Raw genomic sequence first — 54631 nt, forward strand, 5'->3', positions numbered from 1 at the left:
GGCGGATCTTCCGCAGGTCCCGCTGCAGCCCCAACCGCATGACGTCAATCGCCAAGGCCGTCCTCACCCTGGAGTTGCAACGCTGAAGAAGCTCAGTGGAGTCCAGCGAGTCGAAGCAGCAACGACTTCACATCGGTGGCCGCGAGATGGCCCGATACGGCGCGGGGGGTGGAGCACACGATGAGCGGACCTGTGTCCTCGCTCTCGGGGAGGCGGCCATGGCTGCCGCGAATAGGCGAGGGGTCGAGCGGTACGACCGCGAGCCGGTAGCGCATGCCGAGCTTCTTGCGTGCGACCGCCGTGGCCGCCTTCACCCGGACATAGGGATCGAGGGGGTCCATGAACAGCTCGGCGGGGTCGTAGCCGGGCTTCCGGTGGATCTCCACGAGCTGCGCGAAGTCGGGGGCGCGTGCGTCGTCCAGCCAGTAGTAGTACGTGAACCATGCCTCCGGCTCCGCGATGGCGACGAGCTCGCCCGAGCGGGGATGGTCGAGGCCGTGCGCCTTCTTGCCCTCGTCGTCCAGCAGCCTTTCGACGCCGGGGAGCGCGGCGAGGACGTCACGGGTGACCGCGAGGTCCTCGGGCCGGCGGACGTAGACGTGGGCGAGCTGGTGGTCGGCGACGGCGAAGGCCCGGGAGGCCATGGGATCCAGGTACTCCATGCCGTCCTGGACGTGGACGTCGAGCAGACCGGCGCGGCGCAGGGCCCGGTTGATGTCGACGGGCCGGGTGACGGGGGTGATGCCGTACTCGGAGAGGGCGACGACGGTGCGCCCCTCCGACCGGGCGTCCTCCAGCAGCGGCGCCATGGTCGCGTCGAGGTCGCGGGCGGCTCGGTGGGCACGCGGATCGTCGGGGCCGTAGCGCTGGAGGTCGTAGTCGAGGTGCGGGAGGTAGCAGAGGGCGAGGTCGGGGTGGCGGGTGTCGATGATGTGGCGGGTGGCGTCCACGATCCACCGGCTCGACACGAGGTCGGCGCCCGGGCCCCAGAAGTGGAAGAGGGGGAAGGTGCCGCATTTCTCGGTGAGTTCGTCGTGGAGGGCGGGTGGGCGTGTGTAGCAGTCGGGTTCCTTGCGGCCGTCGGCGTAGTAGACGGGGCGGGGTGTGACGGTGATGTCGGTGTCGGCGCCCATGGCGTACCACCAGCAGACGTTGGCGACGGTGTAGCCGGGGTGGACGCGGCGTGCAGCGTCCCAGAGCCTGTCGCCGGAGACGAGTCCGTTGTTCTGGCGCCACAGCAGGACGTCGCCGAGTTCGCGGAAGTACCAGCCGTTGCCGACGACGCCGTGTTCGGAGGGGAGGGTTCCGGTGAGGAAGGTGGACTGGGCGGCACAGGTCACGGCCGGCAGGACGGTGCCGAGCGGGGCGTGTGAGCCGGTGCGGGCGAGGTTCCCCAGGTGCGGCATGTGGGCGAGCAGACGGGGGGTGAGACCGACGACATCGATGACGAGGAGCGGAGTCGGTCGCACAGGTGTCGGTCGCAGGGGAGTGGGTGGTACGGGGGCGCTCATGGCAGTTCCTTGAGGCCGAGGTCGGTGAGGAGGTCGCGGGCGAGGCCGAGTTCCGCGGCGATGCCGTCGGCGAGCCGGGCGCGGGTCCGGGGACGCAGCTCGGGCGGGAGCGCCTGCCAGGTGTAGGTCTCGACTTCGAGGTGGTGGGTGCGCGGGGCCGGGCCGCCGACGAGCAGGGCCAGGGTGTCCTTCAGGACCGGAAGGGTCGAGGTGAGGGGTGGTGCCGGGGGCGCGTGCAGGGGGACGTGGAAGTGGGAGCGCCAGGGCGCGGTGTCGGGGAGGGCGTTGCCGTGGAGGGCTTCGGTGAGATCGTCGGTGCCGCGCAGCCCGGCCGGGGTGCGGGTGCGGGTCTGGTGGAGGAAGCGGGGTTCGGCGAAGGCGGCGAGGGCTGCTCGGACCTCCGGAAGGTGCGGATGTTCGGCGTGGAGCGCGGCGGACAGCTGGGCCTTGGGCACGGTCACACCGGCCGCGTCCAGTGCGTCCAGCGCTGTTCGTGGATCTTCGAAGGAGGTGGCGAGGTGGCAGGTGTCCAGGCAGAGGCCGATACGTGGACTCGACACGGCGGTGAGCGGGGCGATCGCGTCGGTGGTCGTCTCGATGACGCAGCCGGGTTCCGGTTCGAGGGCGACCCGTAGGGACTTGCCGGTGAGTTCCCGCAGGGCGTCCAGGCGCTCGGCGAGGGCGACGAGCGCGGTGTGCGCGGAGTCGGCGGCGGGGGTCCGGAAGGCGGTACGCCAGGCGAGCGGCAGCGTGGAGACGGAGCCGTCGATGACGTCGTCGGGGAGGAGTGCGGCGAGGAGACGCGCCAGTTCGGTGGTGTGGTCGAGCCGTTCCGGCCGGGTCCAGTCGGGCTGGTACACGCGGTACTTGACCTCGTCGGCGCCGAAGCCCTCGTAGGGGAAGCCGTTGAGGGTGACCACTTCGAGGCCGCGCCGGTCGAGTTCGCCGCGCAGGGTGCGCAGCGCGGCCGGGTCGGCGGTCAGGGACTGTGCGGCGGCCCGTGCGAGCCAGAGCCCGATGCCGAGACGGTCGCGACCGAGGCGCCTGCGGACGGGTTCGCAGTGGTCGCGGAGCTGGGCGAGGACGCCGTCGAGGGTCTCCGCGGGGTGGACGTTGGTGCAGTAGGCGAGGTGGACGGTGGAGCCGTCGGGGTGGCGGAAGCGCATGGCCGGGCTCCTCTCATTCCCCGCCGCGCAGGATGGAGTTGCCCTCGTGGAGGGCGCCTGGGGAGAGGAGGTCGAGCTGGAGGCGGCCGCTGAGGCCGTAGAAGGCGACGGGGTTGCGCCACAGGACCTGGTCGACGTCGTCGTCGGTGAACCCGGCGGCGAGCATGGCGTCGCCCACCCCGCGTGTCTTGAGGGGGTCGCTGCGGCCCCAGTCCGCGGCCGAGTTGACGAGGATCCTCTCGGTGCCGTGGGCCCTGAGGATCGCGACCATGCGTTCCTCGTCCATCTTCGTGTCGGGGTAGACGGAGAAGCCGAGCCAGGCGCCGCTGTCGGCGGCCTCCTTCACGGTCGTCTCGTTGAGGTGGTCGAGCAGGACGCGTTCCAGCGGCAGGGCTGACGCGCGGACCACGTCGACGGTGCGGCGCAGGCCGGCGAGCTTGTCGCGGTGCGGGGTGTGGACGAGGGCGGGCAGGCCGTGATCGGCGGCCAGCTGGAGTTGTGCGGCGAGTGCGGTGTCCTCGGCGGGCGTCATGGAGTCGTAGCCGATCTCACCGACGGCGACGACGGAGTCCTTGACGAGATAGCGGGGCAGGGCGTCCAGAACGGGGGTGCAGCGGGGGTCGTTCGCCTCCTTGGGGTTGAGGGCGATCGCGCAGTGGTGGGCGATGCCGTGCTGGGCGGCCCGGAAGGGCTCCCAGCCGAGCAGCGCGTCGAAGTAGTCGAAGAAGGAGCCGGGCGACGTGCGGGGCTGGCCGAGCCAGAAGGACGGTTCGACCAGCGCGCGGACACCGGACCGGTACATCGCCTCGTAGTCGTCCGTGGTCCGGGAGGTCATATGGATGTGCGGGTCGAAGATGCGCATCAGGACTCCTCCAGGGGGACGGTGTACGCCAGAGCGCGGTGGAGGTCGGCGGGTACGGGCCGGCCGGCGGCGGCCCGCTCGTCGGCGTGGTCCACGAGCATCCTGGCCAGCTCGGCGTCGGCACGGGCGCGGCGGGGCAGCTCGGCGACGGCGTCGAGGGGCACACCGGTGAACAGGCACTTGAGGACGGCGTGGCGCCAGGCATGGGGAGGGAGATGGGTGGCGGCATACGGTCCGACGGCCGCCGCGAGCAGCCGGGCGTCGTGGGTGCGCAGGGCGTCCTCGACCAGGGGCAGCGCGTCCGGGCCCGGTACGAGGGAGGGGAGGGCGAGGAGTACGGCGCGGCGCTCGGCGGCGGCGCCCTGCCGGTAGAGGCGGTGGAGCGTGCCCGTGTCGGCGCGGGCGGTACGGAGCAGGAGGACGCGTACGGCATCGGCGTGCTCGTGGCCGCAGTGGCGGCCGGCCGAGGCGAACCGCAGCTCCCATGGGGCCGGTGTCGCGGCGGAGGAGGAGGCGCCGGTGGCGGCGGTCGTGGCGGCGGAGGAGGCGCCGGTCGTGGCGGTCGTGGCGGTGGCTGGACCGGCGTGGTCGGCCTCGGCGAGCGCCCGGTGGAGCCAGCCACGGGCGGTCGCGTCGAGGTCCTCTTCGAGTCGGGCAAGGGAGGTCAGCATGCGGAAGCCCCGTCCGTGGCGGGACGGTGAGCGGGGAGGTGGGTGCGGAGGAAGTCGAGTGAGCGGCGGGCCAGTTCGGGTCCCGCGTGGGAATGGCGGGGCAGCTCGACCACCGTCAGCCCCTGGTAGCCGGTGGCGGCGAGGGCCTGGAGCACCGGCGGGAAGTCGACCTCACCGTCGCCGAACGGAAGGTGTTCATGGACGCCTCGGCGCATGTCCTCGATCTGGACATGGCGCAGCCACGGCGCGGCGTCCCGTACACAGTCGGCGGGCGGTGCCGGTTCGAGGCACTGGCAGTGGCCGATGTCGAGGGTGAGCCCGAGTGGTTCGGGGTCGCCGAGGAGTCGGCGGAGGTGGTGGAAGTCGTCGAGGGTGGCGAGGAGATGACCGGGTTCGGGTTCGACGGCGAGGGGGACGCCCATGGCGGCGGCCGCCTCCAGAACGGGGGTGAGTGAGGCTTCGAGCCGCTTCCAGGCGGTGTCCGTGTCGGGCTGGCTCTGCCACCCGGTGCCGGTGCCGGGCCCGTGGCCGGGTCCGTGGCCGGGTCCGGTGGTGGTGGCGATCGGGCCGGTGCTGCGGGGCCCAGCCCCGGGGTCTGTGCCGGTGCCGATCAGGCCGGCGGTACCGGGTCCTGTGCCCGTGCCGCGTACGACGGTGGGCGGCGGGCCGTCGGGGTGCCGGCCGGTGAAGCAGTGCACCGCGTGGGCGCCGAGGTCGGCGGCGATCCGAACGGCACGGACGAGGAAGCGGGTGCGGACGGCCCGCGCGTCCGGGTCCGGGTCGAGCAGGGACGGACCGTGCTTGCGGCGCGGGTCGAGGACATAGCGGGCGCCGGTCTCGACGGTGACGGCGAGGCCCAGCTCGTCCAGGCGTCGGGCGACCCGGCCGGTGCGCGCGGCCAGGTCGGGGGCGAGCGGGTCCAGGTGCATGTGGTCGAGGGTGAGCCCGACACCGTCGTAACCGAGGTCGGCGAGGAGAGCGAGAGCGTCGTCGAGACGGAGGTCGGTCAGGCCGTTGGTGCCATAGCCGAGCCGGAGAGCGGAGCGGGAGGAGGAGGTTGTCGGGCCGGTCGGCCGCGCGGGTGTGCCGTGCTCCGTGCTCATGTGGGGCTGACCTTCCGGGCGAGGGTGCGGGCGAGCGGGGCGAGGGCCAGGACGGCCAGCCCGGTGCCGGGTGCGCCGCTGCGGGCGGCGAGGGTGGCCTGGAGCGGGATCAGGGCGCGGATACCGCCGCCGACGGCGCGCTGCGTGAGGGGAGGTGACGGGTTGAGCGCGGCGTGCAGGAGGGGGACGGCAGCGGTGCGGACGTAGCTCGCGGCGAGGGCGACGGTGGTGAGGCGGGCCGGGCTCGCGGCGGACGCCGGCGCCGGTCGGCGGGCGGTGGGGGTGGCGGCGAGGGCGGCGAGGGCCGCTGTGGCCGCCAGCGCGGCGAGCGGTGCTGCCCAGGAGCCGCCCCGGGCCTCGTGCCGCGACACCGCGGTGACCGCGTAGGTGTGCGCGCCGAGCAGGACCGCCGACGGCACGGCCGCCAGCCGTGTCCGCCCCGTGGCAGGGCTCGGCGTCCTCCTGCCGCCCGGTGGGACGTGCCGCCCGGTGGCCGCGGCGCCGAGCAGGAGGTTCAGGGCGCGGGCCGTGGCCATCGTGGCGGGGGCCGCTCGGGTGTGTTTCAGGCCCAGGTCGTAGGCCCAGACCGCAGTGGCCAGGGCTCCGGCGACGGTGAGGGGCGCGCGGCCGGCGCGGGCCGCCAGGGCGAGGCCCGTGGCGGTGAGCGCCGCCGACGCGGTGAGGGCGGCGCGGGGTGTGATCCGGCCGGAGGGCAGGGGGCGGTGCGGGCGGTCGGCGGCGTCCTCGTCGCGGTCGGCCCAGTCGTTGAGGGCCATGCCCGCCTCGTACAGGCAGAGCGAGGCGCCGATGGCGAGCGCGGTGTTCCGGTCGGGCCGCAGTCCGGCGGCCGTCGCGCCCGCGAGTGCGTCGCCGGGCACGGTGAGCGCGGCGGAGACGCGGAGGAGTTCGGCCCAGGCGCGCGGCCCGCGCCCCGCGCTCGTGGCGTTCATCGGTGGTCCCGCAGCCGGGCAGCGAGGGTGAGCAGCGCGGCGTACTGCTCCGGGAGGGCGGCCGGGGCGCCGTCGTCGGGGTCCTTGAAGTAGAAGCCGAGTTGGGGCAGCGGCCCGGTGAGGCCGGCTTCGTGGGCGCGGGCGACGAGCCGGGCCAGGTCGAGGACCAGGGGTGCGGCGAGGGCCGAGTCGCAGCCCTGCCAGATGGTCTGGAGGATCATGCGGGAGCCGAGGAAGCCGTCGAAGGCGATGTGGTCCCAGGCGGTCTTCCAGTCGCCGAGCGCGGGGACGTCGTCGATGTGGACCTCGCCCTCGGGGAGGTGTCCCAGGGTGTCGGCGAGGACGCGTTCCTTGCCCGCGTTCTTCGCCGCGGCCGCCGCGGGGTCGGCGAGGGCGGCCCCGTCCCCGCCGCCCAGCAGGTTGGTTCCGGACCAGGCCCTGACGGGCAGGGCGCGTTGGACGAACATCGGGGCGAGTACGGAGCGGAGCAGGGTCTGTCCGGTCTTGCCGTCCCGGCCGGCGTGGGGCAGCCGGCAGGCGGCGACGGTGTCGGCGAGGGCGGCGGCGCGCAGCCCGGTGGAGGGGGTGAAGTTGACGTAGGGGCAGCCCGCCCGGAGTGCGGCGGCGGCATACAGCGAGCTGGGCGGGAGCCGGTCCCCCGCCGGTGGCGTCGGTTCGGTGGAGGCGACGTTCACGACGACGGCTCGGTCGAGGCGGTTTCTCGCCAGGAAGTCGCGGAGGTCGGAGGTGTGGGCGGAGATCAGTTCCTCGTCCGTGCGGGTGTCGTCGGGGAGGGGGCCGCCGGTGCGGATCTCCTTGTCGACGGCGGCGAGCTCCTCCCGGACGGCGGCGGCCAGGCCGTGCGGGATGACGCCGGCGGCCGTGAGCTGTTCGGCGCGTTTGGGGAGCGGGCACGTCGCCGTGTCGTGCCCGCCGAAGACCAGTGACGGCAGGGGCGTGAGCCTGCAGTCGGCGAAGGGCGGTGTCTCGGTGACCATGCCCGTCGGCGGGTGCAGTCCGGCTGCGACGGCCGCCCAGCCGGTGACCGTGGTGGTGGCGACGGAGCCACGTGCTCCGATCAGCCAGACCCCGACAGGACGTTCAGCGCGCATGGTCGGCCTCCCTGGTGGTGGGTCGTCGTGGGACGGCGGGCGGGGGTACGGCGCCTCCCCGCCCGCCGCCGTCCTGGGGGGCGCCGCCCGGCCGGAGTCGGCGCGGCGGCCCGGTACGGGCCCCGGCGGCCCGCGCCCCCGCCGCGGCGGCACCGGCGGCACTCGCGGTCACCGTGGCGGCAGCGGCGCGGTTGCCGGTGTTACGTGGGCAGTTCCTTGAGCCGGATGTCGCGGAACGAGACCTGGTCGTCGGGTCCGTGGTTCTGGATGCCGATGTGGCCGTTCCTGAGGCTGCGGGCCGGGTCCGTGTTGGTGAAGTCGTTGATCCGTACGCCGTTGAGGTAGACCCGTACGCGTTCTCCCTCGACCTTGATCTCGAAGGTGTTCCACTGGCCCGGCGGCCGCAGGGCCCGGTCGCGTGCGGCGATGTCGGCGGACCGGAAGCCGTAGACGGCTCCCGTCGTACGGTCGGGGGTGTCGGTCGCGTCGATCTGGATCTCGTAGCCGTTGTGCACCGCCGACCAGGGGTCGTCGGACGGGGGGAAACCGATGAAGACGCCGGAGTTGTCGTCGCCCCTCAGCTTCCAGTCGAGTGTGAGGGAGTACGACGACAGTTCCTCGGCCTGGTACCAGAGGAGTCCCATGCCACCCTCCGAGCGGAGTTCGCCGTCGACGACGTCGAATCTGCCCGGCCCGGCCTGCTTCCAGCCCTCCAGGGTCTCGCCGTTGAAGATCTGGCGGTATCCGGTGCGCGGGGAGCAGTCGGCCGTTACCTGTCCGGTGGCGTAACGCAGTCCGCCGAGGAGGTGCTGCCGGAACGCGGGCTCGGCGTAGGACTGCGCGGTGTGGCCGCCGCCGGTGTAGAAGGCGCGGCCGCCCCGGTAGGTCTGGCACCAGGCGATGGGGTGGTCGCCGTTCATCGTGCCGCCCTGGTAGGTGGTCTCGTCCAGGGTGGCGAGGACGCGGGCCTGGCGGCGCGGGTTGGTGCGGTAGTTGTACCACTCGTCGGTGCGGGTCCAGGCCGCGTCGAGGTGGGCGGTGGCCGGATGCGTGTGGTCCTCGACGCGTACCGTGGCCGGCTGGATCTGCGGGTGCGAGGCGAAGTAGGCGCCGACGAGTCCGCCGTAGAACTCCCAGTCGTATTCGGTGTCGGCGGCCGCGTGGACGCCGGCGTATCCGCCGCCCGCGGCGACGTAGTCCTCGAAGGCGCGCTGTTGTTCGGCGTTGAGGACGTCACCCGTGGTGGAGAGGAAGACGACGGCGTCGTAGCGGGCGAGGTTGGCCGCGGTGAACTGGCCGGCGTCCTCGGTGGCGTCGACGGTGATGGCGCTGCTCGCGCCGAGTTCCCTCAGCGCGGCGATGCCGGCCGGGATGGAGTCGTGGCGGTATCCGGCGGTCTTCGAGAAGACGAGGACCCGTCTGGCGTCCCGGTCGGCCGGGGTGTCGGTGATCTCGAAGTCGTCCACGTCGTACAGCGCTCCCGTTCCGCCCTTGAAGACCAGGAAGAGCGCGGTGGTCCTCCGGGGTGCCGAGGTCAGGGGTACGTCGACGTGCTGGAAGGTCTCCCAGCCGCCGGTCACGGGTACGGGGGTGGATCCGAGGAGTGTGCCGTTCGGGGCCCCGGTCCGTACCTCCAGTGTGCCTCCGGCGCCGGCGGAGGAGATCCGGGCGGTGAGGGTGCGGGCGCCGGTGAGGCGGTACGGGGTGAAGGAGATCCAGTCGCCGTCGTGGATGTCGCCGACGGTCTTGCCGCCGTGTGCGGTGGCCTTGTCGTAGAGGGTGATCCCGGACGAGGCGGTGAAGTGTTCGGCCTGCCGGTGGCGCGGCTGGAGCTGTGCCTGGTCGTGGCCGGTGAGCGGGGCCTGGCCGCCGCCTCCGCCGTCGGTGTACTCGGCGTCGAGGACGCCGAAGATGTCGGCGTTGGGGTCGTGGCCCCCGTCGGCGGACGTCTTGATGGTGCCGGTGCAGCCGGTGGCGGAGGTGATCGGGTGGCCGTGGCTGTCATGGCCGAGGATGTAGGTGACGCGGACCTTGGCGCAGTCGATCGTGCGGTCCTCGGGGTCGGTGACGGTGACCTTGAAGGGGATGTCGTCGCCGAAGGTGAAGAGGGTGCCGTCGGCGGGGAGGTCGAGGGTCACCTTGGGCGCGGTGTTCCCGACGACGACGCGGACACTGGCGGAGCCGGTGCGGCCGGTGGGGTCGGTGGCGGTGACGGTGGCCGTGTAGGTGCCGTTGGTGCGGTAGGTGTGCGTGGGGTTGGCGGTGGTGGAGCGGGTGCCGTCGCCGAAGTCCCAGCTGTACGTGAGGGGGTCGCCGTCGCCGTCGGTGGTGCCGGCGGAGGAGAAGGCGACGCGCAGGGGTGCCTGTCCGGAGGTGCGGTTCGCGGCCGCTTCGGCGACCGGTGAGCGGCCGCCGGTGGCGTTCTCGATGCGGTAGAGGCCGGAGTTGTGGTCGCCGCCGAACCAGGCCGTGCCGTAGTCGAGGACGTACAGGGCCCCGTCGGGTCCGAACGCCATGTCCATCACCTGGGTGCCGGTCCAGGGCACGGGGTTGATGGAGCGGACGGCTCCGGTGCCTTCCGTGTCGTGGTCGATCCGCTTGATCCAGCGGCGGCCGAACTCACCGGCGAAGAAGTCGCCGTCGTATGCCTCGGGGAACTTCAGCGGGGACGGGTTGGCGGCGTCGTACCGGTAGACCGGGCCCCCCATGGGCGACTCGGAGCCGGTGCCGAACTCCGGCAGGGATCCGCCGTCGTAGGGGATCCAGGCCGGTTCGGCGGGCGGCAGGTCGACCAGTCCGGTGTTGTGCGGTGATTCGTTCCTGGGTGCCGCGCAGTCGAAGGCGGATCCCGACACCTTGGTGGCGAAGTCGTAGTCGACGTACGGGGCGTTGTCGCCGACGCAGAACGGCCAGCCGAAGTTGCCGGGCTTGGTCACGCGGGCGAACTCGACCTGTCCGGCCGGGCCGCGCCCGGGGTCGGCCGCACCGGCGTCGGGCCCGTAGTCGCCGACGTACAGCACGCCCGTTGTCCGGTCGACGCTGAAGCGGAAGGGGTTTCGGAAGCCCATGGCGTAGATCTCGGGCCGGGTCTTCGGGGTGCCGGGCGCGAAGAGGTTGCCTTCGGGGACCGTGTAGGAGCCGTCGGCGGCGACCTTGATGCGGAGGATCTTGCCGCGCAGGTCGTTGGTGTTGCCTGAGGTGCGGCGGGCGTCGTACGCGGGGTTGCGGCCGGGGCGCTCGTCGATCGGGGTGAAGCCGTCGGAGGCGAACGGGTTGGAGTCGTCGCCGGTCGACAGGTACAGGTTGCCCTGGGCGTCGAAGTCGATGTCGCCGCCGACGTGACAGCAGATGCCCCGGGTGGCGGGGATGTCGATGACCTTCTTCTCGCTGGTGTCGTCGAGGGTGAAGTCGGCACGGAGGACGAACCGGGAGAGCCGGTTGACCCCGTCGTACGGGGCGAAGTCGGCGGCGGTGCCGTCGCTGGGCGCGTCGCCTGGCGGGGTGTCGAGCGGGGGCGCGTAGTAGAGGTAGACGGCCCGGTTGTCGGCGAAGTCCGGGTCCAGGGCGATGCCTTGGAGCCCTTCCTCGTCGTGGGAGTAGACCGGGACGGTGCCGACGACGGCGGTGTTGCCGGCCGCGTCGGTACGGCGGAGTTCGCCGTTGCGGGAGGTGTGCAGGACGCTGCGGTCGGGCAGCACGGCCAGCGACATGGGTTCGCCGACCTCCTCGGCGCCCTTCGCGAGGGTGACCTGCTGGAACTCCTCGGCGGTGGTGTCGGTGGCGGTCCGGGCCCCGTTCTCGGGTGCCGGTGCGGCCGTGCCCTGCGGGGCGCCGATGCCGAGGGTGGTGAGGGCGAGCATGCCGCCGGTGAGGAGGGCGAGTGTTCTGCGGGACCGTGGCCGGTGTCTGGGACGTGGTGTGTGCACGGGTGTCCTCCGGAGGTGGCCGGTGGGCCGGTTGTACGGGCGGGGTTGCCGTAGGCGGGCGGCCGCGGGGCCGCGCCGGGTTGTCCGGGGACCGGCGTGCGCCGTCACGCTGGTCGTGGTGCGGGGGTGCGGTGGGGGGTGGTGCGCGGAGGTGCGTGTGTGCGGTGGTGCGGATGCGCGAGGGGCGCGGGAGTGCCGGTCCGGAACCGCGGGAGCACTCAGGTCCAGACCTGTGTCCTGTACACCTCAAAGACGGTAGCGAGGTTCGTCCTGTCCGGAAACCCCTTGCGCGGCAGTGGAGTCGAACTTCTTCCCCACGCAGGACAAAGCGGTGCGCGGGCAGGCCGGACCGCCGGGTGGCGTCGGCCACCCGGTCGTACGGACGGCCTACTCGGCGCCCCCGAACGCGGCGTCGAACGACGCGGCCGGCGGATCGAAGTCGTACCGCCTCAGCGTGGCGAGGGCCTCCGGCGCGCCCGTCAGCCGGTCCATCCCGGCGTCCTCCCACTCCACCGAGACGGGCCCGTCGTAGCCGATGGACCGCAGCATCCGGAACACGTCCTCCCACGGCACGTCGCCGTGCCCTGCCGACACGAAGTCCCATCCGCGCCTGGGGTCGCCCCAGGGCAGGTGCGAGCCCAGCCGGCCGTTGCGGCCGTCGAGCCGCTTGCGCGCCTCCTTGCAGTCCACGTGGTAGATCCGGTCCCGGAAGTCGTAGAGGAATCCGACCGGATCGAGGTCCTGCCACACGAAGTGGGACGGGTCGAAGTTCAGCCCGAAGGCGGGCCGCCGGTCCACGGCCTCCAGCGCCCGCGCGGTCGTCCAGTAGTCGTAGGCGATCTCGCTCGGGTGCACCTCGTGGGCGAAGCGCACGCCCTCCGCGTCGAAGACGTCCAGGATCGGGTTCCAGCGCTCGGCGAAGTCCTCGTAGCCGCGCGCGATCATCCGCTCCGGGACCGGCGGGAACATCGCCACCAGATGCCAGATGGACGAACCGGTGAAGCCGACGACGGTCCGTACGCCGAAGGCGGCGGCCGCCCGCGCGGTGTCCGCCAGTTCGCGCGCCGCCCGCCGCCGTACGCCCTCGGGGTCGCCGTCGCCCCAGATCCTGGCGGGCACGATGGCCCGGTGGCGTTCGTCGATGGGATGGTCGCAGACGGCCTGGCCGACGAGATGGTTGGAGACGGCCCAGCACCGCAGGCCGTACCTGTCGAGCAACGCCCGGCGCCGGTCCAGGTACGACGGGTCGGCCAGCGCCTTGTCCACCTCGAAGTGGTCGCCCCAGCAGGCGAGTTCCAGGCCGTCGTAACCGAAGTCGCGGGCGAGCCGGCAGACCTCCTCCAGCGGCAGGTCCGCCCACTGTCCGGTGAAGAGGGTGAAGGGTCGTGACATCAGGGGCCTCCTACCGGGGTACGGGGGTGTAGACGGCGTTCTTCTCCGCGCTCTCGGCGACCGCCGCCAGCACCCGCTGCACCTGGAGCCCGTCCGCGAACGACGGGGCGGGGTCGGTGCCCGACGCGATCGCGTGCACCAGGTCGCGAGCCTGGTGGGCGAAGGTGTGCTCGTAGCCGAGGGCGTGACCGGGCGGCCACCATGCCTCCAGGTACGGATGCTCCGGCTCGGTCACGAGGATCCGCCGGAACCCGGCCGACGCGGCGGGTTCGGTGTGGTCGTGGAACGACAGCTCGTTGAGCCGTTCGAGGTCGAAGGCGAGCGAACCGCGCTCGCCGTTGATCTCGAGGCGCAGCGCGTTCTTGCGGCCCGCCGCCATGCGGGTCGCCTCGAACGAGGCGAGCGCGCCCGAGGCGAGGCGCCCGGTGAACACGGTCGCGTCGTCCACGGTCACCTGCCCGCGCCCGGTGCCTCCGGCCGCCGACAGCCCGGCGGACGCACCGGCGAGCAGCGGCCGCTCCCGTACGAAGGTCTCGGCGAGTGCCGACACGCCCACCAGCGGCTCCCCCGCCAGGTACTGCGCGAGGTCCACGATGTGCGCGCCGAGGTCGCCGAGGGCACCGGATCCCGCGTGTTCCCGCTCCAGCCGCCAGGTCAGCGGGAAGTCGGGGTCGACCAGCCAGTCCTGGAGGTAGGTCACGCGTACGTGGCGCAGCGCGCCGAGCCGCCCGTCGGCGACGAGCCGCCGTGCGTACGCCACGGCGGGCACGCGCCGGTAGTTGAAGCCCACCATGGCGATCTGGCCGCGTCCGCGTGCCCTGGCAGCCGCGTCGGCCATCGCCTCGGCCTCGGTGACGCTGTTGGCGAGGGGTTTCTCGCACAGGACGTGTTTGCCCGCCTCCAGCGCGGCGACGGCGATCTCCGCATGGCTGTCGCCCGGGGTGCAGATGTCCACCAGCCGCACGTCGTCGCGGGCCACGAGGTCCCGCCAGTCGGTCTCGGCGGCGGCCCAGCCGTGCCGGTCGGCGGCGGCCCGCACGGCGTCGGCGTCGCGGCCGCAGATCGCGGCGAGCTCGGGCCGCAGCGGCAGGTCGAAGACCCGGCCGGCGGTGCGCCAGCCCTGCGAGTGGGCGGCGCCCATGAACGCGTATCCGATCATGCCGATGCCGATGGTGGGCGGCGATGCCTGGGTGTCCGTCCGTTCCTTCCGGGCCATACGGGTTCCTCCTCGTCGGTTGCTCGGTGGGGGCGGGCGGCCCGGGTCAGCTGAAGCCCGTCGGCAGGTAGTCGTCGACGTTGTCCTTGGTCACCACGGCCGAGTACAAGGTGATCGATGCCGGGATCTCCAGCTCCGACATCCCGCTGACGCCCTTCTTCTGGCCGAGGGCCCGCGCCAGGTCGATCGCGGAGGCGGCCATGGTCGGCGGGTACAGCACGGTGGCCTTCAGCACGCTGTCGTCGGCCTTGATGGCCTCCATGGCCGACTTGGCGCCCGCGCCGCCCACCATCAGGAAGTCGTCGCGCCCGGCCTGCCGGATCGCGCGGAGCGCGCCGACCCCCTGGTCGTCGTCGTGGTTCCAGAGCGCGTCGAATCGCTGCTGGGCCTGGAGCAGCTGGGCCGTCTTCGCCTGCCCCGACTCGACGGTGAACTCGGCCGCCTGCCGCGCCACCTTCCTGATGTTGGGGTAGTTCTCGAGGGCGTCGTCGAAACCCTGGGTGCGCTGCCTGGTCAGCTCAAGGTTGTCGAGTCCGGCGAGTTCCACGACGGTCGCGTCCGGCTTGTCCTTGAGCTGTTCGCCGATGTACCGGCCCGCGTTGAGGCCCATGCCGTAGTTGTCGCCGCCGATCCAGCAGCGGTACGCCTGCGGGGAGGCGAAGATCCGGTCCAGGTTGACGACGGGGATGCCCGCTCTCATCGCCTGGAGGCCGACCTGGGTCAGCGCCTTGCCGTCGGCGGGCAGGATCACCAGGACGTCGACCTTCTTGTTGATCAGGGTCTGGATCTGGCCGATCTGGGCGGCGGTGTCATTGGAGCCCTCGGTGATCTCCAGGGTGACGTCGCCGTACTTCTTCGCGCGTTCCTCGGCGTTCTGGTTGATGGCGTTCAGCCAGCCGTGGTCGGCCTGCGGTCCGGCGAAGCCGATGGTGACGGGTTTCCCGGGCTTGTCGTCGGCGGCGGGGGCCCGGTCCGTCGCGACGGCGGAGTTCTGGGGTTCGTTGCTGGTGCAGGCGGTGAGCAGGGCGCCCGCGGAGACGGCTGCGGTGCCGAACAGCAGCCCTCTGCGGCTGGTTTCTGGCATGGCGGTGATGCCCCCTTCGGTGTGAGGCGGATCGGGGAGGGGCGGATCGGACGGGGTGGTGAGGATCAGGTGCCTGTGGTGGCATCGCGGGCGGTGCGGCGCTGGACGAGCACGGCGGCGACGATGATCGCGCCCTTGGCGATCTGCTGGACGTCGCTCTGGAGGTTGTTGAGGGCGAAGATGTTGGTGATGGTGCTGAAGACCAGCACCCCGAGTACCGAACCGACGATCGTGCCGCGTCCGCCGCTCAGCAGCGTCCCGCCGATGATGGCCGCGGCGATCGCGTCGAGTTCGTACAGGTTGCCGTTGGTGTTCTGACCGGAGCCGGCCAGCACGATCAGCAGGAACGCCGCGATGCCGCAGCACAGACCGGACAGCAGATACAGGTAGAGGCGCTGGCGGCGGACGTCGATCCCGGCGAGCCGCGCCGCCTCCGCGTTGCCGCCGACGGCGACGGTCCGGCGGCCGAAGGTCGTACGGTTCAGCAGCAGCCAGCCGACGACCGTGACGGCGGCGAACACCAGCACGAGCGGCGGCACACCGAGGACGTACGCCTCGGGCACGCCCAGGTCGAGCACCGACGGCACCGTCACGATCTGGGTGCGGCCGTCGGTGATCTGGAGGGCGAGTCCCCGCGCCGACGCGAGCATGGCGAGGGTGGCGATGAACGGCACCATCCCGCCGTACGCGATGAGGAGGCCGTTGACGAGGCCGCAGCCCAGGCCGACGACGACCGCGGTGAAGAGGATGCCGGTGAAGCCGTACTCCTGTGTGGCGACGGTCGTCGCCCACACCGACGCCAGGGCGACGATCGCCCCGACCGACAGGTCGATGCCCCCGCTGGTGATGACGAAGGTCATCCCGACGGTGACGACTCCGATGACCGACGCCTGTGTCAGGACGAGTTGGAGGTTGGCGGTGTCGAGGAACTGGTCCGGCCTGGTGATGCCGCCGACGACGATCAGGACGGCGAGGACCCCGAGGAGGGACAGATTGCGGACGTCGGCCAGGAAGCCGAGCCGCGGGCCGGGGGCCCTTCGTCGTGGTGTGGCGCTGACCGGCGTCATGGCGTCGGGCTCCCTTCCATCACGAGGTCGAGTACGCGGTGCTCGTCCAGCTCTGCGGCGGGCGCCGTGTGCACGACGGTCCCCTCCCGGAGCACCAGCACCCGGTCGGCGAGGCCCAGCACTTCGGGAACCTCGCTGGAGACGAGCAGGACGGCGAGCCCGCCGTCGGCGAGCCGCCGGATCACGGCGTACAGCTCGGCGCGGGCGCCGACGTCGACGCCGCGGGTCGGCTCGTCCAGGAGCAGGACCCGGCAGCCGCGCAGCAGCCAGCGGGCCAGGACGGCCTTCTGCTGGTTGCCGCCGGAGAGGGTGCGGACGGCGGCGTCGGGTTCGTCGGGGCGCAGGGACAGTGCGCGGGTGGCCCGGCGGGCGGCGTCCCGCTCGGCGGAGCGGTCCAGCCAGCCGGCGCGCGAGAACCGGGCCAGGGACGACACGGAGACGTTGCGGGTGACCGATTCGAGCAGGAGCAGGCCCTGTGCCTTGCGCTCTTCCGGTGCCAGGCCGAGCCCGGCGCGGACGGCGGACCGGACGCTGCCCGGCCGCAGCGGTGTCCCGTCGACGAGGACGCGGCCCGCCGTCGGTCTGCGGGCCCCGAAGACGGTCTCCAGGATCTCCGAGCGGCCGGAGCCGACGAGACCGGCGAGTCCGACGATCTCGCCGGGCCGGACCTCCAGGTCGAAGGGCGCGAACTCGCCCGCGCGCGTGAGCCCTTCCACCGTCAGCACGGGCGGCACAGCGCCCTGTCCGTCCCGCACCGGGCGTTCCGGGAAGGCGTACGCGACGTTCCGGCCGGTCATCATGGCGACGATGTCGCTCGTCGGGGTGGCCTTCGCGGGCAGCCCCCGGGCGACGGCCCGCCCGTCCTTCAGTACGGTCACTCGGTCGCCGATGCGCCGGATCTCCTCCAGCCGGTGGGAGATGTGGATGACGGCGACGCCGTCGGCGGTGAGGCCGGAGACGATCCGGAAGAGGTTGTCGACCTCGTCGGGGTCGAGCGCGGCGGACGGCTCGTCCATGACGATGAGGCGTACGTCGTGGGAGAGCGCTCGGGCCATGGAGACGATCTGCCGCTGGGCGGCGGAGAGTGCGCCGACCGTCCGGGCCGGGTCGATCTCCGGGTGTCCCAGCCGGTGGAGCAGCGCGGCGGTCGCGGTACGCGCGGCCCCGCCGCGGACGACGAAGCCGGCCGTGGTCGGCTCGTGGCCGAGGAAGACGTTCTCGGCGACCGACAGGCCCTCCACCAGGTCGAGTTCCTGGTAGATGGTGGCGATGCCCAGGCGCATGGCGGCGCTCGGTGAGGTGAGGGAGACCCGCTGGCCCCGCCAGGTGATCTCGCCGCCGTCGGGCTGGTGGGCGCCCGCGAGCACCTTGATGAGGGTGGATTTCCCGGCGCCGTTCTGGCCGAGGAGGCAGTGCACCTCGCCGGGGCGTACCTCCAGGTCGACGCCGTCGAGGGCGCGTACGCCAGGGAACGACTTGGTGATGCCGGTCATGGTGAGGAGCGGCGGCGCGAGTGGTGGTGGTGCGGGGGGTGGTGGTGCGGGGGGTGGTGCCATGACGGACTCCCTCGGCGCATGGGTCTCCCCCGCTCCGGCGAGGCGGAGAACGGGGAAGGCCGGGTGAGCGGGCAGGGCGGAACGACGGGTGAGCGGGCGCGGCCGACCGATGGTGGCGGTACGGGGGTGCACACGCGGGTGCGACCGGGCCTGCGCGGGGGTTGCGTGCGGGGGCGTGCGGGCGGGCGGCGCTGTTCGGTCGGAGGTCGGGCCGTCGGCCGTCGGTCAGGCCGGCGAGAACAGGTGGTCGCTGATCAGGCGGGCGGCGCCGATGACCCCGGCGGCCGCCCCCAGCTCGCCGAGCACGATGGGCAGGTTGCCCGTCGCGAGCGGCAGGGACTTCCGGTAGACCTGGGTCCGGACGCTGGCGAGGAGGTTGTGGCCGAGGCCGGTCACACCGCCCCCGATCACCACCAGGCCCGGGTTGAAGAAGCTGACGAGACCCGCGATGACCTGGCCGACGTGGTTGCCGCCGGCCCGGATCAGTTCGAGCGACGTCGGGTCGCCGGCCGCCGCGCCCGCGGCGACATCGACGGCGGTGAGCCGGCCGGCCGCGTCCAGCCGCCGGGCCAGCTCCTCCGAGCGGCCGCCGCGTGCCGCGTCCTCGGCGTCGCGGGCGAGCGCGGCACCGCTGAAGTGTGCTTCCAGGCAGCCGCTGTTGCCGCAGGGGCAGGGGCGGCCGTCCGGGACGACCTGGATGTGGCCGATGTCGCCGGCGCTGCCCGTCGTCCCGCGGTAGACCTCGCCGCCGACGACGATGCCGCAGCCGATGCCGGTGCCGATCTTGACGCAGAGGAAGTCGCTCGCGGAGCGGGCCACGCCCGCGTGCTGCTCCCCCATCGCCATCAGGTTCACGTCGTTGTCGACCATGACGGGGCAGCCGAGTTCCTGGCTGAGCGCCTCGCGGACGGGGAAACCGTCCCAGCCCGGCATGATCGGCGGCGCGACCGGTACGCCTTCGGGGAAGCGGACGGGTCCGGGGACGCCGATGCCGGCGCCGTCGAAGCCCTCCGCGAGTCCGGAGGCGCGCAGCTTCGCCGCCATGGACAGCACCTGCTCGAAGACCGCGACGGGCCCTTCACGTACGTCCATGGGGTGGTTGAGGTGGCCGAGTACCTCCAACTCGGCGTTGGTGACGGCGACGTCGACCGAGGTGGCGCCGATGTCGACGCCGAGGAGGCGGAGTTCGGGCGCGAGGCGGATGTTGTGCGAGCGGCGCCCGCCGCGTGAGGCGGCGAGCCCGTCCGCGACGACGAGCCCCGTCTCCAGGAGCCGGTCCACCTCGACCGCGAGTTTGGAGCGGGAGAGGTCGACGCGGTCGCCGAGTTCGGCCCGGGAGTACGGTCCGCCGTCACGCAGCAGCCGCAGGAGCCGCGCCTGGTGCGCGTTGGCGGGTCGAGCCGTCATACGTCTCACGCGCCCCTCCCCGCCTTCGTGGCCGTGTCCGTCCGGCGGGCGTGCACCCGTCGGCTTTCGAGGGGAACGTAGCAGCGCTTTACCGCGGGGGGAAGAAGTTGCGCGGCAATCCATGCCGACTTTCTCCACACCCAGGACAAAGGGAGTTGGGCACGTCCGGTGGTGGAGGTGTGGGTGGGAGGTGTGAACCGGGATGTGGGGTGGGGGTGGGGGTGGGAGGTGTGGGTGCGGGGGTGTTGCTCAGGGGCAGCGGACGATCTGGCCCGCGTACGACAGGTTGCCGCCGAAGCCGAAGAGCAGTGCGGGCGCGCCCGGGGCGACGTCTCCTCGTTCCACCAGTTTGGACAGCGCCATCGGGATCGAGGCTGCGGAGGTGTTGCCCGACTCGGTCACATCGCGGGCGATCACCGCGTTGACGGCACCGATGCGTTGGGCGACCGGCTCGATGATGCGCAGGTTGGCCTGGTGCAGGACGACCGCGGCGAGGTCCTCGGGGGCGAGTCCCGCCCGCTCGCAGATTCGCCGCGCGATCGGCGGGAGCTGCGTGGTGGCCCAGCGGTAGACGGCCTGGCCCTCCTGGGCGAAGCGCGGCGGGGTGCCCTCGATCCGTACGGCGTGGCCCATCTCGGGGACGGAACCCCACAGGACGGGGCCGATGCCGGGGGTGTCGCCGGGTGCGGTGGCCTCCACGACGGCGGCACCGGCGCCGTCACCCACGAGGACGCAGGTGGTGCGGTCGGTCCAGTCGGTGATCTCGGTCATCTTGTCGGCGCCGATGACCAGCGCCCGGGTCGCCGAGCCGGCCCGTACGGTGTGGTCGGCGGTGGCCAGCGCGTGGGTGAAGCCCGCGCAGACCACGTTGAGGTCCATGGTGGCCGGTGCCCTCATGCCGAGTCGGGCGGCCACGCGGGCGGCGGTGTTCGGGGACCGGTCGATCGCGGTGGAGGTGGCCACGAGGACGAGGTCGATGTCGGTGGGGTCGAGTCCGGCCGAGGCGAGGGCCTTGGCTCCGGCGCGGGCGGCCATGTCGTCCACGGTCTCGTCCGGGCCCGCCACGTGCCGGGTCCTGATGCCGACCCGGCTGCGGATCCACTCGTCGCTGGTGTCGACCAGGGCCGCGAGGTCGTCGTTGGTCAGCACCTTGGCGGGCTGGTAGTGCCCGAGCGCGGCGATACGAGTGCCCGTCATGCCCGGGACCCCCCTTGATTCGGCTTGGTTCGGCTTGGTTCGGCGTGATTCAGCGTGATTCGACTGGATACGGCTGAGTACTGCCGGCTTGCTGTGTCGTGCGGTGTGCAGGAGCTGTCCAGTCTCGTCAGCGACTGGCGGGTAACCGGTCACGTGATCCGACAGGATTAGTCGCCGCCGCTTGGAGAGTCCGCAACATCGTCCGGTGGGGCAAGGGCTCCACGGGCGGACGTCCCGTGCAGGACAATGGGATCTCGAGGTCGTCGGCCGGAACCCCGGTGGACCGTCTTCGCCTCCAGCACGTTCCAGCCGTTCACAACCGGGACTGGTGAGACATGGGTCGGGTCACCGAGCGCCGCCGCGTCATCCGCATCCGGGACGGGGCCGTCGTCGCCCGCCCCGACACGCTCGTCGCCGAGGAGCCGCTGGAGATCCGGCTGAACGGCCGCCCCCTCGCGATCACGATGCGTACGCCTGGGGACGACTTCGCGCTCGCGGCGGGCTTCCTCGTCAGCGAGGGCGTCCTCGGATCGGCGGCCGACGTGCGGAACATCGTGTACTGCGCCGGGGCGGAGGACGACGGCACGAACACGTACAACGTGGTGGACGTCCAGCTCGCGGCCGGTGTGCCCGTCCCGGACATCACCCTGGAGCGGAACGTGTACACGACGTCGTCGTGCGGGCTGTGCGGCAAGGCCAGCCTGGACGCCGTGCGGACGACCGCCCGTTTCCCGCTCGCGGACACTCCCCCGCTGCGCGTCGACCCGGCGGTGCTGGCCGGACTGCCGGACCGGCTGCGGGCGTCGCAGCGGGTGTTCGACCGCACGGGCGGCCTGCACGCGGCCGCGCTGTTCTCGGAGGCCGGCGACCTGCTGGACGTACGGGAGGACGTGGGCCGCCACAATGCCGTGGACAAGTTGGTGGGGCGTGCGCTGCGGGAGGACCTGCTGCCGCTGGACCGTGCGGTACTGCTGGTGTCGGGCCGGGCCTCGTTCGAGCTGGGGCAGAAGGCCGTGATGGCGGGCATCCCGATGCTCGCCGCGGTCTCGGCGCCGTCGTCGCTCGCGGTGGACCTGGCGCTGGAGACCGGGCTGACCCTGGTGGGCTTCCTGCGGGGCAGCGACATGAACCTGTACGCGGGCGAGCACCGTATCGCCCTGGCGGAGCCCGCACGGCGGTGACCCGACCGCCCTGGCGGAGCCCGCCCGGGGGGGGCGATCCGATCCCCTGGCGAGCCCGCCGGGGGGGCCCGATCCCCCTCGCGGCGCCCGCCCAGGGGGACCCGACCCGTCAGGCCCCGGGCCGTGGCGGGTCGATCATCTGGAGCGCGAGGGTCGCCGGTGGCTCGGCGAGTCCGGGGCCGCCCGCCTCCGCCCAGGCCAGGATGTCGTCCAGGCAGTCGTCGTCGAGGGCGAAGCCGATCCAGGCGGCGCGCGCGCCCCGCCGCCTGGCTTCCGTGGAAGGCTGGACCACCACGACGTTGGCCTGGCCGCACGGGCCGAGGCAGTCGCTGGTCCGGACGGCGAGCCGGCCGCCGGACGCCGCGGCCGCCGCCCGTAGCCGCTCCAGCTGTCCCGCGTGGTCGGTGCCGGGATGTTTACGGGCGTCGCCGCAGCAGCAGCCCCGGCAGACGACGAGGGAGCAGGGGCGGCTTGCTCCGGGGCGTATCCAGGTACGGGTCACCGGGCGCCGCCCGGGACGGGGGCAGGGCGACGGGCGTCGAATGCGGGCATGAGGTCACGGTACCCACCGTGATGATCATGGTGGTGCGGCGGGGGCCGGTTCCCGCCACGGGGCACCGCCCGGCCGTGGTCGACGGTGCTTCAGCGCCGGGTGGGCTCCCCGTTCGGGGCGAGTGCGGCGGGTACGGCCGCGTCCGGCACCGGGTCCTTCGCGCGGCGCCGCGCGATCACCGCGCAGACCATCAGCTGCATCTGGTGGAAGAGCATCAGCGGCAGCACGGCGAGCGACGCCTGCGCCCCGAACAGCACGCTCGCCATCGGCAGCCCGGCCGCCAGGCTCTTCTTCGACCCGGCGAACTGGATCGCGATCCGGTCCTCCCGTCCGAAGCCGAGCCGCCCGGCTCCGTACCAGGTCAGCGCGAGCATCACGGCGAGCAGCACCGCCTCGACGGCGAGCAGCGCGGCCAGCCTGGCGGGCGTCACCCGGTGCCAGACGCCCGTCACCATGCCCTCGCTGAACGCGGTGTAGACGACGAGCAGGATCGAGCCCCGGTCCACCCTGCCGAGCACCGTCCGGTGCCGCGCGACGAACCCGGCGATCCAGCGCCGCAGCAGCTGACCCGCCAGGAACGGCACCAGGAGCTGCGCGACGATCCGCAGCAGCGCGTCGGCGGAGAACCCGCCCGTGCCGCCGCCGATCAGCAGCGCCGCGAGCAACGGGGTGAGGACGATCCCGGCGAGGCTGGAGAACGACCCGGCGCAGATCGCGGCCGGCACGTTGCCCCGTGCGATGGACGTGAAGGCGATCGACGACTGGACGGTCGAGGGGACCAGGCAGCAGAAGAGCAGACCGGTGGCGAGCTGCGGGGTCAGCAGCCACGGCGCGAGACCGCGCGCGGCCAGCCCGAGCAGCGGGAACAGCAGGAACGTGCAGGCCAGCACGGTCGTGTGGAGCCGCCAGTGCCTCAGCCCGTCCAGGGCGTCGCGGGTGGACAGCCGTGCGCCGTAGAGGAGGAACAGCAGGGCGATCGCCCCGGTGGAGGCGCCGCCGGCCGCGTCGGCCGCACGTCCGGACGCGGGCAGGAGGGCCGCGAGGCCCACGGTCGCGAGGAGCGCGAGGACGAACGGATCGACCGGCACCCGGAAGGGCGGGCGCGGGCGGGGCGGGCGAAGGCGGCTCATGTGCTCATCTGCGGTCGTTCTCGTACGGTCGGGGGGGGCGCCCCGCGGTGGCAGGCGCCCCTGCGGTGGGGAGCGCCGGTCGGGGGCGTCATACGGTGGCGCAGCCGGTCGGGCGGTCGGGCGGTCGGGGGCGATACGGCGGCCAGCCGGTCGGGCGGTCGGGCGGTCGGGCGATCGGGCGGTCGGGCGGTCGGGCGGTCGGGCGGTCGGGCGGTCGGGCGGTCGAGGGCGTCATACGGTGGCGCCGGTCGGTCGCCAGGTCCGGCGGTCGGGGGCGTCGTGCGGCGGCACGCGCTCGTCGGCGGCCGGGAGACGGGCAGCCCCTGCGGTCGCACGGGTGTGCGTTCCCCCCGCCTATGGTCCACCGCCAGCCGGCGATCGAGAACCCCGTACACCGCTCTCACTGTCATCACGCATCGCGATAGCCTGGTTCCATGGGAGCCGTGGACGAGGGGTACGACCCGGTGCGGCTGCGTACCTTCCTCGCGGTCGCGCAGACGCTGAGCTTCACCCAGGCGGCCCGTCGGCTGGGGCTGCGCCAGTCCACGGTGAGCCAGCACGTACGGCGGCTGGAGGAGGCGACCGGCCGCCGGCTGTTCAGCCGGGACACCCACAGCGTGGAGCTGACGGAGGACGGCGAGGCGATGCTCGGTTTCGCCCGCACGATCCTGGCGGCCCACGAACGGGCGGCGGCCTTCTTCACCGGCAGACGGCCCCGGGGGCGGCTGCGGTTCGGGGTGTCCGAGGACTTCGTCCTCACCCGGCTGCCCGAGATCCTGGAGTCGTTCCGGCGCGAGCACCCCGAGGTGGACCTCGAACTGACCGTCGAGCTGTCCGGGACGCTGCACGAGATGCTGGAGGCGGGCCGGCTGGATCTGGTGCTGGCCAAGCGGCGCGGCGGTGAGACGCACGGGCGGCTGGTGCGGCGCTCCGCCCTGGCGTGGATCGGCGCGCCCCGGTTGCGCGTGGACCCGGACCGGCCGGTGCCGTTGATCGTCTTCCCGCCGCCGGGGATCACCCGCGCCCGTGCCCTGGAGGTGCTGGAGGCGCACGGCCGGTCGTGGCGGATCGTGTGCACGAGCACGAGCCTGAGCGGCCTGATCGCGGCCGCGCGTGCGGGACTCGGCGTGATGGCCCATACCCGGGGGCTGGTTCCCCCCGGGCTGGCGCCGGTCACGGCACCCGCCCGGGCGGGGCTGCCGGAGTTGGGCGACGTGGATTTCGTCCTGCTGCACGGCAGCCCGCGCGGCCCCGCCAAGGAGGCCGCTGACGCGCTGGCGGCAACCGTCCTGGCGGCCGGCGACGTCCGCGGCTGATTCCGGCACACGCGATGTCGCACCCGCCGCCCCGCGCACGCCGTCGCGGCACGATCGCGGCACGATCGCGGCACGCGAATCGGGCACACGATCGCGGCCCGCGTATCCGGCCCGCGAATCCGGCTCGCGCGCGTGTGTACCGCGTACAGATTCGGTGGAGATTCGCCGTCCTGACGGCGGCGGCGCGGTGAGGCGGTCGTACCGCCCCTCCCCCACCACCAGGCAGGCACGGTCTGACCTGTGGCGATGCGCCGTGCCCCGACTCCGCCGAGAGCCTCCCGCCGGAACTGTCCGTGGGGTACCGTCACCCTCCGCTGTGCTGAGCGCCACAAGGAGCAGGCCCTTGCGCGAGTTGACTGTCCCACCCCTGGCGACGGCTCCCCCGGTCGGCGGGCTCGCCGACGCCGTGTTCGACCACGCCCTGGCCGATCCCGGCCGGATCGCGCTCGGGCGCAAGGACGCGGCGGGGCGGTGGGGGGACGTCACCGCCCGGCAGTTCCGGGACGAGGTGCTGGCGCTGGCCAAGGGGCTGCTCGCCCAGGGCGTACGGTTCGGCGACCGGGTCGCGCTGATGTCCCGTACCCGCTACGAGTGGACGCTGTTCGACTTCGCGCTCTGGGCCGTCGGCGCCCAGCCCGTGCCGGTCTACCCGACGTCGTCCGCCGACCAGGTCCACTGGATGCTGTACGACGCCGAGGTGACGGCGTGCCTCGTGGAACACGAGGACCACGCCATGACGGTCGGTTCGGTGATCGACCGGCTTCCGCAGCTGAAACGGCTGTGGCAGCTCGACACGGGCGCGGTCGCCGAACTGGTGGAGGCGGGCGCGCACATCGACGACGAGGTGGTGCAGCGGCACCGGCGGGCGGTGACCCCCGAGTCCGTCGCCACGGTGATCTACACGTCGGGCACCACCGGACGCCCCAAGGGGTGTGTGCTCACCCACGCCAACTTCATGTTCGAGGCGGACACGCTGACCGCGCGCTGGGAGCCGGTGTTCCACTCCAGGCCCGGCGACGAGGCGTCGACGCTGCTCTTCCTGCCGCTCGCCCATGTCTTCGGCCGGATGGTCGAGATCGCCGCCGTACGGGGACGGGTCAAGCTGGGCCACCAGCCGGTGCTGACGGCGGGCGCCCTGCTGCCCGACCTCGCGGCGTTCCGGCCGACGTTCGTCCTCGCGGTGCCGTACATCTTCGAGAAGGTCTTCCAGGCGGCGCGGCGCAAGGCCGAACTGGAGGGGCGGGCCGGGCCGTTCGACAAGGCCGTCGAGGTGGCCGTGAAGTACGCGGAGGCGCTGGAGCACAAGGCGTTCGGGCTGGGCCCCGGGCCGTCGGCGGCGCTGCGGGTGCAGCACCAGTTCTTCGAGAAGGTCGTGTACGGCAAGGTGCGCGACGCGCTGGGCGGGCGGGTGCGCCACGCGATGTCCGGCGGCTCCGGCATGGACCGGCGGCTCGGGCTGTTCTTCGAGGGCGCGGGTGTCACGATCTTCGAGGGGTACGGGCTGACGGAGTCGTCGTCGGCGGCCACGGCGAACCCTCCGGAGCGGACCAGGTACGGGACGGTCGGCCGACCCGTCCCGGGCACGTCGGTGCACATCGCCGACGACGGAGAGGTGTGGCTGCACGGCGGCAACGTGTTCGCCGGCTACCTCAACAACCCGGCCGCGACCGACGCCGTGCTCAAGGACGGCTGGCTGGCCACCGGGGACCTGGGCGCGCTGGACGAGGACGGATACCTCACGATCACCGGGCGGAAGAAGGAGATCCTGGTGACGACGAGCGGCAAGAGCGTGTCGCCCGCGGGCCTGGAGGAACGGGTCAGGTCACACCCGCTGGTGGCGCAGTGCGTCGTCGTCGGCAACGACCGCCCGTACATCGCGGCGCTGGTGACCCTGGACCAGGAGGCGGTGGAACACTGGCTGGCGATGCAGAACCGGCCCCCGCTGCCGCCGGCCGAGCTCGTCCGCGACCCGGCGCTGGAGAAGGAGATCCGGCGGGCGGTCGTCGCCGCGAACACGCTGGTGTCGCAGGCGGAGTCGATCCGTACGTTCCGCATCCTGGCCCATCCGTTCAGCGAGGAGCACGGGCTGCTCACCCCGTCGCTGAAGCTGAAGCGCCGGGCGATCGAGGTGGCGTACGCGGCGGAGGTGGAGGCCCTGTACGTGTGACACCGGCGGTGGGCCGTGCCGTGTACCCGCCGGACGCGCGGGCGAGCGGTCCGGTCGCGCCGGCGCGGGGGCGGGGGCTACGGTGGGTGTTCATCGCCGCACAGTCCGCCAGCGGACGCGGGCGGGGCAGGACGCGGGCCGGCAGGACGCAGGCTTGCGAGACGCGGGCCGACAGGCCGCAGGCTTGCAGGGCGCAGGCCGGGAATGTGCTCCGCGAGATGATCGTTGGGCACAGGAGTACCGATTCGACGACGTAAGGATCGACCGCTCGTGACCAAGGTCCCCTCCATCACCCTCAACAACGGCGTCACCATGCCGCAGCTCGGCTTCGGGGTCTGGCAGGTGCCGGACGACGAGGCGGCGAAGGCCGTGCGCACGGCCTTCGATGCCGGGTACCGCAGCATCGACACCGCGGCGGTCTACGAGAACGAGAAGGGCACCGGCGAGGCCATCGCCGCCTCCGGGATCCCCCGCGACGAGCTGTTCGTCACCACCAAGCTCTGGAACACCGAGCAGGGGTACGACTCCACGCTGCGCGCCTTCGACGCGTCGCTGGCACGGCTGGGCCTCGACCACGTCGACCTCTACCTGATCCACTGGCCGGTGCCGGCCAAGGACCTGTACGTCGACACGTACAAGGCGTTCGAGAAGATCCTCGCGGACGGCCGGACGCGGGCGATCGGCGTGTCCAACTTCCTGCCCGCGCACCTGGAGCGGCTCGCCGGTGAGACCTCCGTGGTGCCGGCGGTCAACCAGATCGAGCTGCACCCGCAGCTCGCGCAGGCGGAGTCGCGGGCCTTCCACGCCCGGCACGGGATCGCGACCGAGGCGTGGTCGCCACTCGGCCAGGGCCGGGGCCTGCTGGAGGTCCCGACGGTCGTCGCCGTCGCCCGGAAGCACGGCCGCACCCCCGCGCAGGTCGTTCTGCGCTGGCACCTCCAGCTCGGCAACGTGGTGATCCCCAAGTCGGTGACGCCGTCGCGGATCCAGGAGAACATCGACGTCTTCGGCTTCGAGCTGGACGCCGACGACCTGGCAGCGCTCGGCGCCCTGGACGAGGGCCGGCGCCTCGGCCCGGACCCGGCCGTCTTCGGCGGCTGACGACCGCCACGCGACCGCCGCGCCGCACGACGCGCACGGGCGCCCGACCGGAGACACCGGCCGGGCGCCCGCGCGCGGGGACGTCACACGCGCCGGGGGATCAGGCCCGGGGCTGAACGACCGTCGGGCGGCCCGCGCCACGGGTCAGGGTGTAGCCCCAGATGCCCGCGACAGCGGCCAGCGCCGCGCCCCCCGCCGTCCACAGCCAGCGGGTGGACCACCAGCCGGAGGACCAGCCGTCCTCCGGTTCCACCATGTCGGACGAGCCCTGCACCAGCGGCGTGGAGAGGGCGCCGTCCACGGACGCCGCCCCGCCCGCGTCCTCGACGGTGACGTCCAGGGTCGCGTCGAACGGCAGACCCACGTCGGTGGCGGCCACCTTCACGGCCGTGAGGCGCACGTAGTACGTGCCGGGCAGCGGGTCGTCCGACCAGGGCTCCGCCCAGGCGCGCACCGTCCGCAGATGGCAGGTCAGCTCGACCAGGGCGGAGTCCGCCGCGGCGGCCGCCGTCTGGTTGCCGAAGCGGCACGCCTGCCGGCGGCGCAGCCCGTCGTACACATCGATCTGCCAGGTGGCGCCCGCCTTCCGGGCGGCCGTGTCCGGCAGTTTGACGGTGGCCCGCACGGTCGCGCGTTCACCGGCGTCGCCGGGGAACTGCCAGTAGAGGTAGTCGCCGGTCGACGCCTGCGCCGTGGCCCGCTGCCCCGGCCGTACGAGGGTGGCGGCGCGGAACGACGTGCCGGCCTCGGTCGGCGCGGCGGGCTCGCCTTCGGTCGACGCCGTGGGGGTGGGCGTGGGGCTCTCGGCCAGGGCGACGCCCGGGACGAGGCCGAGCAGCGCCGTACCGGCGAGCAGGGCGGCGGTCGTCAGAGTCCGTACGGTACGCATCAGTTGGTCCTCCAGACGGTGACGCGCCAGCGCGAGAGCCAGCCCCACAGGAGCCCGGCGACGAAGCCCGCGAGCACGAGCACACCCAGCAGCCACCAGCCGCGGCCGAGGCCGAGGAACGCGGCGTCGCCCGCCTCGTCAGGGCCGTCCACCACGGCGATGCTCAGCTCGACGGGCAGACCGGGGGTCTTCTGCACGGACGCGGGCGCCGAGAACGAGTTGCTGACGCGCAGACAGACGGCCTCCGCGGCGGGCTTGTCCGTGTCGGCGCCCTCGATGTCGGGCTTCGGGTAGCGCAGCCCCGTCGAGATGACGTCGGTACGGCCGTCCCCGGCCGCCTCGCCGCGCACGATCTCCCGCCCGGACAGGGTGGAGGCGCGCAGCAGGACTCCGTAGTCCCGGTCGACGGCGCGGTCGGCGGCGACGCTGACCGAGGCGCGCAGCTCCTGCCCCGGCAGGACGTCCACGCGGTACCAGCGGTGTTCGCCGAACGTCTCACGGTCGGTGTAGAGGCCGGGCCGCAGGGTGGGTGCCTTGGCGCACGCGTCGGCGCCCTGGGTCGCGACCGGCGTGAGCGTGGGCCTGGCCGCGCGGTCGACGAGTTGACTGACCCGTTCCGACAGCTCGTCCGTGTGCTGCACGGAGGTGTACGTACCGCCCGTGGCCTCGGCGATGCAGACGAGCTGCGCCCGGGTCTTGTCGTCGGGCACCAGGCCCAGCGTGTCGATGGTGAGGTGGATGCCCTTGGCGGCGATCTCGCGGGCCACCTCGCACGGGTCGAGGGGCGCGCAGGTGTCCTCGCCGTCGGTGATGAGGACGATGCGCCGGGTGGCGTCGCCGCCCTCCAGGTCCTCGGCGGCACCGAGCAGCGCGGGCCCGATGGGTGTCCAGCCGGTCGGGGTCAGCGTCGCCACCGCGGTCTTCGCCTCGGTGCGGTCGAGCGGGCCGACCGGGTACAGCTGCCGGGTGTCCTTGCATCCCTCCTTGCGGTCCTTGCCGGGGTAGTCGGCGCCCAGGGTGCGGATGCCGAGCAGCACGTCGTCGGGGACGGCGTCGAGGACCTCGTTGAACGCCTGCTTGGCCGCGGACATCCGGGACTGTCCGTCGATGTCGCGGGCGCGCATCGAACCGCTGACGTCCAGCACCAGTTCGACCTTGGGGGCTTGCTTGTTCCCGGCCGGTTCCCCACCGTCGGCCGAGGCTGTCGCCGGGGACAGCCCACCGGTCAATGTGACCAGCAGGCCGCACACCGCGGCCACCAGTCGCTTTCTTGTGATCATCGCCGGATCATATTGACCGGTGGGAGTCGTCCCCAACTCCGGTTGCCTGCGGTCTCAGCCGACGCGGCGGGCCGTGTGCACCGTACGGGCGGTGAGCAGGTGCAGGTCGGGGCGCTGGTGCAGGCTTCCCGGTGCCGACGGGTCGAGCAGCCGGTCGAGAGTGGCCAGGTCCACGCCGTCGATCCGGTCGGCGAACCGGGCCCGCTGGCGCGTGAAGAGGGTGATCGCGTGCTCCCGCACGGCGTGCGGGACGGGCGCCGGGACGTCCTGGAGGAACGAGCGGGTGCCGCTCGGCTCCAGGCCGGCCGCCGTGAACATCGCCCGCCAGTCCTCGGTCTCCGCACGGAAGTCCGGCAGGGCCTCGCGCATCTCGGTGAACGCGTCGGCGGACGCCGCGTCGAGCCGCGCCTCCAGGCCCGGCCGGCCGATGCCGATGTCCCGTGGCAGGTACCGGGTCGGCAGTCCGCCCTCGACCAGGGCCAGCACCCCGCCGGGGCGCAGCAGGCGGGCGAGAGCCGCGAGGGCGGCCCCCTGGTCGCCGAGGTGGTGCACGGCGTCGCCCGCCCAGATCAGGTCGGCGTCGCCCAGCTCGCCCAGGGCGTCCGGCAGTTCGGCGTGCCGGAGGGTGACGCGGGCGCCGATGTGGCCGAGGGACGCGGCCCGCCGGCCGGCGCGTTCCAGGAGCTCCGGCGTTCCGTCGACGGCGACCACCTCCGCGTACGGGAACGCCTCGGCGAGCAGGCAGGACAGCACGCCGGGTCCGCTGCCGACGTCGAGGACGCGACGGACGGCGGCCGAGGGGACGAGGTCGCCGAGCCAGGCGGCCGCCTGCCGGTAGAGCGGGCTCTGCAGTTCGGCGCCCCGTTCGAGCAGCGGGAGCAGCTCGCCCCAGTCCACGTCACCGTGGCCGGTGTGGCCGGTGTGGCTGGTGTGAGCGGTGGATCCGGTGTGGCCCGTGTGAGCCGTGGACCCGCTGTGGTCGGTGTGTCCGTGGCCCGCCGTGTGGGTGTGCTGGTGAGGTGTCATGGGGTCAGCGTGCGAGACGGGTGGCCGTCAGGGCGAGATTCGTTGCCGTTCCGGCACGTCGCCCGTCCGGTACCGCCCGGGGCTGACCCCGCGTTCCCGTTTGAACGCGGCGCTCAGCGCGAAGGAGTTGGCGTAGCCGACCCGCCGGGCGATCGCCTCGACGGTGGCGTCCGTGTCCCGCAGCAGGTCGGCGGCGAGCGCGAGCCGCCAGCCCGTCAGGTACGTCATCGGAGGCTCCCCGACGAGCGTGGTGAAGCGGCGCGCCAGTCCGGCCCGCGAAACCCCCGCCTTCGCGGCGAGCGACGCGACCGTCCAGGGGTGGGCGGGGTCGTTCTGCAGCAGCCGCAGCGCCCTGCCGACGACCGGGTCGGCCAGCGCCCGGTACCAGCCGGGCGCCGCGGCCTCCGGGCGGGCGAACCAGGTGCGCAGGGCGGCGATGAGCAGCAGGTCGAGGACCCGGTCGAGGACGACGCTCTGGCCGGGCTCGTCCCGGGTGATCTCCTCGTCCAGTACGGGCATGAGCGGGCACGTCCAGGCGTCGGCCGGCAGGTGCACCAGCGGCGGCAGCGCGTCGAGGAGCCGACGGCTCACCTCGCCCTCCATGGCGTACGTGCCGGTGAGCAGGGTGTCCCGGCCGTGCGGGGCGTTGCCCCAGGTCCGTACGCCGAGCCGCATGGTCTCCTCCAGCGGCTCGCCGCGCACCGTGTGGCAGGAGCCGCCGGGGCCGATCCGCGCCTGCGGCGGGGTGCCGGGGTGGTCGGCGACGGTGTACGGCTCCGGTCCGCGGGCGATGGCCACGTCCCCGGGGCGCAGCAGCACCGGTTCGGCGCCGCCGTCGGGGACGATCCACGCCTCGCCCCGGTCGACGCACATCAGGCAGAGCGGCGCCCGGTCCTCGACCCGTACGGACCAGGGCGGTTCCATGACCATCCGCAGCAGGAAGGCCCCTTTGGCCCTCGGTCCGTCGAGGAGCTGGGCGAGTGCGTCCATGCCGTCGAGCGTAGGCGAGCGCGCGGCGGGCGGACGCGGACGGGTGTGGACGGACGCGTATGGGGCTGAGCCTCTGGCGCATGGAGGCGTGAGGCGCGGGCCCCGAGTCTTGAGCCATGACGGAGAACACGCACACGGGTACGGACATGGACACGGATACGGGTACGGGTACGGGTACGGGTACGGGTATGGGGCCGGTGCTGGTGACGGCGGCGACCGGCAAGACCGGCCGCCGGGTGGCGGAGCGGCTGGCGGCACGCAGGGTGACCGTGCGGGCGGGCTCGAGGAACGGCGGTTCCGGGACGGACGGCGGGACGCTGTTCGACTGGGACACCCCGGAGACGTGGGGGCCCGCGCTGCGCGGTGCCGACGCGGCGTACGTGGCGTACTACCCGGACCTGGCGGCGCCGGGCGCGGTGGCTGCCATGGGCACGTTCGCCCGGCTCGCGCTGCGGCACGGGGTGCGGCGGGTGGTGCTGCTGTCGGGCCGCGGCGAGCCGCAGGCGGTACGGGCCGAGGAGGCGCTCGCCGTGCCGGGGCTGGAGGTGACGGTCGTCAGGGCGGCCTTCTTCGCGCAGAACTTCACCGAGGGCGCGATGGCGGACGGGGTCGCCGCCGGCGAGGTCCCGTTCCCGGCGGGCTCCACCGCGGAGCCGTTCATCGACGCCGACGACGTCGCGGACGTGGTGGTCGCGGCGCTCACCGAGGACGGCCACGCCGGACTCGTGCACGAGCTGACGGGCCCGAGGCTGCTGACGTTCGACGAGGTGGCGGCCGAACTGGGCCGGGCGGCCGGCCGTGAGGTGCGGTACGTGCCGGTGACCCGGGAGGAGTACGCGGGGATGCTGCGCGCGTACGGGATACCGGAGGCGATGGCCGCGTGGGTCGCCGAGCTGTTCGCGGCGCTGCTGGACGGCCACAACGCGTCGCTGACGGACGGGGTGAAGCGGGTGCTGGGGCGTGAGCCGCGGGACTTCGCGGCGTTCGCGAAGGACGCGGTCACGCCCGTCAGGTGACGGCGGGGGACGGTCAGGCGGCGCCGTGCACCGGCGCGATCGCGTCGACGCGGGCGGCGAGTTCGAAGTCCCTGTCGGTGACGGCCCCGCCCGCGTCGTGGGTGTGCACCGACAGGGCGACCGTGTCGTAGCCCAGCGTCAGGTCGGAGTGGTGGTTCAACTCGTCCTGGATCCGGGCCACATGGACGACCATCGCGGTCGCCGCGAAGTGCGTGGCGAGTCGGTAGGTGCGGGCGATCCGGTCACCGGCCAGCGACCAGCCGGGCAGTTCGCGCAGCCGGTCCTCGATCTCCTTCTGCGACAGCGGTTCCGTGGGCATACCCCGTGCTCCCTTCCGGTGCGGTGCCGGTGACGACGCTCCCGACCCTACGGTCCCGGGCGCCCTGTCCCGTGGTCAACACGGCGGGTTCGGCTACCGTCTGCGGTATGGCGATCGTCGCGACGGACACCGGAGTAGGGCCGCTGCTGCGCGGGTGGCGCGAGGAGCGGCGGCTGAGCCAGCTGGAGCTGGCGCTGCGCGCCGGCTCATCGGCCCGCCACATCTCGTTCATCGAGACGGGCAGGGCCCGTCCCAGCGAGGAGATGGTGCTGCGGCTCGCCGAGCACCTGGACGTGCCGGTGCGTGAGCGCAACGCGCTGCTGCTCGCCGCCGGTTACGCGCCCCGGTACGCGGAGTCGTCGCTCGACGACCCGTCCCTCGGCACCCTCCGCGAGGGCATCGACCGGTTGCTCACCGGCTACGAGCCCTATCCGGCGATCGTCGTGGACGGCACGTACACGGTGGTGGCGGCGAACCGCGGCATCATGGCGCTGCTGGACGGCCTGCCGGAGCATCTGCTCACGCCGCCGCTGAACGCCATGCGGATCACGCTGCACCCGGAGGGGCTGGCGCCGAGGATCCGGAACCTGCGGAAGTGGCGCGGGCACCTGCTGGCCCAGATGGAGCGGCAGATCGCGCTGGTCCGCTCGGAGCCGCTGCGCCGCCTGTACGACGAGGTCGCCGCCTATCCCCTGCCGGGGACGGGCGGCGACCGGGGCGACCGGGGCGAGCCGGCACCGTCGTACCCGTACTTCGCGCTGCCGCTGCGGATCGAGCACGACGGGCGGATCCTGTCGTTCGTGTCGTCCATCTCGACGTTCAACACGCCCATGGACGTGACCGTCGCCGAGCTGGCCATCGAGACGCTGCTGCCGGCCGATCCGGTGACGGCCGCGTATCTGCGGTCGCTGTCCGGCTGACGGTCAGGCTGTCCGGCTGTCCGGCTGGCGGTCAGCGGGACACGGCGCGCAGGGCGGACCACTGGAGCGCGGCGAATCCGGCGACGGTGGCGGCCTGGAGGGGGATCCACAGGGTGCCGGCGGTGGTCGGCTCGAGCCGGACGACCAGCGCGACGACGCTGAGCACGGCCCAGAGCACGTTGGCGTCCACCACGAGCTTCACGGCGGTCGCGGGCGGCTGCCGCCGGGAGGCGAGGTAGCCGACACCGGCCGCGTACGCGACGAGGAAGATCCCGACGCCCAGCAGCAGCGTGGCGTCGACGCCCAGCAGCCGGCCGAGCGGCGCGGAGGCGAGGGCGTACGCCACCCCGTTGCCCCCGGTGACGACGGCGTCGAGGCCGAGGAAGCGGCGCAGCATGGTCTGCGGCTCGGTGGTGCGGGAGATGCCGGCGAGCAGGGCGTGGGACATGGCGGATCGGCCTCCATCGAGGTCGTACGGGCTGTTCGGTGACGCCCACGATGCCGGTCCCGGCGGAACGGGTCGATTACCCGCGAGGTAATGCGCGAGGTGACGCGGAAGGTATCGCGTGCGGTCACGCGCGAGGCCGGCCGGAGGCGGAGGCGGCGGTCGGGGCGTCACCCGGTCGGCGGGCGCGTGAAGCTGCGCTGTTGGACCGCTTAAGAAAAGCTCGATGGACGCGGCGGGCGTGCCTCGGCAGATTGGTGCACGTCCATCATCTGCACTTTCCCTGCCTGGAGCCGCCCCGATGAAGGCCCTTGTCAAGCAGAAGGCCGAGCCCGGCCTCTGGCTCATGGACGTGCCGGAGCCCGAGACGGGACCCGGGGACGTGCTCATCCGGGTGCTGCGTACCGGCATCTGCGGTACGGACCTGCACATCCGCTCCTGGGACGGCTGGGCCCAGCAGGCGGTCTCCACACCGCTGGTCCTGGGTCACGAGTTCGTCGGCGAGGTCGCGGCGGTCGGCTCCGACGTACAGGACGTCGCGGTCGGCGACCTGGTCAGCGGTGAGGGCCATCTGGTGTGCGGCAAGTGCCGCAACTGCCTGGCGGGGCGCCGCCACCTGTGCCGGGCCACGATCGGACTCGGTGTCGGCCGGAACGGGGCGTTCGCCGAGTACGTGGCGCTGCCCGCGTCCAATGTGTGGGTGCACCGCGCGAAGGTGGACCTCGACGTCGCGGCGATCTTCGACCCGTTCGGCAACGCCGTGCACACGGCGCTGTCCTTCCCGCTCGTCGGCGAGGACGTGCTGATCACGGGCGCCGGCCCGATCGGCATCATGGCGGCGGCGGTCGCCCGGCACGCGGGCGCGCGGAACGTCGTGATCACCGATGTGAGCGAGCCCCGGCTGGAGATCGCCCGCAAGGCGGGCGCGACCCTCGCGGTCAACGTCGCGGAGAGCGGCATCGCCGACGCGCAGCGGCAGCTGGGGCTGCGTGAGGGCTTCGACATCGGTCTGGAGATGTCAGGCCGCCCCGAGGCCATGCGGGACATGGTGGCGAACATGACGCACGGCGGCCGGATCGCGATGCTGGGCCTGCCGGCCCAGGAGTTCCCGGTCGACTGGTCGAAGATCGTCACCTCCATGATCACGATCAAGGGCATCTACGGCCGCGAGATGTTCGAGACCTGGTACGCGATGACGGTGCTCCTGGAGGGCGGCCTCGACCTGTCCCCGGTGATCACCGGGAAGTACGCGTTCAAGGACTTCGACGCCGCCTTCGACGAGGCGGCGACCGCCCGCAGCGGCAAGATCATCCTCGACTGGACAGCCTGACCTTCCTCCTTAGGAGCACCCTTCATGTTCGCGTCCGTTCGTGACGAACTCCGCGCCACCGTCGACGAGATCCGCGAGGCCGGGCTCTACAAGCCCGAGCGGGTCATCGGCACCCCGCAGTCCGCGTCCGTCGCGGTCACGGCGGGCGGCGCCCCCGGCGACGTGCTGAACTTCTGCGCCAACAACTACCTGGGCCTCGCCGACCACCCCGAAGTCGTCGCGGCCGCCAAGGACGCCCTGGACCGGTGGGGCTACGGCATGGCGTCGGTGCGGTTCATCTGCGGCACCCAGGACGTCCACAAGGAGCTGGAGCGGCGGCTTTCGGCGTTCCTCGGGCAGGAGGACACGATCCTGTACTCCTCCTGCTTCGACGCCAACGGCGGTGTCTTCGAGACGCTGCTCGGCCCCGAGGACGCGGTGATCTCCGACGCCCTCAACCATGCCTCGATCATCGACGGGATCCGGCTGTCCAAGGCCGCCCGGCACCGGTACGCCAACCGGGACATGGGCGAGCTGGAGGCCCGCCTCAAGGAGGCGTCGGGCGCGCGGCGGAAGCTGATCGTCACCGACGGCGTGTTCTCGATGGACGGGTACGTGGCGCCGCTGAAGGAGATCTGCGACCTCGCCGACCGGTACGACGCGATGGTGATGGTGGACGACTCGCACGCCGTCGGGTTCGTCGGCGCGGGCGGCCGCGGCACGCCGGAGCTGCACGGGGTGATGGACCGCGTGGACATCGTCACCGGCACCCTCGGCAAGGCGCTGGGCGGCGCGTCCGGCGGCTATGTCGCGGCGCGCGCGGAGATCGTGGAGCTGCTGCGGCAGCGCTCTCGTCCTTACCTGTTCTCGAACTCCCTCGCCCCGGTGATCGCCGCCGCGTCCCTGAAGGTCCTCGACCTGCTGGAGTCCGCCGGCGACCTGCGCGAGAGGCTCGACGCGAACACGAAGCTGTTCCGCACGCGGATGGCCGAGGAGGGCTTCGAGATCCTGCCCGGCGACCACGCGATCGCGCCCGTGATGATCGGTGACGCGGCGAAGGCCGGCCGGATGGCGGAGCTGCTGCTGGAGCGCGGCGTGTACGTGATCGGCTTCTCGTACCCGGTGGTGCCCATGGGGCAGGCCCGGATCCGGGTCCAGCTGTCGGCGGCGCACTCCACGGCCGACGTGGAGCGGGCGGTGGCGGCGTTCGTCGACGCGCGCGCCGCGATGGGCGTGTGACGCGTCCTGACGGCACGCGCGGCTGAGTGACAATGGCAGGGTGATCGACCCCCGCCGGCTGCGCATACTGCGGGCGGCGGCGGACCACCGTACGGTGACCGCCGCGGCCGCCGCGCTGTACCTCACTCCGTCCGCCGTCTCCCAGCAGCTCGCCGCGCTGGAACAGGAGACCGGGCACACCCTGCTGACCCGCAGCGGCAAGGGCGTACGGCTCACTCCGGCCGGCGAGATCCTGCTGAACCGCGCCAACGAGGTGCTGGCGCAGCTCGAACGGGCGGAGGCCGAGCTCGCGGCGTACGCGGGCGGTACGGCGGGCGAGGTGACGGTCGCGGCGTTCGCGACGGGGATCGCCGAGGTGCTGGCCCCGGCCATCGGGCGGCTCACCGAGCGGCACCCGGGCATCCGGGTGCGCGTGCGGGACGCGGAGGGCGACGAGTCGCTGCCGCTGGTCCTGGACGGCGAGGCGGACCTGGCCGTCGCCGTGGAGTACCGGGGCGCGCCCCGCGAGAACGACCGGCGCCTGGCGCGCGTACCGCTGTACGCGGAGCCGTTCGACGCGGTGCTGCACGCCGGGCATCCGCTGGCGCAGGGGCCCGATGTGGCGCTGGCCGCGCTCGCGGAGAGCGACTGGATCGGGCAGTCGCCCGGCAACCCGTGCCACGACATGGTGCTGCTCGCCTGCGAGCTGGCGGGGTTCGAGCCGCGGCTCGTGCACGTGTCGGACGACTTCCGCGCGGTGGTGGCGCTGGCGGGCGCCGGGGTCGGGGTGGCTCTCGTACCGCGCTCGGCGCTGCGCGGCATCGAACTCAAGGACGTCGTGGTCCGCCCGGTCGCGGGGCCGGCCCCGTTCCGCCGGGTGTTCGCGGCGGTCCGCCGGGGCGCCGAGGACCATCCGCTGATCCGTCCGCTGCTGGACGCGCTGGCGGAGTCCGCGGCCGGCCTCTCGGCGGGTGGTATGCCGCCGCCCGCGGGCTGATACGCCTCGCGGGACGGCTTCGGCCTGAGGTGCCGCCCGCCGGGCGCGGGATCCGGGCGGTGTCAGCGGCCGGGGGTGCCGTCCTCGGTACGCCGGTCGGTGTCGGGGGCGTCGGCGGACGGTGCCTGGTCGGGGGTGTCCGGTGCGGCGCCGGGGTCGGTGGCCGGGCGGGTCCTGGCGGCCTCGGCCCTGACGAGGGCGGTCAGTGCGGCGAAGGGGTCGACGGGCATGGCTGTGCTCCTTGCGGTGGGGGGTGAACGCGGCCGGAGGGCGGGGCCCGTCAGCGGCGCAGCACCACGCATCGCAGGGCACGGACGGTGGGGTGCGTGCCCGCCGCCTGCGTGCCGAGTGCGGCGCGGGGGGCGGGGCCGGAACGCCGCGCGGACGGCGGGACGCCCGGTCGGGCGTGCCGCGGAGGCCTGCGCGGGTGCCGGCGCTCCGCCCGGTTGGCCGCGGCGGCGGCCTCGGCCTCGGTCGGCTCGTGCGGGCCCTCACCGGCCGGGTCGGGCGCGGGCGAGGCGGCGGGCCGTGGCTCGGCGCCCGTCGCGGCGACGGCCCCGGATGTGGTTCCCAGGAGCGCGGCGAGCACCAGGAGCGCCGCGAGCACGACGGCGCGCAGCCGGGCGCGGCCGTGGGCTGCGGACCCGGTGACGCGGGACGGGGGCGCGGACATCCTGGACATACGTTCTGGCCTGTGCCCCGGTGGGGCCGCGGGTCTGCCCGTCCGCGCCGGGAACCGCCCGCCCGGCGTACGCGGGTTACGCCGTCCCGGTGTCCGCGCCGGGTCCGGCGGCCGGGCCGTCGGTGAGGGTGAAGGACGCCTCGCCCCGGGTCATGCCGTTGACCTGGAGCTGGAGGACGTGGGTGCCGGGGTGGTAGCGGCGGGTGGTGATCGGGCGGAAGGAGTGGCGGCGGGTGGCCGTCCATGTCTCGCCGGGGGCGAGGGAGCGGGTGGTGAGCTTGAAGACCTTGGGGGTGCGGGTGCCGTTGGCCTTCATGTGGTGGATGACGTAGTCGATGACGACCTCGGCGGTGCGGTCGCCGGTGTGGGTCACCGCGCAGTCGAAGACCAGGTGGTCGCCGACCCGGACGGTGGGGGTGGTCACGTGTGGTCCGGTCACGTCGACGGGCACGTCCGGGGAGTGGCCGAGGAGGGTCAGCGCGTCGGCGTCGCCGTTCTTGACGAGGGTGCGCAGCCCGTGCCGGACGACACGGAGGGTCGTCGGATCGCCGCCGCCGCCGAGCCAGCGGGCGGCGGCGGCGACGGCGACGGCCGGGTGGTCGCGGCTGATGTCGTTGAGGTGGTTGGCGACGGACCGGCGTACGTAGTCGGAGTCGTCGCGGTGCAGCGCGTCCAGCAGCGGCAGCGCGGGCACCGGGTCGGCGATCAGCGAGGGGAGCCGCACCGCCCACGGCAGCCGGGGCCTGGTCCCCTCGGAGGCGAGGCGCCGGACGTGCGGGTCGGGGTGGCCGGTCCAGTCGGTGATGGTGCGCAGGGCCCGTGCCTGGTCGGCGCGGAGGAAGGGCCGTACGGCCGTCTCGGCGGTGAGGCGGGGCGTGAGCTCGGCGAGCAGCGCGAGGGCGGGTTCGAACACGTCGAGTCCGCGTACGGCCACCGCCTCGGTGACCGGGAAGGTCATCCAGCCGGTGAACTCCGGGTCCTCCAGCGCGGTGCGCAGGACCCGCGCGAAGTCCGGGTAGGCCGGGGGCAGGTCGGCCAGCACGGCGTCCCGTACGGCGGCGACCCGCCCGCTGAAGGAGAGCCCCGCCAGCAGGGCCGCGCGGCGCCGGGTCTCGTCGGCGGGGGCGTTGAGGGCCCGCGCGAGACAGTCGGCGAGGGCGGCGACGGTGTCGGTGCCGAGCAGTTCGTCCGCCGTGGGCACGGCTCCTCCAACGGGTCGGTCGTGGCGTGCGGTTCGGGGCGGCCGGGGGTCACCGGGGCACCGGCGGGCCGCGCTCCGTGGACGCTACCCGCCGGGGCGGGCCGCGCGAACGGCGGCCCCCGCGCGCGGCGGGTACCACCGAGGCGCCGTGCCGGGCGGGACAGGGCGGGGTACGGGGAACGCCCGTCCGCGTCAGCCGGGTTCGTCCGGCCCGGCCCCGTCGGTGACCGGGAACGCCTCCTCCAGCCGTGCGGGCGGCCGCGCGTCCTTCAGGGGGACGAGCGGCACCTGCGGCCCGTGGCCTTCGGCCAGCCAGCGCCTCAGCACCCGGTGCACGGCCTCGGCGCCCACGAGCTCACGGCGGTCGTCGTCACCGGTCGGGGGTGACAGGTCCCGCGGCGAGAGCAGGAAGGCGTGCGACTGCTCGCCGCCCATTCCGCCGTGGGAGCCGATCTGCTCCTCGAAGGCGTGCACCCGTCCGGTGGCGGGGTCGTACATGGAGTTGACCATGATGTCGGCGACGTGCGGGAAGGAGTCGACGCGCCGTACCGCGTCCGCGGCGCCTGGCCCGAAGACGGCGAGCGGCCCCGAGGCGTCGGTGAGCCCGTCGACCGGCGCCTCGAAGTCCCCGGCGCCCAGCACCACGGAGCCGTGCTCCTCGTCGCGCACGAGCAGGAAGCCGATCCCGGGATGGTTCGCCAGGGTGCGCAGCAGGCCCGGGTGGCGGCGCTCGATCTCCTGGCGCGACATCCGGTGCGGCACGTCGGGGAAGGAGATCAGGCCCAGGTTGCCGGAGGCCAGCACGAGCGGCCCCGAGCCGCGCGCGGGCCGCTCGATCCCGGCCTCCTCCACCGGCCGGTGCAGGGCGCCGCGCAGCGCGTCACGGGCCTCGGCGCCGCTCGGCGAGTGCCGGGCGCGGCGCGGCACCGGCAGCCCGCACCCCACCCGTACCAGGTCCCGGAGGGTGAGGCCGTACGCGCTCTCGAAGGTCTCGCCGGGGCTCTGGCCGTGGTCGGAGAGCAGGACGATCCGGTACGGGCGGGGGGCGTGCGCGGCGGCATCGGCGATCAGCGCGACCGCCCGGTCGAGGCGCTCCAGCACCTTCGCGGCGTCCCTGCTGTGCGGACCTGAGTGGTGGGCCACCTCGTCGTACGCGACGAGGTCGGCGTAGACGGCGGTGCGCCCGGCCAGGATGTCGCCCATCACGGCCGTCACCACCACGTCCCGCTCCACGACGGTCGCGAAGGCCCGCACGAACGGGTACAGCCCGCCGCGTCCCACCCTCGGCGTGTCGCCCCTGATCCGTGCCCCGGTGGACTGGCCGATCTCGCGGCCCACCTCGGCGACGAACGCCAGCGCCGTACGGACGGCGTTGGCGGGGTCGCGGAAGTACGCGAAGTACCCGGCGCGCGAGCGGGTGCCGCGCCCCCGGCGGGCGGACACCGACAGCACGAGGGCCAGCTGTCCGGCGCCGCCGCCGAACAGGTTGCCGCGGCTGGCGCCGTCCCCGGCGAGCAGCCCCGGGTGACCGGCCCGCGCGGCGGCGCGCCGCTCGAGCTCGACCGCGCCGGCCGGGCGGTTGCAGACCATCAGCCGGCCGGTGTCCTTCTCGTACCAGCGGAAGGCGGGCACGTCGTGGCTGGAGCCGTGCAGGATGCCGAGCTGGCTGGCGCCGGTCTGGCTGGACCAGTCGGTGCGCCAGCGGGTGAGGCGGTGCGTCGTCCCGGCCCAGGCGGCCAGGGTCGGCATGACGCCGTCGGCGAGCGCGTCCCGCAGGACCTGGTGGCCGACGCCGTCGAGCTGGAGGAAGACGGTGCCGGGCGGGCTGGCAGGACCGAGGTCCACGCGGGGGCGGCGGCGCCCGGCCAGCCGCGAGAGGCGCCGCCGGTAGGCGTCGTCGTCGCGCACGGCTAGGGCGGTGGACATGGCGGACGCCACGGCCGACATGACGGCCGCGACCACCACCGCGCTGTCCGGGTCGGCCTCGCCGCGCCCGTCGGGGATCAGCCAGAGGGCGACGAGCAGCAGGGAGCCGTTGAGGAAGAACACCAGCAGGCCGAGGACGAGCGCCGGCACCAGCAGCAGGGCCCTGACGACGAGCGGCCAGACGAGGGCGCTGAGCAGGCCGAACGCCCCGGCACCCCAGGCGGCGGTGACGGCGGTACGGGTGATGCTGTCGCCGTCGTCGGACTGGAGCTGGAAGTCGGGGAGCAACCCGGCCAGGGCGAGCATCGTCAGGGTCGACACGGCCCAGACCGCGATCACCCGCACCAGGGCGCCACCGGCGGTGCGCCATCGCCGTCCGACCACGCCGTCCGCCTCTCACCCGCTGCCGACCGCCCGTTTCGTCCCGGAGGTCCAGCGTGGCACACCGGGGGGGTGCGCGGGCGATCAGCAGCCGTCGTAGCCGGCGGTCGGCATCGACATCCGGCGGTGCACGTGCGCCTTCATCGCCGCGTCGTACGCCGGCTCGTCCAGGCCGGCGGTCTCCAGCCGCACGCCCCGGCGCTCGCACTCGGCGGAGAAGTCCCCGGCCGATGTCAGGGCCCGTGCCAGGACGCGTTCGTTGGGCACGACGAAGAGGTCCACGGCCCCCGAATCGACGTCCGCCCACAGCATGCGGTGGTCCGGCCGCAGCCCGTAGAACAGCAGCTGGCGGCTGACGACATAGCCCTTGCCGGCCGCCCACCGCTCGCACATGGCGTGCTGGCTGCGCGTATCGACCAGGAAGGGGTCGCTGTCGAGTTCCTCGAGTGGCGTCAGGCTGGCGATCGCCGCCACGCGTACCTCGTCCATGCGGCGACCCTACTCCGATCGGCCCCGTCCGAGGAGGCGCCGCTCTACGCTCGGAGGGAGCGACCTGGAGCGAGGAGGCGGCGTGCCGGTGGAGGTCACCTGGTGGGGTCATGCCACCTGCACGATCGAGGACTCCGGGGTGCGGGTGCTCACCGACCCGCTGTTCGTGCGGCACCTCGCCCACCTGCGGCGGCGGCGCGGCGCGCTGCCGCCGGCCGACGCGGCGCGCGCGGACGTCGTGCTGATCTCGCACCTGCACTCCGACCATCTCCATCTGCCCTCGCTGGCCCGGCTCGCGCCCGGCACCCTGCTGGTCGTGCCACGGGGTGCGGTCCGCGCCGTGCCGAGGCTGCGGAGGCTGAGCGGGCTGCGGATCACCGAGGTCGCGGTCGGCGACGAGGTGAAGGTGGCGGACCTGACGGTGCGGGCGGTGCCGGCCGCGCACGACGGGCGGCGGCTGCCGGTGGGGCCGCGCGTGGCGCCCGCCCTCGGCTATGTCGTGCACGGCACGGCACGGACGTACTTCGCCGGGGACACCGGGCTGTTCGACGGGATGGCCGAGGCCGTGGGCGAGGTGGACGTGGCGCTGCTCCCGGTGGGCGGCTGGGGCCCGTACCTGGGCCGCGGTCACCTGGACGCGGGTCGTGCGGCGCGGGCGCTGGCCGCGCTGGCGCCGCGTGCGGCGGTGCCCGTGCACTACGGCACGTACTGGCCGATCGGGTTGGACGCGGTGCGGCCCCATGAGTTCCACGCGCCGGGCGACGAGTTCGTACGGCTGGCGGCGCGGTCCGCGCCGGAGGTCGACGTGCGTCTGCTGGGGCACGGCGAGACCGCGCGGCCCGGGACGTCCCCGTGATCGCGCAGCCGCTGGCGGAGGCGGTCGTGGACACCGTGGGCCGGTTGCCCCCCGAGGAGACGCAGCGCGCGGTCGGCTATCCGGCGCTGTTCCTGCTGGTGGCGCTGGGCGCGCTGGTGCCGGTCGTGCCGACCGGGGCGATCGTGAGCTCGGCGGCGGTCGTGGCGTTCCATCAGACGGCGCCGTTCGCGCTGCTGGTGGTGTTCCTGCTGGCGGCGGGCGCGGCGCTGGCCGGGGACGTGGCGCTGTACTGGCTGGGGCAGCGCGGGGTCCGTTCGAGGAACGGCTCGCGGTGGCTGGCGGCGCTGCGCGCCAGGGCGGCGCCCGACCGGCTGGAGTGGGCGCAGGCGCGACTGCGGACGCACCGGGTGTCGGTGCTGGTCCTGTCCCGGCTGGTCCCGGCCGGCCGCGTCCCGGTGATGCTGGCGTGCCTGCTGTCGGCGATACCGCTGGGCCGTTTCGTGCGCGGTGACGTCCCGGCGTGTCTGGCGTGGGCGGCGACGTACCAGGCGATCGGGATCCTGGGCGGTTCGCTGTTCCCGCAGCCGTGGCAGGGCGTGGCGGCGGCGGTGGCGCTGACGCTGCTGATCGGCGCGGTGCCGCGCGTCTGGCGGCGGCTGCGGGGCGCGTGAGGGCACGGGGGCGGCGGGTGCGGGGCGCGGTGAGGGCACGGGCGCGGCGGGGGCGGGGCGCGGTGAGGGCACGCGGGCGGCGGGTGCGGGGCGGCGGGTGCGGGGGTCGCGGGGGGGCGGACGAGCGTCAGGCGGTGGGGTCCAGTACGCGGGACTCTCCGACCGCCAGGTCCCACAGGCGGTCTCTGGGCAGGCCCATGACCTCCCATGCCTTCAGCAGGCGGACGCGGGGTTCCAGGACCGGTTCGGCGGACAGGATGAACGTCGCCCAGTGCATGGGGGCCATGAGACGGGCGCCCAGGTCCTGGAAGGCGCGGACGGCCTCCTCGGGGTCGGTGTGGACGTCGCGCAGCCACCAGCGGGGGGCGTACGCGCCGATGGGGAGGAGCGCGAGGTCGATCCCGGGATGGCGGCGGCCGATCTCCCCGAACCAGTGCCCGTAGCCGGTGTCCCCGGCGAAGTAGACGCTGTTCCCCTGGTCGTCGCCGATGATCCAGCCGCCCCACAGGGACCGGCACGTGTCGGTCAGGGTGCGCTTGGACCAGTGGTGCGAGGGGACGAAGTCGAAGCGGACGCCGCCGAGTTCGGTGGCCTCCCACCAGTCGAGCTCGGTGACGCGGGTGAAACGGCGGCGCCGGAACCACGGGCCGAGTCCGGCGGGCACGAGCATGGGGGTGGAGCGGGGCAGCCGGGCGAGGGTCGGCGCGTCGAGGTGGTCGTAGTGGTTGTGGCTGATGACGACGGCGTCGATGGGCGGGAGGTCCTCCCAGCGGACGCCGACCGGGGTGATGCGGGCGGGCGTGCCGAGGATACGGCGGGACCAGACGGGGTCGGTGAGGACGGTGAGCCCGCCGACGCGCAGGATCCAGCTGGCGTGCCCGGCCCAGGTGACGGCGATGGTGCCGGTGGCGGGCTCGGGCAGCGGGCCGGGCGCGAACGGCAGCCGGGGAATGTCGTGGAGGCCCTCGGCCGGGGGGCGTACGGCGCCCTCGCGGGCGAGCCGCGCGAGGGCTCGTACGCCGGGCAGGGGCGCGGTGAGCCGGTCGGCGAAGGAGCGGGGCCAGGTGCGCGGTTCGCCGAACGGGCGGAGGGCGTCCGGTCTCGGCCGCCGGTCGGCCCCGGGCGCGTCCGCGCCGGTCTGCGGGGCCGGGTCGGCGGATGTCCGCGGTGCCGTCTGTTCCGTCATCTGCGGGCTCCTTCACCGTAGTTCGCGGAAGGCGGTGCCGAAGGCGTCCAGCGCCTGTGCCACGTGGGGCAGGCCGAGGGGGCGGGCCGCCGCCAGGGACTCCAGACGCTCGTCCGGAGTGGTGCCGAGGAGGGGTCCGGTGGCGAGCCGTACCCGCAGGGCGCCGAGTTCGTCGCCGAACCGGTGCCCGCCGGGCGCGGGCGTCCCCAGGCGTCGGGTGAGGTACTCCTCCAGGTCCATCGAGTCGTTGACGCCCCGCCGGGCGAGGTGGGCGCGCAGCGGCCCCAGGTCGGCGTAGAAGTGGCGGCCCGCCTGGGGCGGCAGCGCGAGGGCGCCGGCGTCGATGACGGCGTGGTGCGCGGCGGCCGCCACGCGCGCGTGCAGGGCGGCAGCGCCCGCGGCGCGGGCGGTGACGGGTCCCGGTTCGTCGAGGGCCAGGGCGGTGGCCTCGGCGACCGGGGCGGGGAGTACGGCCCCGAGGGCGGTGAGGATGTCGAGGGTGCGGGCGCGGCGGGCGGCGAGCGGCCCCGACTGCGGGAAGCGGGCGATGGCGGCGGGCCAGGATGACGGGGTGAGTGCCCCGGCGAGGTCGCACAGGACGGTGACGTCGTCGGGGCACATCTCGGCGGGGCTGACGATCACCGTGTCGTGCGGATCGTGGAGGGTGTCGCGCCATGTCTCGTCGCTGATGATGTGCATGCCCTCGGCGACGGCGGCCTCGCACGCCTCGCGGACGAGTTCGGGCGGGGCGACGGTCCCGGTCGGGTCGTCGGCGACGGAGAGCAGCAGGAGGGCGGGGTGGCCGCCTTCGCCGCGTACCCGTCGTACGGTCTCCAGCAGCGCGTACGGGTCGGGCACGCCGCCGCATTCGGCGGGGGTGGGCACGTGGTAGGCGGGCCGGCCGAGCAGCCGGGCCTGCGGGCTCCACGCGGCGGGGCAGGGGCGGGGCATCAGGACGTCGCCGCCGTGCGCGGCGACGAGAGCGGCGAGCAGGGGCCCCGGGCCGGGCGCGGCGGCCAGGTTCTCCGGGTGGCACCTCAGGCCGCGCCGCGACCAGTAGCCGCAGGCGGCCTCCCGGAGGACGGGGCCGCCGCCGGGCGGTTCGGGTTCGGTGCGTCCGGCGGCCGACGCGAGGACGGTGGCCAGTTCGGGGACGACGGGCAGGCCGGTGTCGGGGGCGGGCGGCGCGTGACGGACCTGGCCGTGGCCGGGGTGGACGCCGCCGGTCGGGTCGGCGACGCCGTCCCGCGCCGTGGACTCCCGCATGCCACCACCTCCGCCGTCGCTCCGCCCCCGTACGCCGTGTCGCCCGTGTCCCGGGGGCGTGCCGTGTCTCCCCGTGTTCTTTATACGAAGGTTCCGGCCGGTTCGCCGCCCGGTGGCCGGGCGGAGAGGTGTCCGGTCGTCGTCGCCGCCAGCCGGGCTATCTCGTCCTCCAGGCCCCGGCCCCTGGTGCGGACGACCTGGGCGGCGACATCGGCGAGTTTGCGGTTGGTGAGCTGCGAGACGCGCCGCAGCACGGCGTGGGCCTCGTCGGCGTCGCAGCCGAGGACGTGCATCACGATGCCGCCCGCCTGGTCGATGACCGGCCGGGACCGCAGCGCGGTGGCCAGCTGCCCGACTTCCGTGAGGGCGGCGCGGTAGCGGCGGTCGCGGACGAGTCCGGCCGCCACCTCCTCGCCCAGCACGGCGGCGGGGCTGTGGACGGCGTCCTCCAGGGAACCGGGCCGGAAGCCGTACAGGTTGAGGGTGATGTCGATACCGGCGCGGTGGAAGGGCAGGGTGACGCTCGCCCGTACGCCGGAGCCGAGGGCGACGGCCCGGTAGTCGGGCCAGCGGTCGTCGTGCAGCAGGTCCTCGGCGTCGACGGGTTCGCCGGTGTCGAGGGCCGTGCGGATCGGCCCGTCGCCGCTGTCGAGCTGTACGGAGACGAGTGCGGCGAGGTCCGGATGGGTGGCGCTGGTGCGGCGCTCGGCCTCGTCGCCGGTGAGGGTGGCGACGGCGCCGCAGCACGCGGGCACGGACCGTACGCACTGCTCCGCGAGCTGTTGCAGCCGGCGGACGGTGGACGCGGGCTCGGGACCTTCGTACTCCTGCTCGGGCAGCATCGGCAACTCCTCTCTGGGTGCGGCTGCCCCGTGTGGGGGGCGCGAAACGGCGCGCACATGGGGCGCGTGATGCGGTTACGGTGCTCGTAGCGGCGGCGTGGAGCGCTCGTGGCGATCGGGTGGAGCAGAAAGCGGTGGCATGACGGAGACGGATGCGTTCGGTGAGGATCTCGCGGATTTCGTACGCCGTGTCGGGGAGCTGCGCGGCGCCCGCGCGCTGCCGCCGGAGGAGCAGCACGGCATCCTCGACGCGGCCCTGTTCGAACTCCAGCACGCGGCGGAGACGCTGTGGCCCCGCTACGAGAAGCTGGCGGCGCGCGCCCCGGACGGCTCGTCCGCCGAGCGGCAGGAGCGGCAACTGCTGAAGACGCTGTTCCAGCGGCTGCCGCTGGCGGTGGCGCTGGTCGACCGTGACACCGTCGTGCGGCGGATGAACTTCGCCGCCACGGGGCTGACCGGGGTACGGGCGGGCTATGCGACCGGCCGGCCGCTCGCGAGCCTGCTGACGCCTGGCGACCGGGCCCCGTTCCGCTCGCAGGTCGCCGCCACCGCCCGGGGCGAGGGCGGCCGGAGCCTGACCGTCCGGCTCCAGCAGCGGCCGGGCGAGCCGGTGCGGGCCACACTGGCCACCCTGCCGCTGCCGGGCGAGCCGCACCCGACCGTGGTCGTGGTGCTCCAGCCGGACGCGCCGGACTCGCACGTGGCGACCGCCGCGGCGCCGGGGCGGCCCAGGCGCCGCCCGGCACCGCCGGACCTGGCGGGCGCGACGGAGCGGGCGGAGGCACTCGACCTGGTCGACGCGGTGGCGACCGCCCTGCTGCGCTGCCCGCCGGACGACGATGTCCGTGCCGTGCTGGAGGCGGTGGCCGGAGTGCTGCACGGCCGGTTCGCCGACTGGGTGGTCGCCGACACGGCGGGGGCGCGGCCATCGCGCCGGCTGGTCGTGCTGGCCCCGCCCGAGAAGCCCGGGACGGCCCCGGAGGACGGTACGGCGGCCCGCGGCGGATCCGCCGCGGCGCTCGCCCGGGCGATGGCGGCGCAGGCCCCGGCGGACTGCCCGCTGGTCGTGGAGGTCGCGCGGGGCGGCTCGGCGTCGCTCCAGGTACGGCCCGAGGACGCCCTCGCGTTCGGGACGGACGCGGACGGCATGGCCGTCCTCGTGCGCGCCCAGGTCACCTCGCTGCTGTGCCTCCCGCTGTACTGCGAGGGCAGCGGGGTGCTGGGCGTGCTGACACTGTTCCGCACCGGCGCCCGGCGGGCGTTCTCGATGGCCGAGGCGCAGGCGGCCGACGTCGTGTCCCGTCATGTCGCGCTGGCTATGCGGCGACGTCCCGCATGATGTCCTCCCGCAGCCTGGTGCAGCAGCGGCTGATCAGCCGGGACACGTGCATCTGCGAGATGCCGAGGTCCTCGGCTATCCGGCTCTGGGTCATGTCGCCGAAGAACCGCATGTAGAGGATCTTCTGCTCCCGTTCGGGGAGTTCGCGCAGCCGTGGCTTGACGGCCTCGCGGTCGACGACGACGTCGAGGGCCGGGTCGGGGCCGCCGAGCGCGTCGACGAGGGTGTAGCCGTCCTCGGTGCCGGGCAGCTCCGCGTCGAGCGAGAGCGCGGTGAAGCTGTCCAGCGCCTCCAGTCCGGCCATGGCCTCCTCCTCGGTCATGCCGGCCTTCTTGGCTATCTCGGAGACGGTCGGGACACGCCCGCCGACGGAGTGCGTCAGCTCCTGGTAGGCGGTGCGGACGCGGCCGCGCAGGTCCTGGACGCGGCGCGGGACGTGGAGGGTCCACATGTGGTCCCGGAAGTGGCGCTTGATCTCGCCGGTGATCGTGGGCACCGCGAAACTCTCGAAGGCGGCGCCACGCGAGGGGTCGTAGCGGTCGACGGCCTTGACCAGGCCGAGCGCGGCGACCTGCTTGAGGTCCTCCAGCGACTCCCCGCGGTTGCGGAACCGGCCGGCCAGCCGGTCGGCCATGGGCAGCCAGGCGCGCACGATGTCCTCGCGGACGCTGTCCCGTTCCTCACCGTCCGGCAACTCGGCCAGGCGCCGGAACGCGTCGGCGGTGTCGGGTGCGTCGTCGTGCGGATGCTTCGTGTGAGCGAGGGTACGCATGTTGTTTCCAGCTCCCTGAACGGCGCTGACGGATTGCTGTCACCCCGAGAGAGCTCTCTTCCGTCCGGGCACAGACACGCCCGGAGCGGTGGGCCACTCCCAGGACGTGCCTCCGGTCCGAAGCACGAGATGCGCATGCCCGGGGCCCGCTGTGGCAAACGCCTCACTCCACTCTCCGCACGGAATCGTCATCCGGCTCCCGCTGTCGGGACGGCCACCGTCGGGACACGACGGTCCTACTCGCGGGTAGAGCTCACGCGGGTGACGAACGCGCAGGTGAGCAGGTATGCAGACGGCCCCCGCCGGACGCGGTCGCGCGAGCGGGACGGGACGCGCCGGTTCGGCTGTCCGAGTGATGCGGAAGGTCGCGGGCGGATCGCCGGAGTATCGCGCGCGGGTCGCCGGGGCCGGGGCGCGGGGCTCGCCGTCAGGGCGGCACGGGGGTGCCGTCAGGGACCGGCACGAGGGTGCCGTCAGGGACCGGCACGGGGGTGCCGTCAAGACCGGCGGGCCGCGTTGTGGCGGGGTATGGGCGTCGTCCGGACCGACGGGCCTTTGTGGCCGGGCTGCGGGCGTCGGGAACGGGCGCCGGAACGTCAGGGGCCGGCCGGAGCCTCGGCTTCCGCACCGTGCGGTGTGGCGGCCGGAGCGGGACACGGCCGGGCCGCCCGCGCCGTGCGGCGCCCCCGGGCGTGGCGCCGACGTGCCGCGGGCGTGGAGGCGGGCGCGAGGGGCGGGCCCGCGGCCCCCGTGCCGGACACCGTGGCCCCCGTCGAAGGCTCGTCGGCGGCGACGCCGGCCTCGGCGGACGGCAGGGCGCCCCCCGGTGTGCCGACGGGCGGCGGGGCATCGGGCAGACCGGCCTCCGACGGTGGGACAGCCGACGGGACGGCGCCGGACGACAGGTCGTCCGTAGGGGCGGCGTCCTCCACGGGGAGGGGATCGGACGGCAGGACCAGCTCTTCGTAGCGGCCCATCGCCAGGACGGCGCCGAGCAGTGCGGGCGGCAGAAGCAGGGGGATCAGCACGGATATCAGTTCCATCGACCCGTCCTTCCGTGTCCTGGCGGCCAGGACTCCAGCGCCCGAAGGGGCTGGAGTCCGCGTCGGGTACCGGGGCGAGGTTCCGGGCGCGGGCCGCCGCCCACGTCCGGAACCGTTCGGCCCCTTACCCCATGGCCGCTCGGCCGCAGCGGCGAGTCCCCTGCGGGACCGTCCTCAAACCACCGCCCACCGCCCGGTCCGCCCGCCTCCCGCAGCGCACCCGTCCGGTGACGGGTTTGCGGCCGCGCGGCCGGGTACCCGCCCGGCGACCGACACACGCGGCATCGTGGAGGGCGCCATGCAGCGAGGCAGCGATCGGCTCAGCCGCCGTCAGGATGACGAGATGAAGCACCAGCTGAAAGGGCTGCTCCAGTCCGGCCACCCGACCAGGACCGAGGAGTGGCACGACCCGGAGCCGGTCGCCGAGGACGATCCGGAACTGGCGCCACCGCGCGCGCAGACGGATCCGTTCGAGGTGCTGCGCCTGGAACTGGGCCGGCACCTGGCGCGTACCCCGTTCCCGGCCCACCGCGGGGATCTGATGCGGGTGCTGCGCGAACGGCACGCGCCCGACCGGCTCATGGAGCGCGTGGCGGGGTTGCCCGGCGACCGGACGTACCGGAGCGTGCAGGACGTGGCGGTAGCGCTGCACCGGATGTGACGACACGTACGAAGGGATGAGCTCCATGGCACAGCTCGTCAGGGAAGTGATGACACCGGGCGTGGCCGCGGTTCGGCCCGATGCCTCACTCGTCGAGGCGGCGCAGCTGATGCGTGCCCAGGACATCGGCGACGTGCTGGTGGCCGACGGCGACCGGCTCGTGGGAGTGGTCACCGACCGCGACATCACGTTGCGGGCGGTCGCCGAGGGCGCCGACCCCCTCACCGTGAACGCCCAGACCGTCTGCACGCCGGATCCGGTCTGCGTCGGGCCGAACGACGAGGTGGCGACCGCCGTCGAGCTGATGCGCCGCCATGCGATCCGGCGGCTGCCGGTGGTGGAGGACGGACGCCCGCTGGGCGTGGTGTCCATCGGCGATCTGGCGATCTCCGAAGACCCCCGGTCCGCGCTCGCCGACATCAGCCGCGCCGAACCCAACACCGAACCGGCCTGACGGACCACGCAGGACTACCGAGGACCACCCGGAACCACCCGAACCCACCCACCCCGAAACCACCGTGGGAATGTCCACGGGCCGCACACGGGCCGACAGGTGCCTGTACGGGCCCGCGCGGGCCGGGGCACGAGCCCGTCCGGCCCGCCGGGGTCCCTCGGCCCGTCTGCCGGAGAGAAGGAGCCGCATCATGCGTATCGCGTTTCTCGTCGCGCCCGAGGGCGTCGAACAGATCGAACTGACCAAGCCGTGGCAGGCGGTCACGGACGCCGGAGGTTCACCGGATCTGGTCTCCACGCGGACGGGTAGCGTCCAGGCGTTCAACCACCTCGACAAGGCGGACACCTTCCCGGTGGACCGGACGGTGGACGACGCGTCCGTCTCCGACTACGACGGGCTCGTCCTGCCGGGCGGGGTCGCCAATCCCGACGCCCTGCGCATGGACGAGGGCGCCGTCGCCTTCGTGCGGGGGTTCTTCGACGCGGGCAAGCCCGTCGCGGCGATCTGCCATGCCCCGTGGACACTGGTGGAGGCCGACGTCGTACGCGGCAGGACGCTCACGTCCTGGCCCAGCCTCCGGACCGACCTCCGCAACGCGGGCGCGACCTGGGTGGACGAGGAGGTGAAGATCTGCGACGCCGCTCCGACGACGCTGATCACCAGCCGTAAGCCGAAGGACCTGCCGGCCTTCTGCCAGGCGTTCATCGCGGAGTTCAGCAAGGCGCCGACGCCGAGCCGAGCCTGAGGCCCCCCCGCCGCCCCGAGTTCCGGCCCCGCCCCCGCCCCCGCCCTGCCACCGGCCGCCGGGTCGTCAGGGCCGCGCCACCGGCCGCCGGGTCGTCAGGCCCGGCGGCCGAGCATGCCCAGCAGCCTGGTCTGGGGGTCGGCGTCATCGGGGACGGGGACCGGCGAGGCGAACAGACCGCTCGCCGCCAGATCGTCCGCGTACGGTGAGAGCTCCTGGAGCGCGAAGTCGACCAGGTGCCGCGCCAGCCGCTCGTCCGCGCCGATGGCCCGCGACAGGTCCCACGCGTGCACCACCAGGTCCGTCACCATCTGCGCGCAGTACGCCGCGGCGGGTGTGTCGCCCGCCGAGAGATGGACCGTACGGTCGAGCGCGCCCGGCTCGTGGAGCGCGTCGCTCGCCGCGGCGGACGACCGGTCCCAGACGCCGACCGGGTCGTCACCCAGGACGTCGCCGTCGAAGGCGTCGCCGACCTCGGAGATCGTCCGTTCCTCGCGCACCAGGGGCACCACCCACAGCTGTTCACCGGTCACATGGTTGACCAGGTCCCGCACGGACCACTCCGTGCACGGCGTGGGGCCGTCCCACTGGTCCGCCCCGATCTCATGGACACGCCGGGTGAACAGGTCGAGTGCCTCGGTGTGCCGGTCGAGCAGCGGGTTGGTCATGGGGACACCTCCGTGGAGCGGTGGAACCGACGGGTCCACTGTCACCCGCGCCCCCTCGGCGGCGCGACAGGAGAGGTCCGTGTGAGGTCCGTGTGGTCGCGAACCCTCCGGGTACCCGTTCCGGACGGACACTCCGGCCTCCGGGAGGGAGCCATGCAACTCGCCTTTCTCACCAGTCTCTTCGACCGCCCCGGGCCGTGGGCCAGTGTCTATCTGGACACCTCCCGCGTCGACGAGTCCGCCCGTGAACGAATGGAGCTGCAGGCCAGGGACGTCTGTGCGGAACTCGCCGCCCTGGGCGCCGACCCGGCGACCGAGCGGGCCGTGCGCGAGGCGCTCACCTCATGGCCCCGGCCTCCGGGCGAGGCGGGGCGGGCGGTGTTCGCGGCCCACGGCGAGGTCGTCCTCGATCCGCCGCTGACCGCGCGGCCGCTCGCCCCGCAGCAGGTGTTCTGGTCGGCACTGCCCCGCCTCGGCCCACTCCTGGACGTGGCCGCCCAGGAGCCGGTCTGCCTGGTCGCGTACATCGACAGGACCGGCGCCGACCTGGAGCTGCGCAGCCCCGTCGCGGCGATGCCGGCCGGCCATGTGGAGGGCCGTCAGTGGCCCGTGCACCGCACGGCGACCAACGCCTGGTCCGAGCGCCACTTCCAGTTGAGCGTGGAGAACACCTGGGACCAGAACGCCGCCAGGATCGCCGAAGCCGTCGCCGCGTCCCAGGAGGAGACCGGCGCCGATCTGATCGTGCTGGCCGGTGACCCGCGTGAGCGGCGTTCCGTCCTGGAGCGGCTCCCCGGAACTCTCCGCGAACGCGCGGTGGAGAGCGAGCACGGCGGCCGGGCCGCCGGCGCCTCCCGCCGGCTGCTGGACCAGGACGTGGACACGGCCCGGCGTGAGCACGCGCGGCGGATCGCGGAAGCGGAACTCGACCGGTTCCGGGCGGGCCGCTCCCCCGCCGGCGAGGGCCGGCCCGTCGCCGCCGAGGGCGTACCCGCCCTGATCGAGGCGGCCCGCGAGCACCGGATCGCCGAGCTGCTGATCCGCCCCGAGGGGCCCGACGCGCACCGCGAGGTGTGGGTGGGCGCCGAACCCGACCAGATCGCGGTACGCCGCAGCGAGACCCAGTACCTGGGCGACACGGAGCCGGTCGCGGCCAGGGCGGACGACGCGCTGCTGCGTTCGGCCGTGGTGACCGGGGCCGACGTGCTCCGGGTACAGCCGGAGATCGACGATCAGGTACCGGCCGGTGGCCTGGGCGCGCTGCTGCGCTGGCCGTACCAGGAGCGGGAGCGGGAGGCGGCGACGGCCTGACCTCCGGTATCCGCGTGCCCCCGTACCCAGGCGTACGGGGGCACGCCTGTACAGCGCGACGAGCACCGTCAGCCGGGTCCTGCGGTCCTCCTGCCGCTGT

Annotated in this window: 50 protein-coding genes and 1 pseudogene; 17 read left to right on the forward strand and 34 right to left on the reverse strand. The window is 73.9% G+C overall.

Annotated elements, in window-relative coordinates:
- Window positions 1-86: pseudogene (locus ACGF5U_RS18040) on the forward strand (IS5/IS1182 family transposase); the annotation flags it as partial.
- A 6-nt stretch (window positions 87-92) separates the two neighbouring features.
- Here ACGF5U_RS18040 and ACGF5U_RS18045 read toward each other — a convergent pair.
- From ACGF5U_RS18045 to ACGF5U_RS18115, 15 genes are all read right to left on the reverse strand, one after another.
- The gene (locus ACGF5U_RS18045) at window positions 93-1511 is read right to left on the reverse strand and encodes an alkaline phosphatase family protein (RefSeq protein WP_392715821.1); all 1419 of its coding nucleotides are present in this window, start codon (window positions 1509-1511) and stop codon (window positions 93-95) included.
- Window positions 1508-2677 (reverse strand): metabolite traffic protein EboE, encoded by a 1170-nt coding sequence (gene eboE, locus ACGF5U_RS18050; protein ID WP_392715819.1) that lies wholly within the window; start codon window positions 2675-2677, stop codon window positions 1508-1510. The genes ACGF5U_RS18045 and eboE overlap by 4 nt, the downstream gene beginning before the upstream one ends.
- A gap of 13 nt (window positions 2678-2690) precedes the next feature.
- The gene (locus ACGF5U_RS18055) at window positions 2691-3539 is read right to left on the reverse strand and encodes a TatD family hydrolase (RefSeq protein ID WP_392715817.1); all 849 of its coding nucleotides are present in this window, start codon (window positions 3537-3539) and stop codon (window positions 2691-2693) included.
- Complete coding sequence (locus ACGF5U_RS18060) at window positions 3539-4210, reverse strand: EboA domain-containing protein (protein ID WP_392715815.1); 672 nt, start codon at window positions 4208-4210, stop codon at window positions 3539-3541. Before ACGF5U_RS18060 ends, ACGF5U_RS18055 begins: the two co-directional genes overlap by 1 nt.
- A complete protein-coding gene (locus ACGF5U_RS18065; RefSeq protein ID WP_392715814.1) occupies window positions 4204-5313 on the reverse strand; it encodes a sugar phosphate isomerase/epimerase family protein in 1110 nt (369 codons plus the stop codon). Before ACGF5U_RS18065 ends, ACGF5U_RS18060 begins: the two co-directional genes overlap by 7 nt.
- Window positions 5310-6263: an SCO3242 family prenyltransferase gene (locus ACGF5U_RS18070; protein WP_392715812.1), complete on the reverse strand. Its 954-nt coding sequence runs from the start codon at window positions 6261-6263 to the stop codon at window positions 5310-5312. Before ACGF5U_RS18070 ends, ACGF5U_RS18065 begins: the two co-directional genes overlap by 4 nt.
- The gene (locus ACGF5U_RS18075; RefSeq protein WP_392715810.1) at window positions 6260-7375 is read right to left on the reverse strand and encodes an inositol-3-phosphate synthase; all 1116 of its coding nucleotides are present in this window, start codon (window positions 7373-7375) and stop codon (window positions 6260-6262) included. Before ACGF5U_RS18075 ends, ACGF5U_RS18070 begins: the two co-directional genes overlap by 4 nt.
- Before the next feature lie 200 nt (window positions 7376-7575).
- A complete protein-coding gene (locus ACGF5U_RS18080) occupies window positions 7576-11235 on the reverse strand; it encodes a ThuA domain-containing protein (RefSeq protein ID WP_392715847.1) in 3660 nt (1219 codons plus the stop codon).
- Window positions 11236-11688: 453 nt separating this feature from the next.
- Window positions 11689-12693, reverse strand: coding sequence for a sugar phosphate isomerase/epimerase family protein (locus tag ACGF5U_RS18085; RefSeq protein WP_392715808.1), 1005 nt, complete (start codon window positions 12691-12693; stop codon window positions 11689-11691).
- Window positions 12694-12703: 10 nt separating this feature from the next.
- Window positions 12704-13909, reverse strand: coding sequence for a Gfo/Idh/MocA family protein (locus tag ACGF5U_RS18090; RefSeq protein WP_392715806.1), 1206 nt, complete (start codon window positions 13907-13909; stop codon window positions 12704-12706).
- Window positions 13910-13955: 46 nt separating this feature from the next.
- Window positions 13956-14993, reverse strand: coding sequence for a substrate-binding domain-containing protein (locus ACGF5U_RS18095; RefSeq protein ID WP_392715804.1), 1038 nt, complete (start codon window positions 14991-14993; stop codon window positions 13956-13958).
- A gap of 65 nt (window positions 14994-15058) precedes the next feature.
- Window positions 15059-16060, reverse strand: a complete 1002-nt coding sequence (locus tag ACGF5U_RS18100) for an ABC transporter permease (RefSeq protein ID WP_392715802.1) — start codon at window positions 16058-16060, stop codon at window positions 15059-15061.
- Window positions 16057-17616, reverse strand: coding sequence for a sugar ABC transporter ATP-binding protein (locus ACGF5U_RS18105; protein ID WP_392715800.1), 1560 nt, complete (start codon window positions 17614-17616; stop codon window positions 16057-16059). Before ACGF5U_RS18105 ends, ACGF5U_RS18100 begins: the two co-directional genes overlap by 4 nt.
- A gap of 225 nt (window positions 17617-17841) precedes the next feature.
- Entirely contained in the window at window positions 17842-19023 is a 1182-nt protein-coding gene (locus tag ACGF5U_RS18110; protein ID WP_392715798.1) for an ROK family protein, read from the reverse strand.
- 249 nt (window positions 19024-19272) lie between these two features.
- Window positions 19273-20220: a beta-ketoacyl-ACP synthase III gene (locus tag ACGF5U_RS18115; RefSeq protein ID WP_392715796.1), complete on the reverse strand. Its 948-nt coding sequence runs from the start codon at window positions 20218-20220 to the stop codon at window positions 19273-19275.
- A 335-nt stretch (window positions 20221-20555) separates the two neighbouring features.
- On the opposite strand from ACGF5U_RS18115, the gene fdhD reads away from it, so the two are divergent.
- The gene (gene fdhD / locus ACGF5U_RS18120; protein ID WP_392715794.1) at window positions 20556-21401 is read left to right on the forward strand and encodes a formate dehydrogenase accessory sulfurtransferase FdhD; all 846 of its coding nucleotides are present in this window, start codon (window positions 20556-20558) and stop codon (window positions 21399-21401) included.
- Between the two features lie 109 nt (window positions 21402-21510).
- Here the strand turns inward: fdhD and ACGF5U_RS18125 are convergent, their stop codons facing one another.
- Complete coding sequence (locus ACGF5U_RS18125) at window positions 21511-21903, reverse strand: (2Fe-2S) ferredoxin domain-containing protein (protein WP_392715792.1); 393 nt, start codon at window positions 21901-21903, stop codon at window positions 21511-21513.
- Between the two features lie 140 nt (window positions 21904-22043).
- Window positions 22044-23084, reverse strand: a complete 1041-nt coding sequence (locus ACGF5U_RS18130; RefSeq protein WP_392715790.1) for a bile acid:sodium symporter family protein — start codon at window positions 23082-23084, stop codon at window positions 22044-22046.
- Between the two features lie 443 nt (window positions 23085-23527).
- On the opposite strand from ACGF5U_RS18130, the gene ACGF5U_RS18135 reads away from it, so the two are divergent.
- The 3 genes from ACGF5U_RS18135 (at window position 23528) to ACGF5U_RS18145 (ending at window position 27668) form a co-directional block, all read left to right on the forward strand.
- Entirely contained in the window at window positions 23528-24400 is an 873-nt protein-coding gene (locus tag ACGF5U_RS18135; RefSeq protein ID WP_392715845.1) for a LysR substrate-binding domain-containing protein, read from the forward strand.
- Between the two features lie 343 nt (window positions 24401-24743).
- Complete coding sequence (locus ACGF5U_RS18140; RefSeq protein WP_392715788.1) at window positions 24744-26567, forward strand: AMP-dependent synthetase/ligase; 1824 nt, start codon at window positions 24744-24746, stop codon at window positions 26565-26567.
- 270 nt (window positions 26568-26837) lie between these two features.
- Complete coding sequence (locus ACGF5U_RS18145; protein ID WP_392715786.1) at window positions 26838-27668, forward strand: aldo/keto reductase; 831 nt, start codon at window positions 26838-26840, stop codon at window positions 27666-27668.
- Between the two features lie 100 nt (window positions 27669-27768).
- Here ACGF5U_RS18145 and ACGF5U_RS18150 read toward each other — a convergent pair whose 3' ends face one another.
- The 4 genes from ACGF5U_RS18150 to ACGF5U_RS18165 are packed head-to-tail and all read right to left on the reverse strand — an operon-like array spanning window position 27769 to window position 31853.
- Complete coding sequence (locus ACGF5U_RS18150; protein WP_392715784.1) at window positions 27769-28557, reverse strand: hypothetical protein; 789 nt, start codon at window positions 28555-28557, stop codon at window positions 27769-27771.
- Entirely contained in the window at window positions 28557-29837 is a 1281-nt protein-coding gene (locus ACGF5U_RS18155) for a VWA domain-containing protein (protein ID WP_392715782.1), read from the reverse strand. The genes ACGF5U_RS18150 and ACGF5U_RS18155 overlap by 1 nt, the downstream gene beginning before the upstream one ends.
- 54 nt (window positions 29838-29891) lie before the next feature.
- On the reverse strand, window positions 29892-30863 hold the full coding sequence (locus ACGF5U_RS18160; protein WP_392715780.1) for a class I SAM-dependent methyltransferase: 972 nt from the start codon (window positions 30861-30863) through the stop codon (window positions 29892-29894).
- A 27-nt stretch (window positions 30864-30890) separates the two neighbouring features.
- Complete coding sequence (locus ACGF5U_RS18165; protein ID WP_392715778.1) at window positions 30891-31853, reverse strand: AraC family transcriptional regulator; 963 nt, start codon at window positions 31851-31853, stop codon at window positions 30891-30893.
- A 116-nt stretch (window positions 31854-31969) separates the two neighbouring features.
- Here ACGF5U_RS18165 and ACGF5U_RS18170 point away from each other — a divergent pair, with 116 nt between their 5' ends.
- A complete protein-coding gene (locus ACGF5U_RS18170; RefSeq protein WP_392715776.1) occupies window positions 31970-32869 on the forward strand; it encodes an NAD(P)H-binding protein in 900 nt (299 codons plus the stop codon).
- 13 nt (window positions 32870-32882) lie between these two features.
- On the opposite strand, the gene ACGF5U_RS18175 is transcribed toward ACGF5U_RS18170, so the two are convergent.
- On the reverse strand, window positions 32883-33188 hold the full coding sequence (locus ACGF5U_RS18175; RefSeq protein ID WP_392715774.1) for a 4a-hydroxytetrahydrobiopterin dehydratase: 306 nt from the start codon (window positions 33186-33188) through the stop codon (window positions 32883-32885).
- A 107-nt stretch (window positions 33189-33295) separates the two neighbouring features.
- Here ACGF5U_RS18175 and ACGF5U_RS18180 point away from each other — a divergent pair, with 107 nt between their 5' ends.
- Window positions 33296-34108 carry a helix-turn-helix domain-containing protein gene (locus ACGF5U_RS18180; protein WP_392715772.1) on the forward strand — a complete coding sequence of 271 codons (813 nt, stop codon included), beginning with the start codon at window positions 33296-33298 and terminating at the stop codon, window positions 34106-34108.
- Window positions 34109-34139: 31 nt separating this feature from the next.
- Here the strand turns inward: ACGF5U_RS18180 and ACGF5U_RS18185 are convergent, their stop codons facing one another.
- On the reverse strand, window positions 34140-34556 hold the full coding sequence (locus ACGF5U_RS18185) for a hypothetical protein (RefSeq protein WP_392715770.1): 417 nt from the start codon (window positions 34554-34556) through the stop codon (window positions 34140-34142).
- A 298-nt stretch (window positions 34557-34854) separates the two neighbouring features.
- On the opposite strand from ACGF5U_RS18185, the gene tdh reads away from it, so the two are divergent.
- Genes tdh through ACGF5U_RS18200 form a run of 3 tightly spaced genes read left to right on the forward strand, consistent with a single transcriptional unit; the run spans window position 34855 to window position 38077 of the window.
- Entirely contained in the window at window positions 34855-35883 is a 1029-nt protein-coding gene (gene tdh / locus ACGF5U_RS18190; RefSeq protein ID WP_392715768.1) for an L-threonine 3-dehydrogenase, read from the forward strand.
- A gap of 24 nt (window positions 35884-35907) precedes the next feature.
- Window positions 35908-37101, forward strand: a complete 1194-nt coding sequence (locus tag ACGF5U_RS18195) for a glycine C-acetyltransferase (protein WP_392715766.1) — start codon at window positions 35908-35910, stop codon at window positions 37099-37101.
- A 40-nt stretch (window positions 37102-37141) separates the two neighbouring features.
- Window positions 37142-38077, forward strand: coding sequence for a LysR family transcriptional regulator (locus ACGF5U_RS18200; RefSeq protein WP_392715764.1), 936 nt, complete (start codon window positions 37142-37144; stop codon window positions 38075-38077).
- 62 nt (window positions 38078-38139) lie between these two features.
- Here the strand turns inward: ACGF5U_RS18200 and ACGF5U_RS18205 are convergent, their stop codons facing one another.
- The 5 genes from ACGF5U_RS18205 to ACGF5U_RS18225 form a co-directional block, all read right to left on the reverse strand.
- Entirely contained in the window at window positions 38140-38307 is a 168-nt protein-coding gene (locus ACGF5U_RS18205; protein WP_392715762.1) for a hypothetical protein, read from the reverse strand.
- A gap of 50 nt (window positions 38308-38357) precedes the next feature.
- Complete coding sequence (locus tag ACGF5U_RS18210) at window positions 38358-38759, reverse strand: hypothetical protein (RefSeq protein WP_392715760.1); 402 nt, start codon at window positions 38757-38759, stop codon at window positions 38358-38360.
- A gap of 76 nt (window positions 38760-38835) precedes the next feature.
- A complete protein-coding gene (locus ACGF5U_RS18215; RefSeq protein ID WP_392715758.1) occupies window positions 38836-39960 on the reverse strand; it encodes a DNA alkylation repair protein in 1125 nt (374 codons plus the stop codon).
- A gap of 192 nt (window positions 39961-40152) precedes the next feature.
- Window positions 40153-42192, reverse strand: coding sequence for an alkaline phosphatase family protein (locus ACGF5U_RS18220; protein WP_392715843.1), 2040 nt, complete (start codon window positions 42190-42192; stop codon window positions 40153-40155).
- 159 nt (window positions 42193-42351) lie between these two features.
- A complete protein-coding gene (locus tag ACGF5U_RS18225; RefSeq protein WP_392715756.1) occupies window positions 42352-42756 on the reverse strand; it encodes a hypothetical protein in 405 nt (134 codons plus the stop codon).
- 82 nt (window positions 42757-42838) lie between these two features.
- Here ACGF5U_RS18225 and ACGF5U_RS18230 point away from each other — a divergent pair, with 82 nt between their 5' ends.
- On the forward strand, window positions 42839-43612 hold the full coding sequence (locus tag ACGF5U_RS18230) for an MBL fold metallo-hydrolase (RefSeq protein ID WP_392715754.1): 774 nt from the start codon (window positions 42839-42841) through the stop codon (window positions 43610-43612).
- Window positions 43609-44244, forward strand: coding sequence for a DedA family protein (locus ACGF5U_RS18235; RefSeq protein WP_392715752.1), 636 nt, complete (start codon window positions 43609-43611; stop codon window positions 44242-44244). The genes ACGF5U_RS18230 and ACGF5U_RS18235 overlap by 4 nt, the downstream gene beginning before the upstream one ends.
- Window positions 44245-44371: 127 nt before the next feature.
- On the opposite strand, the gene ACGF5U_RS18240 is transcribed toward ACGF5U_RS18235, so the two are convergent.
- The 3 genes from ACGF5U_RS18240 to ACGF5U_RS18250 all read right to left on the reverse strand — a co-directional run bounded on the left by ACGF5U_RS18240 (window position 44372) and on the right by ACGF5U_RS18250 (window position 47538).
- Entirely contained in the window at window positions 44372-45430 is a 1059-nt protein-coding gene (locus tag ACGF5U_RS18240) for an MBL fold metallo-hydrolase (RefSeq protein WP_392715750.1), read from the reverse strand.
- A gap of 12 nt (window positions 45431-45442) precedes the next feature.
- Window positions 45443-46696 carry an aminotransferase class I/II-fold pyridoxal phosphate-dependent enzyme gene (locus tag ACGF5U_RS18245; protein WP_392715748.1) on the reverse strand — a complete coding sequence of 418 codons (1254 nt, stop codon included), beginning with the start codon at window positions 46694-46696 and terminating at the stop codon, window positions 45443-45445.
- A gap of 80 nt (window positions 46697-46776) precedes the next feature.
- Entirely contained in the window at window positions 46777-47538 is a 762-nt protein-coding gene (locus tag ACGF5U_RS18250; protein ID WP_392715746.1) for an ANTAR domain-containing response regulator, read from the reverse strand.
- A gap of 139 nt (window positions 47539-47677) precedes the next feature.
- Here ACGF5U_RS18250 and ACGF5U_RS18255 point away from each other — a divergent pair, with 139 nt between their 5' ends.
- Window positions 47678-48877: a PAS domain-containing protein gene (locus ACGF5U_RS18255; RefSeq protein WP_392715744.1), complete on the forward strand. Its 1200-nt coding sequence runs from the start codon at window positions 47678-47680 to the stop codon at window positions 48875-48877.
- Here the strand turns inward: ACGF5U_RS18255 and ACGF5U_RS18260 are convergent.
- Both ACGF5U_RS18260 and ACGF5U_RS18265 read right to left on the reverse strand, forming a co-directional pair.
- Complete coding sequence (locus ACGF5U_RS18260; protein WP_392715742.1) at window positions 48855-49649, reverse strand: RNA polymerase sigma factor SigF; 795 nt, start codon at window positions 49647-49649, stop codon at window positions 48855-48857. The genes ACGF5U_RS18255 and ACGF5U_RS18260 overlap by 23 nt on opposite strands.
- Before the next feature lie 596 nt (window positions 49650-50245).
- Window positions 50246-50692, reverse strand: coding sequence for a hypothetical protein (locus tag ACGF5U_RS18265; protein WP_392715740.1), 447 nt, complete (start codon window positions 50690-50692; stop codon window positions 50246-50248).
- A gap of 343 nt (window positions 50693-51035) precedes the next feature.
- Here ACGF5U_RS18265 and ACGF5U_RS18270 point away from each other — a divergent pair, with 343 nt between their 5' ends.
- From ACGF5U_RS18270 to ACGF5U_RS18280, 3 genes are all read left to right on the forward strand, one after another.
- The gene (locus ACGF5U_RS18270; protein ID WP_392715738.1) at window positions 51036-51353 is read left to right on the forward strand and encodes a DUF2795 domain-containing protein; all 318 of its coding nucleotides are present in this window, start codon (window positions 51036-51038) and stop codon (window positions 51351-51353) included.
- Between the two features lie 25 nt (window positions 51354-51378).
- Complete coding sequence (locus tag ACGF5U_RS18275) at window positions 51379-51807, forward strand: CBS domain-containing protein (protein ID WP_392715736.1); 429 nt, start codon at window positions 51379-51381, stop codon at window positions 51805-51807.
- Window positions 51808-51997: 190 nt separating this feature from the next.
- Window positions 51998-52552, forward strand: coding sequence for a type 1 glutamine amidotransferase domain-containing protein (locus ACGF5U_RS18280; RefSeq protein ID WP_392715734.1), 555 nt, complete (start codon window positions 51998-52000; stop codon window positions 52550-52552).
- 95 nt (window positions 52553-52647) lie between these two features.
- On the opposite strand, the gene ACGF5U_RS18285 is transcribed toward ACGF5U_RS18280, so the two are convergent.
- Window positions 52648-53220, reverse strand: a complete 573-nt coding sequence (locus ACGF5U_RS18285) for a TIGR03086 family metal-binding protein (protein WP_392715732.1) — start codon at window positions 53218-53220, stop codon at window positions 52648-52650.
- 153 nt (window positions 53221-53373) lie between these two features.
- On the opposite strand from ACGF5U_RS18285, the gene ACGF5U_RS18290 reads away from it, so the two are divergent.
- On the forward strand, window positions 53374-54531 hold the full coding sequence (locus tag ACGF5U_RS18290; RefSeq protein ID WP_392715730.1) for a Vms1/Ankzf1 family peptidyl-tRNA hydrolase: 1158 nt from the start codon (window positions 53374-53376) through the stop codon (window positions 54529-54531).
- Window positions 54532-54631: the final 100 nt, after the last annotated feature.

The organism is Streptomyces sp. NPDC047886 (assembly GCF_043204435.1).
Classification (GTDB): Bacteria; Actinomycetota; Actinomycetes; order Streptomycetales; family Streptomycetaceae; genus Streptomyces.

Bases quoted from the DNA above. Each gene is read 5' to 3' on its own strand.
- ACGF5U_RS18045 (WP_392715821.1), bottom strand. From the start codon at position 1,511: ATGAGCGCCCCCGTACCACCCACTCCCCTGCGACCGACACCTGTGCGA.
- eboE (WP_392715819.1), bottom strand. From the start codon at position 2,677: ATGCGCTTCCGCCACCCCGACGGCTCCACCGTCCACCTCGCCTACTGC.
- ACGF5U_RS18055 (WP_392715817.1), bottom strand. From the start codon at position 3,539: ATGCGCATCTTCGACCCGCACATCCATATGACCTCCCGGACCACGGAC.
- ACGF5U_RS18060 (WP_392715815.1), bottom strand. From the start codon at position 4,210: ATGCTGACCTCCCTTGCCCGACTCGAAGAGGACCTCGACGCGACCGCC.
- ACGF5U_RS18065 (WP_392715814.1), bottom strand. From the start codon at position 5,313: ATGAGCACGGAGCACGGCACACCCGCGCGGCCGACCGGCCCGACAACC.
- ACGF5U_RS18070 (WP_392715812.1), bottom strand. From the start codon at position 6,263: ATGAACGCCACGAGCGCGGGGCGCGGGCCGCGCGCCTGGGCCGAACTC.
- ACGF5U_RS18075 (WP_392715810.1), bottom strand. From the start codon at position 7,375: ATGCGCGCTGAACGTCCTGTCGGGGTCTGGCTGATCGGAGCACGTGGC.
- ACGF5U_RS18080 (WP_392715847.1), bottom strand. From the start codon at position 11,235: ATGCTCGCCCTCACCACCCTCGGCATCGGCGCCCCGCAGGGCACGGCC.
- ACGF5U_RS18085 (WP_392715808.1), bottom strand. From the start codon at position 12,693: ATGTCACGACCCTTCACCCTCTTCACCGGACAGTGGGCGGACCTGCCG.
- ACGF5U_RS18090 (WP_392715806.1), bottom strand. From the start codon at position 13,909: ATGGCCCGGAAGGAACGGACGGACACCCAGGCATCGCCGCCCACCATC.
- ACGF5U_RS18095 (WP_392715804.1), bottom strand. From the start codon at position 14,993: ATGCCAGAAACCAGCCGCAGAGGGCTGCTGTTCGGCACCGCAGCCGTC.
- ACGF5U_RS18100 (WP_392715802.1), bottom strand. From the start codon at position 16,060: ATGACGCCGGTCAGCGCCACACCACGACGAAGGGCCCCCGGCCCGCGG.
- ACGF5U_RS18105 (WP_392715800.1), bottom strand. From the start codon at position 17,616: ATGGCACCACCCCCCGCACCACCACCCCCCGCACCACCACCACTCGCG.
- ACGF5U_RS18110 (WP_392715798.1), bottom strand. From the start codon at position 19,023: ATGACGGCTCGACCCGCCAACGCGCACCAGGCGCGGCTCCTGCGGCTG.
- ACGF5U_RS18115 (WP_392715796.1), bottom strand. From the start codon at position 20,220: ATGACGGGCACTCGTATCGCCGCGCTCGGGCACTACCAGCCCGCCAAG.
- fdhD (WP_392715794.1), top strand. From the start codon at position 20,556: ATGGGTCGGGTCACCGAGCGCCGCCGCGTCATCCGCATCCGGGACGGG.
- ACGF5U_RS18130 (WP_392715790.1), bottom strand. From the start codon at position 23,084: ATGAGCCGCCTTCGCCCGCCCCGCCCGCGCCCGCCCTTCCGGGTGCCG.
- ACGF5U_RS18150 (WP_392715784.1), bottom strand. From the start codon at position 28,557: ATGCGTACCGTACGGACTCTGACGACCGCCGCCCTGCTCGCCGGTACG.
- ACGF5U_RS18155 (WP_392715782.1), bottom strand. From the start codon at position 29,837: ATGATCACAAGAAAGCGACTGGTGGCCGCGGTGTGCGGCCTGCTGGTC.
- ACGF5U_RS18160 (WP_392715780.1), bottom strand. From the start codon at position 30,863: ATGACACCTCACCAGCACACCCACACGGCGGGCCACGGACACACCGAC.
- ACGF5U_RS18165 (WP_392715778.1), bottom strand. From the start codon at position 31,853: ATGGACGCACTCGCCCAGCTCCTCGACGGACCGAGGGCCAAAGGGGCC.
- ACGF5U_RS18170 (WP_392715776.1), top strand. From the start codon at position 31,970: ATGACGGAGAACACGCACACGGGTACGGACATGGACACGGATACGGGT.
- ACGF5U_RS18175 (WP_392715774.1), bottom strand. From the start codon at position 33,188: ATGCCCACGGAACCGCTGTCGCAGAAGGAGATCGAGGACCGGCTGCGC.
- ACGF5U_RS18180 (WP_392715772.1), top strand. From the start codon at position 33,296: ATGGCGATCGTCGCGACGGACACCGGAGTAGGGCCGCTGCTGCGCGGG.
- ACGF5U_RS18185 (WP_392715770.1), bottom strand. From the start codon at position 34,556: ATGTCCCACGCCCTGCTCGCCGGCATCTCCCGCACCACCGAGCCGCAG.
- tdh (WP_392715768.1), top strand. From the start codon at position 34,855: ATGAAGGCCCTTGTCAAGCAGAAGGCCGAGCCCGGCCTCTGGCTCATG.
- ACGF5U_RS18195 (WP_392715766.1), top strand. From the start codon at position 35,908: ATGTTCGCGTCCGTTCGTGACGAACTCCGCGCCACCGTCGACGAGATC.
- ACGF5U_RS18205 (WP_392715762.1), bottom strand. From the start codon at position 38,307: ATGCCCGTCGACCCCTTCGCCGCACTGACCGCCCTCGTCAGGGCCGAG.
- ACGF5U_RS18210 (WP_392715760.1), bottom strand. From the start codon at position 38,759: ATGTCCAGGATGTCCGCGCCCCCGTCCCGCGTCACCGGGTCCGCAGCC.
- ACGF5U_RS18220 (WP_392715843.1), bottom strand. From the start codon at position 42,192: ATGCTCGCCCTGGCCGGGTTGCTCCCCGACTTCCAGCTCCAGTCCGAC.
- ACGF5U_RS18225 (WP_392715756.1), bottom strand. From the start codon at position 42,756: ATGGACGAGGTACGCGTGGCGGCGATCGCCAGCCTGACGCCACTCGAG.
- ACGF5U_RS18240 (WP_392715750.1), bottom strand. From the start codon at position 45,430: ATGACGGAACAGACGGCACCGCGGACATCCGCCGACCCGGCCCCGCAG.
- ACGF5U_RS18245 (WP_392715748.1), bottom strand. From the start codon at position 46,696: ATGCGGGAGTCCACGGCGCGGGACGGCGTCGCCGACCCGACCGGCGGC.
- ACGF5U_RS18250 (WP_392715746.1), bottom strand. From the start codon at position 47,538: ATGCTGCCCGAGCAGGAGTACGAAGGTCCCGAGCCCGCGTCCACCGTC.
- ACGF5U_RS18255 (WP_392715744.1), top strand. From the start codon at position 47,678: ATGACGGAGACGGATGCGTTCGGTGAGGATCTCGCGGATTTCGTACGC.
- ACGF5U_RS18260 (WP_392715742.1), bottom strand. From the start codon at position 49,649: ATGCGTACCCTCGCTCACACGAAGCATCCGCACGACGACGCACCCGAC.
- ACGF5U_RS18265 (WP_392715740.1), bottom strand. From the start codon at position 50,692: ATGGAACTGATATCCGTGCTGATCCCCCTGCTTCTGCCGCCCGCACTG.
- ACGF5U_RS18270 (WP_392715738.1), top strand. From the start codon at position 51,036: ATGAAGCACCAGCTGAAAGGGCTGCTCCAGTCCGGCCACCCGACCAGG.
- ACGF5U_RS18275 (WP_392715736.1), top strand. From the start codon at position 51,379: ATGGCACAGCTCGTCAGGGAAGTGATGACACCGGGCGTGGCCGCGGTT.
- ACGF5U_RS18280 (WP_392715734.1), top strand. From the start codon at position 51,998: ATGCGTATCGCGTTTCTCGTCGCGCCCGAGGGCGTCGAACAGATCGAA.
- ACGF5U_RS18285 (WP_392715732.1), bottom strand. From the start codon at position 53,220: ATGACCAACCCGCTGCTCGACCGGCACACCGAGGCACTCGACCTGTTC.
- ACGF5U_RS18290 (WP_392715730.1), top strand. From the start codon at position 53,374: ATGCAACTCGCCTTTCTCACCAGTCTCTTCGACCGCCCCGGGCCGTGG.